Source organism: Jeotgalibaca sp. A127 (genome assembly GCF_052266745.1).
In the GTDB taxonomy this organism is placed as follows: domain Bacteria; phylum Bacillota; class Bacilli; order Lactobacillales; family Aerococcaceae; genus Jeotgalibaca.
The window spans coordinates 1-57,671 of the sequence record NZ_JBQPRC010000011.1; the positions used below are offsets into that span (position 1 = coordinate 1).

General features: G+C 40.6%; 53 protein-coding genes (1 of these 53 running past the window's edge). 43 read left to right on the top strand and 10 right to left on the bottom strand.

Annotation, left to right across the window (positions count from 1 at the left end; genetic code table 11):
• Positions 1-151 precede the first annotated feature (151 nt).
• Positions 152-811 carry an amino acid ABC transporter permease gene (locus tag ACTVAI_RS09835; protein ID WP_443486547.1) on the top strand — a complete coding sequence of 220 codons (660 nt, stop codon included), beginning with the start codon at positions 152-154 and terminating at the stop codon, positions 809-811.
• Between the two features lie 444 nt (positions 812-1,255).
• On the opposite strand, the gene ACTVAI_RS09840 is transcribed toward ACTVAI_RS09835, so the two are convergent.
• On the bottom strand, positions 1,256-1,879 hold the full coding sequence (locus ACTVAI_RS09840; RefSeq protein WP_443473450.1) for a histidine phosphatase family protein: 624 nt from the start codon (positions 1,877-1,879) through the stop codon (positions 1,256-1,258).
• Between the two features lie 131 nt (positions 1,880-2,010).
• Here ACTVAI_RS09840 and ACTVAI_RS09845 point away from each other — a divergent pair, with 131 nt between their 5' ends.
• The 4 genes from ACTVAI_RS09845 to ACTVAI_RS09860 all read left to right on the top strand — a co-directional run bounded on the left by ACTVAI_RS09845 (position 2,011) and on the right by ACTVAI_RS09860 (position 6,440).
• On the top strand, positions 2,011-3,078 hold the full coding sequence (locus tag ACTVAI_RS09845; protein ID WP_443486548.1) for a DUF871 domain-containing protein: 1,068 nt from the start codon (positions 2,011-2,013) through the stop codon (positions 3,076-3,078).
• A 3-nt stretch (positions 3,079-3,081) separates the two neighbouring features.
• A complete protein-coding gene (gene murQ / locus ACTVAI_RS09850) occupies positions 3,082-3,975 on the top strand; it encodes an N-acetylmuramic acid 6-phosphate etherase (RefSeq protein WP_443473448.1) in 894 nt (297 codons plus the stop codon).
• A 22-nt stretch (positions 3,976-3,997) separates the two neighbouring features.
• Entirely contained in the window at positions 3,998-5,494 is a 1,497-nt protein-coding gene (locus ACTVAI_RS09855; protein ID WP_443473447.1) for a PTS transporter subunit EIIC, read from the top strand.
• Between the two features lie 79 nt (positions 5,495-5,573).
• Positions 5,574-6,440, top strand: a complete 867-nt coding sequence (locus ACTVAI_RS09860; RefSeq protein ID WP_443473446.1) for a MurR/RpiR family transcriptional regulator — start codon at positions 5,574-5,576, stop codon at positions 6,438-6,440.
• A 56-nt stretch (positions 6,441-6,496) separates the two neighbouring features.
• On the opposite strand, the gene ACTVAI_RS09865 is transcribed toward ACTVAI_RS09860, so the two are convergent.
• Positions 6,497-7,282, bottom strand: coding sequence for a transporter substrate-binding domain-containing protein (locus ACTVAI_RS09865; RefSeq protein WP_443473445.1), 786 nt, complete (start codon positions 7,280-7,282; stop codon positions 6,497-6,499).
• Between the two features lie 258 nt (positions 7,283-7,540).
• On the opposite strand from ACTVAI_RS09865, the gene ACTVAI_RS09870 reads away from it, so the two are divergent.
• Positions 7,541-9,268, top strand: coding sequence for a phospho-sugar mutase (locus tag ACTVAI_RS09870; protein ID WP_443473444.1), 1,728 nt, complete (start codon positions 7,541-7,543; stop codon positions 9,266-9,268).
• Positions 9,269-9,313: 45 nt separating this feature from the next.
• Here the strand turns inward: ACTVAI_RS09870 and ACTVAI_RS09875 are convergent, their stop codons facing one another.
• The 4 genes from ACTVAI_RS09875 to ACTVAI_RS09890 are packed head-to-tail and all read right to left on the bottom strand — an operon-like array spanning position 9,314 to position 12,769.
• Positions 9,314-9,979, bottom strand: a complete 666-nt coding sequence (locus tag ACTVAI_RS09875) for an ABC transporter permease (protein ID WP_443473592.1) — start codon at positions 9,977-9,979, stop codon at positions 9,314-9,316.
• Positions 9,976-10,932 (bottom strand): osmoprotectant ABC transporter substrate-binding protein, encoded by a 957-nt coding sequence (locus tag ACTVAI_RS09880; protein ID WP_443473443.1) that lies wholly within the window; start codon positions 10,930-10,932, stop codon positions 9,976-9,978. The genes ACTVAI_RS09875 and ACTVAI_RS09880 overlap by 4 nt, the downstream gene beginning before the upstream one ends.
• Positions 10,929-11,570, bottom strand: coding sequence for an ABC transporter permease (locus ACTVAI_RS09885; RefSeq protein WP_443473442.1), 642 nt, complete (start codon positions 11,568-11,570; stop codon positions 10,929-10,931). Before ACTVAI_RS09885 ends, ACTVAI_RS09880 begins: the two co-directional genes overlap by 4 nt.
• Positions 11,570-12,769 carry a betaine/proline/choline family ABC transporter ATP-binding protein gene (locus tag ACTVAI_RS09890; RefSeq protein WP_443473441.1) on the bottom strand — a complete coding sequence of 400 codons (1,200 nt, stop codon included), beginning with the start codon at positions 12,767-12,769 and terminating at the stop codon, positions 11,570-11,572. Before ACTVAI_RS09890 ends, ACTVAI_RS09885 begins: the two co-directional genes overlap by 1 nt.
• A 313-nt stretch (positions 12,770-13,082) precedes the next feature.
• Between ACTVAI_RS09890 and rapZ the strand changes: the two genes are divergently transcribed.
• From rapZ to whiA, 3 genes are read left to right on the top strand one after another with little or no spacing between them, the layout of a single operon-like run.
• Complete coding sequence (rapZ, locus tag ACTVAI_RS09895; protein WP_443473440.1) at positions 13,083-13,973, top strand: RNase adapter RapZ; 891 nt, start codon at positions 13,083-13,085, stop codon at positions 13,971-13,973.
• Positions 13,970-14,977 (top strand): gluconeogenesis factor YvcK family protein, encoded by a 1,008-nt coding sequence (locus tag ACTVAI_RS09900; protein WP_443486549.1) that lies wholly within the window; start codon positions 13,970-13,972, stop codon positions 14,975-14,977. Before rapZ ends, ACTVAI_RS09900 begins: the two co-directional genes overlap by 4 nt.
• Before the next feature lie 34 nt (positions 14,978-15,011).
• Positions 15,012-15,953 carry a DNA-binding protein WhiA gene (gene whiA / locus ACTVAI_RS09905; protein WP_443473438.1) on the top strand — a complete coding sequence of 314 codons (942 nt, stop codon included), beginning with the start codon at positions 15,012-15,014 and terminating at the stop codon, positions 15,951-15,953.
• Positions 15,954-16,094: 141 nt separating this feature from the next.
• On the opposite strand, the gene ACTVAI_RS09910 is transcribed toward whiA, so the two are convergent.
• Entirely contained in the window at positions 16,095-16,481 is a 387-nt protein-coding gene (locus tag ACTVAI_RS09910) for a single-stranded DNA-binding protein (RefSeq protein ID WP_443473437.1), read from the bottom strand.
• 159 nt (positions 16,482-16,640) lie between these two features.
• Between ACTVAI_RS09910 and ACTVAI_RS09915 the strand changes: the two genes are divergently transcribed.
• Together ACTVAI_RS09915 and ACTVAI_RS09920 are read left to right on the top strand one after the other, a co-directional pair.
• Positions 16,641-17,369, top strand: a complete 729-nt coding sequence (locus ACTVAI_RS09915) for a response regulator transcription factor (protein WP_443486550.1) — start codon at positions 16,641-16,643, stop codon at positions 17,367-17,369.
• The gene (locus ACTVAI_RS09920; protein ID WP_443486551.1) at positions 17,366-18,775 is read left to right on the top strand and encodes an ATP-binding protein; all 1,410 of its coding nucleotides are present in this window, start codon (positions 17,366-17,368) and stop codon (positions 18,773-18,775) included. The genes ACTVAI_RS09915 and ACTVAI_RS09920 overlap by 4 nt, the downstream gene beginning before the upstream one ends.
• Positions 18,776-18,823: 48 nt before the next feature.
• Here ACTVAI_RS09920 and ACTVAI_RS09925 read toward each other — a convergent pair whose 3' ends face one another.
• A complete protein-coding gene (locus tag ACTVAI_RS09925) occupies positions 18,824-21,007 on the bottom strand; it encodes an LTA synthase family protein (RefSeq protein WP_443486573.1) in 2,184 nt (727 codons plus the stop codon).
• Positions 21,008-21,199: 192 nt separating this feature from the next.
• On the opposite strand from ACTVAI_RS09925, the gene ACTVAI_RS09930 reads away from it, so the two are divergent.
• Positions 21,200-22,387, top strand: a complete 1,188-nt coding sequence (locus ACTVAI_RS09930) for a class I SAM-dependent methyltransferase (RefSeq protein ID WP_443486552.1) — start codon at positions 21,200-21,202, stop codon at positions 22,385-22,387.
• On the opposite strand, the gene ACTVAI_RS09935 is transcribed toward ACTVAI_RS09930, so the two are convergent.
• Positions 22,384-23,640, bottom strand: a complete 1,257-nt coding sequence (locus tag ACTVAI_RS09935) for an NAD(P)/FAD-dependent oxidoreductase (protein ID WP_443486553.1) — start codon at positions 23,638-23,640, stop codon at positions 22,384-22,386. The genes ACTVAI_RS09930 and ACTVAI_RS09935 overlap by 4 nt on opposite strands.
• Positions 23,641-23,751: 111 nt before the next feature.
• Between ACTVAI_RS09935 and ACTVAI_RS09940 the strand changes: the two genes are divergently transcribed.
• From ACTVAI_RS09940 to ACTVAI_RS10075, 28 genes are all read left to right on the top strand, one after another.
• Positions 23,752-24,225: a hypothetical protein gene (locus ACTVAI_RS09940; protein ID WP_443486554.1), complete on the top strand. Its 474-nt coding sequence runs from the start codon at positions 23,752-23,754 to the stop codon at positions 24,223-24,225.
• 80 nt (positions 24,226-24,305) lie between these two features.
• Positions 24,306-25,007, top strand: coding sequence for an ABC transporter ATP-binding protein (locus ACTVAI_RS09945; protein WP_443486555.1), 702 nt, complete (start codon positions 24,306-24,308; stop codon positions 25,005-25,007).
• A 13-nt stretch (positions 25,008-25,020) separates the two neighbouring features.
• On the top strand, positions 25,021-28,794 hold the full coding sequence (locus ACTVAI_RS09950; protein ID WP_443486556.1) for an FtsX-like permease family protein: 3,774 nt from the start codon (positions 25,021-25,023) through the stop codon (positions 28,792-28,794).
• A 266-nt stretch (positions 28,795-29,060) separates the two neighbouring features.
• Positions 29,061-30,236: an ABC transporter substrate-binding protein gene (locus tag ACTVAI_RS09955; protein ID WP_443473429.1), complete on the top strand. Its 1,176-nt coding sequence runs from the start codon at positions 29,061-29,063 to the stop codon at positions 30,234-30,236.
• A gap of 68 nt (positions 30,237-30,304) precedes the next feature.
• Complete coding sequence (locus ACTVAI_RS09960) at positions 30,305-31,183, top strand: branched-chain amino acid ABC transporter permease (protein ID WP_443473428.1); 879 nt, start codon at positions 30,305-30,307, stop codon at positions 31,181-31,183.
• Positions 31,184-31,192: 9 nt separating this feature from the next.
• Positions 31,193-32,161 carry a branched-chain amino acid ABC transporter permease gene (locus ACTVAI_RS09965; RefSeq protein ID WP_443486557.1) on the top strand — a complete coding sequence of 323 codons (969 nt, stop codon included), beginning with the start codon at positions 31,193-31,195 and terminating at the stop codon, positions 32,159-32,161.
• Positions 32,158-32,931: an ABC transporter ATP-binding protein gene (locus ACTVAI_RS09970; RefSeq protein ID WP_443473427.1), complete on the top strand. Its 774-nt coding sequence runs from the start codon at positions 32,158-32,160 to the stop codon at positions 32,929-32,931. The genes ACTVAI_RS09965 and ACTVAI_RS09970 overlap by 4 nt, the downstream gene beginning before the upstream one ends.
• Positions 32,932-32,933: 2 nt before the next feature.
• A complete protein-coding gene (locus ACTVAI_RS09975; RefSeq protein WP_443473426.1) occupies positions 32,934-33,638 on the top strand; it encodes an ABC transporter ATP-binding protein in 705 nt (234 codons plus the stop codon).
• A 3-nt stretch (positions 33,639-33,641) separates the two neighbouring features.
• Positions 33,642-34,295, top strand: coding sequence for a CBS and ACT domain-containing protein (locus ACTVAI_RS09980; RefSeq protein WP_443473425.1), 654 nt, complete (start codon positions 33,642-33,644; stop codon positions 34,293-34,295).
• 146 nt (positions 34,296-34,441) lie between these two features.
• Complete coding sequence (locus tag ACTVAI_RS09985; RefSeq protein WP_443473424.1) at positions 34,442-34,993, top strand: hypothetical protein; 552 nt, start codon at positions 34,442-34,444, stop codon at positions 34,991-34,993.
• 153 nt (positions 34,994-35,146) lie between these two features.
• Positions 35,147-35,680: a hypothetical protein gene (locus ACTVAI_RS09990; protein ID WP_443473423.1), complete on the top strand. Its 534-nt coding sequence runs from the start codon at positions 35,147-35,149 to the stop codon at positions 35,678-35,680.
• A gap of 82 nt (positions 35,681-35,762) precedes the next feature.
• Complete coding sequence (locus ACTVAI_RS09995) at positions 35,763-36,641, top strand: M15 family metallopeptidase (RefSeq protein WP_443486558.1); 879 nt, start codon at positions 35,763-35,765, stop codon at positions 36,639-36,641.
• A gap of 22 nt (positions 36,642-36,663) precedes the next feature.
• Positions 36,664-37,299, top strand: coding sequence for a glycoside hydrolase family 73 protein (locus ACTVAI_RS10000; RefSeq protein ID WP_443486559.1), 636 nt, complete (start codon positions 36,664-36,666; stop codon positions 37,297-37,299).
• A 30-nt stretch (positions 37,300-37,329) separates the two neighbouring features.
• Positions 37,330-38,361 (top strand): ATP-grasp domain-containing protein, encoded by a 1,032-nt coding sequence (locus ACTVAI_RS10005; protein ID WP_443486560.1) that lies wholly within the window; start codon positions 37,330-37,332, stop codon positions 38,359-38,361.
• 255 nt (positions 38,362-38,616) lie between these two features.
• Positions 38,617-40,893, top strand: coding sequence for a DNA helicase PcrA (pcrA, locus tag ACTVAI_RS10010; protein ID WP_443486561.1), 2,277 nt, complete (start codon positions 38,617-38,619; stop codon positions 40,891-40,893).
• A gap of 15 nt (positions 40,894-40,908) precedes the next feature.
• Positions 40,909-42,945, top strand: coding sequence for an NAD-dependent DNA ligase LigA (ligA, locus tag ACTVAI_RS10015; RefSeq protein ID WP_443486562.1), 2,037 nt, complete (start codon positions 40,909-40,911; stop codon positions 42,943-42,945).
• Complete coding sequence (locus ACTVAI_RS10020) at positions 42,938-44,068, top strand: CamS family sex pheromone protein (RefSeq protein WP_443486563.1); 1,131 nt, start codon at positions 42,938-42,940, stop codon at positions 44,066-44,068. The genes ligA and ACTVAI_RS10020 overlap by 8 nt, the downstream gene beginning before the upstream one ends.
• Before the next feature lie 75 nt (positions 44,069-44,143).
• Positions 44,144-44,449 carry an Asp-tRNA(Asn)/Glu-tRNA(Gln) amidotransferase subunit GatC gene (gene gatC, locus ACTVAI_RS10025; RefSeq protein ID WP_443486564.1) on the top strand — a complete coding sequence of 102 codons (306 nt, stop codon included), beginning with the start codon at positions 44,144-44,146 and terminating at the stop codon, positions 44,447-44,449.
• Complete coding sequence (gene gatA / locus ACTVAI_RS10030; protein ID WP_443486565.1) at positions 44,446-45,900, top strand: Asp-tRNA(Asn)/Glu-tRNA(Gln) amidotransferase subunit GatA; 1,455 nt, start codon at positions 44,446-44,448, stop codon at positions 45,898-45,900. Before gatC ends, gatA begins: the two co-directional genes overlap by 4 nt.
• Positions 45,901-45,912: 12 nt before the next feature.
• Complete coding sequence (gatB, locus tag ACTVAI_RS10035) at positions 45,913-47,343, top strand: Asp-tRNA(Asn)/Glu-tRNA(Gln) amidotransferase subunit GatB (RefSeq protein ID WP_443473414.1); 1,431 nt, start codon at positions 45,913-45,915, stop codon at positions 47,341-47,343.
• A 475-nt stretch (positions 47,344-47,818) separates the two neighbouring features.
• Entirely contained in the window at positions 47,819-48,802 is a 984-nt protein-coding gene (locus ACTVAI_RS10040) for a diacylglycerol kinase family lipid kinase (protein ID WP_443473413.1), read from the top strand.
• Positions 48,803-49,270: 468 nt separating this feature from the next.
• Positions 49,271-50,137, top strand: a complete 867-nt coding sequence (locus ACTVAI_RS10045) for an AraC family transcriptional regulator (protein ID WP_443473412.1) — start codon at positions 49,271-49,273, stop codon at positions 50,135-50,137.
• The gene (locus ACTVAI_RS10050) at positions 50,127-51,305 is read left to right on the top strand and encodes a Gfo/Idh/MocA family protein (protein WP_443473411.1); all 1,179 of its coding nucleotides are present in this window, start codon (positions 50,127-50,129) and stop codon (positions 51,303-51,305) included. The genes ACTVAI_RS10045 and ACTVAI_RS10050 overlap by 11 nt, the downstream gene beginning before the upstream one ends.
• A 24-nt stretch (positions 51,306-51,329) precedes the next feature.
• On the top strand, positions 51,330-52,187 hold the full coding sequence (locus ACTVAI_RS10055) for a sugar phosphate isomerase/epimerase family protein (protein ID WP_443473410.1): 858 nt from the start codon (positions 51,330-51,332) through the stop codon (positions 52,185-52,187).
• A 170-nt stretch (positions 52,188-52,357) separates the two neighbouring features.
• Complete coding sequence (locus ACTVAI_RS10060) at positions 52,358-52,873, top strand: CarD family transcriptional regulator (protein WP_443473409.1); 516 nt, start codon at positions 52,358-52,360, stop codon at positions 52,871-52,873.
• A 92-nt stretch (positions 52,874-52,965) separates the two neighbouring features.
• Entirely contained in the window at positions 52,966-53,391 is a 426-nt protein-coding gene (locus ACTVAI_RS10065; protein WP_443473408.1) for a hypothetical protein, read from the top strand.
• Positions 53,388-53,864, top strand: a complete 477-nt coding sequence (locus ACTVAI_RS10070; protein WP_443473407.1) for a ribonuclease domain-containing protein — start codon at positions 53,388-53,390, stop codon at positions 53,862-53,864. The genes ACTVAI_RS10065 and ACTVAI_RS10070 overlap by 4 nt, the downstream gene beginning before the upstream one ends.
• A 2-nt stretch (positions 53,865-53,866) precedes the next feature.
• Positions 53,867-54,166, top strand: a complete 300-nt coding sequence (locus ACTVAI_RS10075; protein ID WP_443473406.1) for a barstar family protein — start codon at positions 53,867-53,869, stop codon at positions 54,164-54,166.
• Here the strand turns inward: ACTVAI_RS10075 and ACTVAI_RS10080 are convergent.
• Positions 54,163-54,594, bottom strand: coding sequence for a DUF2188 domain-containing protein (locus tag ACTVAI_RS10080; protein WP_443473405.1), 432 nt, complete (start codon positions 54,592-54,594; stop codon positions 54,163-54,165). The two genes, ACTVAI_RS10075 and ACTVAI_RS10080, sit on opposite strands and share 4 nt — an antisense overlap.
• Positions 54,595-54,824: 230 nt before the next feature.
• On the opposite strand from ACTVAI_RS10080, the gene argS reads away from it, so the two are divergent.
• The 3 genes from argS to ACTVAI_RS10095 all read left to right on the top strand — a co-directional run.
• Entirely contained in the window at positions 54,825-56,516 is a 1,692-nt protein-coding gene (gene argS / locus ACTVAI_RS10085) for an arginine--tRNA ligase (protein WP_443486566.1), read from the top strand.
• A 64-nt stretch (positions 56,517-56,580) separates the two neighbouring features.
• On the top strand, positions 56,581-57,618 hold the full coding sequence (locus ACTVAI_RS10090; protein WP_443486567.1) for a D-alanyl-D-alanine carboxypeptidase family protein: 1,038 nt from the start codon (positions 56,581-56,583) through the stop codon (positions 57,616-57,618).
• Positions 57,602-57,671, top strand: partial view of a helix-turn-helix domain-containing protein gene (locus tag ACTVAI_RS10095; protein ID WP_443486568.1) — the start only. The gene runs 161 nt beyond the window's last position; the window shows 70 of its 231 coding nt (coding positions 1-70); the start codon lies at positions 57,602-57,604; its stop codon lies beyond the right edge, outside the window. The genes ACTVAI_RS10090 and ACTVAI_RS10095 overlap by 17 nt, the downstream gene beginning before the upstream one ends.

The following is a 57,671-nucleotide window of genomic DNA, read 5'->3' on the forward strand; positions in this document are numbered from 1 at the left end:
TTCATCCGTGGTAAGATGGGTGTAGGTCATTCGTGATCACTCCTATGTATTCTTTGGTCGGAATTACAATTTGAGTGTACCACGAATGGCTTTTTTATTTGTCTAGCTTAATTTTACAATCGACGCATATTAAAAGATAGGATGATGAAAAATGTTATTTTTTGAATTGTTGGTGGAACATTTTCCTTCCTTTATGGATGCCATGTGGCAAACCGTTCAAATTACGCTGTTTTCTTTACTTTTCGGACTGATTCTCGGGGTTGTCTTCGGGCTTATGAAAGTATCTAACAACAAGGTGCTACAATCACTATCAAATGTTTATATTTGGCTTATTCGTGGAACGCCTTTGCTGGTTCAAATTTACTTTGTCTATTTTGGTATTCCGATGGCGACCGGTCTGAAACTGACTGAATGGCAAGCCGGGGTTATCACAATGAGCTTGAATGCGGGAGCCTATATAGCAGAAATTGTACGGGGTGGGATTGAATCCATCGATAAGGGACAAATGGAAGCAGCTCGTAGTTTAGGTCTTCCTTATAATAAATCAATGAGTAAGGTTGTATTACCGCAAGCGTTGCGCATAATGCTCCCTTCTATGATTAATCAGTTTATTATTACCTTGAAGGATACCTCTTTACTATCCATTATCGGGGTTCGTGAATTAACAATGAATGGTAAAATCATCACAGCGAACAACATGGAAACCATCCGTATGTGGTCGATTGTTGCTTTGTATTATTTAGTGGTTATTTCTATTTTGACCATCATCGCTAATAAAGTTGAATTGAGAGTTTCAAAAAGCAGTAGGTAAATAAAAAAGAAGCGGGAGCCCTGATTATTCAGGGCTCCCGCTTCTTTTTGTGGTTCTATTATTTATGGTGTTGGTAGGTATTCTTCTTGGAAATCCCGAAGGACGGTGGGGTTGCTTGTGGCCGTGTCAAGGATGCAATGCGAAAGTAGGGGGAAGTGGGACAAAAGGCGGTTAGCCCCGAACCACTGGAGCGAATAAGCGCAAGATGGTCGCAGGCCATCTGAGCATTATTCGTGAAGTGGACGTCGGGGCTGCCTTTTGTCGCACGTTTAGAATACAGATATTCGTATACAGGAAAGAGGGTGAGACAAAAGTCTCACCCTCCCCTTTGAGGCCCGCAAGCCCGGAGACTACAGGCTCAGGGCGGTCCTACGGCAGTACACAAGCAAACACGCCGAAGGGCATTTCCTTCACCAACGCCAGATAACCAAGAACCCTTTTTGTTCATACTAAATGATCTGTAAAGTTCCACATATCAAGATGAAATCCTTCATTGTCCTTAATTAAGCGGGTGATGCTTGTGTTTGCTAAGGGGGACTGAGAGCGTATATCTTTTAACTCGAAGCCTACCAACGAAAGCAGAGTGGCTGTCCAAAGAATACTGTGTCCAACAAATAAAAGATCTGATTGTGGCTGTTTTTCCGCATGGAAAAGAATAGATTTTGTCCCACGGGCTATGAGATCTTGGTACGTTTCACCTCCAAACAAAGAAGGGTTATACAGGTGCGGCTCATGACGCAAGTGATAAAATATTTCAGGATGTTTTTCCGCTATCGAGGGAATGTATAATCCTTCCCATTTTCCATAGCCAAACTCCTTTAATAAATCATCTTTTTCTAAAGGAATATCCGATTTAAATTCATCCAAGATATATTTAGCGGTATCCCATGCCCGGATTTGTGGACTGCTTATGGCTCGAGAAATGCTTGTTTGGCATAAAAATTTACCGGTTTTCCTCGCATCTTCGATACTTTTTTCTAATAACGGAGAATCAATAGCTCCTCCTTGTACGTGATTGGCGGCATTGAGCTTTGTTTGACCATGTCGCACAAAATAGAGTTGTTGCAAAAAAACCATCTCCTTTGAAATATTATTTTAACATAAATTAATTTAAAGCTATTAAGATGTTTTATGTTGAAATAAAATTTCATTTTGTTATAATGAAGGCATAAAAAAACGTTTCCAGAAAGGGGCGTACTATGTTTGGATTCTCAATTTTCTTAAACGAGGACTTCACTCAAGAAACATACAACTACATGACTGAAATGGTTGAGCACGGCTTCAAAGGTATTTTTACTTCGATTCATATTCCTGAAGAAGATAATAACAAATATCTAGATGGATTACAAAAACTGGGAACATTCTCCAGGAAGAATAACCTAGAACTTGTGGTCGACATTTCCGGAGCAGCTCTTGATAAACTGGGAGTTTCATTTAACGACTTATCTCCGCTCAAAAAAATGGGTCTTACCGGAATTCGTATTGATTACGGTATATCAATGGAAATTGTGGCGAAGGCTAGCCAAGTGATGGGTATTGCACTTAATGCCAGTACCATTTCCGAGGATGATTTAACTATTTTACGCAAACATAGTGCCAATTTTGAGAATATGGAAGCTTGGCATAACTACTATCCTCGTCCGGAAACGGGACTTGGTAAAAAGGCGTTTCAAAAACAAAATGAGTGGTTAAAAGAGGTTGGTTTTAAAGTGATGGCATTTGTTCCGGGTGATGGCAAGAAACGCGGGCCGCTCCAACAAGGATTACCCACATTAGAAAAACATAGAGGTGGAGCACCTTTTAGTGGCGCATTGGAGCTGTTGAATGATTGTCATGTCGACAAAGTTTATATTGGTGATCCCGGTATTGAAAAACGCACTAAAGAGCAATTTGGCTATTATGTGACAGAAGCAATCATTTTGTTTCATGCCTCGTTAATTGGACAAAGCGCGGAAGCGATACCAAGCTATATGCAAGGTGTCCATACTAATCGGATGGATGCTGCCCGAGATGCTATTCGCAGCCAAGAAGCGCGATTGTTGAAGGAAGCCCCAATTGAACCAAGGTATACTGAAAGACGCCCGATTGGAACTATCACCCTTGATAACGAGCAATACGGTCGTTATGCGGGAGAAATGCAAATTACAAAAAGAAACTTAGCCCGAGATGATCGTGTCAATGTCATGGGACGAATAATAGAACGTGATCAAAACTTAATTAAATACTGTAAAGCAGGCCAAAAATTCAAAATAATATGGGAGGAATAATAGATGGATTTAGGAAAACTAACAACAGAAAGACGAAATCCTCAAACGATGAACCTTGATAAAATGACCATCCCGGAAATGCTGGAGCTTATGAATCAAGAAGATGCAAAGGTTGCAGATGCCATAAAAATAGCTCTGCCTGAGATTGGGAAAGCTGTTGAAGTCATAGTGGCATCGCTTAAATCGGGTGGTCGCTTGATTTATATGGGAGCAGGGACGAGTGGGCGTTTAGGTGTACTGGATGCCGCTGAGTGTGTGCCTACATTTGGTGTATCCTCCGATGTAGTAGTAGGACTCATTGCTGGTGGTGAACGCGCAATGACCAAAGCGGTTGAAGGAGCAGAGGACTCCAAGGAGTTAGGTCAAAAAGATTTGGAGAACTTGAAACTCACAAAAAATGATGTTGTAGTTGGTATAGCCGCTAGCGGGCGTACACCTTATGTCATCGGTGGCTTGCAATATGCTAAGACAATTGAAGCTCATACTGTGACGATTGCCTGTAACAGGGATGCAGAAATCAGTAAATTTAGCCAAATTCCCATTGAAGTGGATGCAGGTCCAGAAATTTTGACTGGCTCGACCCGACTAAAAGCAGGTACGGCTCAAAAGCTAATATTAAATATGTTGTCAACGTGTTCTATGGTAGGTATCGGGAAAGTTTACCAGAATCTGATGGTGGACGTTCAACCAACCAACGAGAAACTGGAAGAGCGTTCCAAACGGATTATTATGGAAGCGACCGAATGCAGTTATGAAGATGCAGCCAAGGCATTTGAAGCTTCCGGTAATCAGGTCAAGTTGGCAATTGTGATGCTGTTGACGGACAGTAAGCGAGAGGAGGCGGAATTAAAGCTTAGCAAGTCGCAGGGATTTATTCACGACGCAATAAAAAAATAAAATATACAGGAGGAAAATACAAATGGCTGAATCAAAAGAACAACGCTTAGCAAGAGATATTTATAGCAATATTGGCGGCCCCAATAATGCTGAAAAAGTATATAACTGTATGACACGTGTGCGGATTGATTTACGTGATGATACACAAGTCGATATGGATGCCTTGAAAAAAGTTGATGGTGTAATGGGTGTTGTCGAAGACGGTGATACGCTACAAGTCGTGGTGGGACCGGGAACGGCAGCAAAAGTAGCAGCAGCAATGTCGGAAACTGCCGGTGTTGAAAGAGGAGCTAGCTTAAACGAAAATTTAGATCAGGAATTGACAAGTGGTCGAAGCGAAGCTGAAAAAATTGCATCACAAACCAAAAGCGAGCAGAAAAAGCGCAATGATACCCCATTTAAACGCGCTCTGAAAGTAATTGCGAGTATTTTTGTACCTTTAATTCCAGCCTTTGTTGGAGCAGGTATCATTGGTGGGATTGCCTCGATTATCCAGAACTTGATGACGGCGGGTTCAATTGACCCGGAAATCTGGACAAATATTTTCCAAGTTCTGAAAATCTTACAAAATGGTCTTTTTGCTTACCTTAATATTTATATCGGTATTAATGCAGCACGTGTTTTTGGTGCAACTGAAGGTCTGGGTGGGGTTATTGCCGGTGTTATCTATCTTAATGGAATGAATGTGGAAACGCCAATCCCGAATATCCTTACGGGAGACCCTCTTTCAGCAGGGCAAGGTGGCGTTATCGGTGTTATTATTGCAGTTTATTTACTATCCATTATTGAAAAGAACTTACGTAAAGTCGTGCCAAATGAAATTGATATTATTGTAACGCCAACCGTATCCTTGCTTGTAGTGGGCTTGGTAACTATATTCTTGATTATGCCAGTGGCTGGCTTTATTTCAACAAGTCTAGTTGGAACAATTAGTTGGGTATTGGAAGTGGGTGGAGCAGTTGCTGGATTTATTCTGGGTGCAACATTCTTGCCGCTCGTTATGTTTGGTTTGCATCAAGTGCTGACACCTGTACATATTGAGATGATTGCTTCAGCCGGAAAAACATTGTTATTGCCGATTTTAGCCATGGCAGGTGCCGGACAAGTTGGTGCAGCGATTGCTCTTTGGGTGAAGTGTCGTCGTAACAAACAATTAACGAATATTATTAAAGGGTCACTGCCAGTAGGTATTTTAGGAATTGGTGAACCGTTAATCTATGCTGTCACATTACCACTTGGTCGTCCCTTTATCACTGCCTGTATTGGTGGCGGGATAGGTGGTGCTGTTATTGGTGGTATCGGAAATATTGGTGCTACTGCAATCGGGCCAAGTGGTGTTGCGTTGATTCCCTTAATTCCTGATGGTATGTGGTGGGGCTATGTATTAGGTTTGCTTGCAGCCTATCTAGGTGGCTTCCTTGCTACTTACTTCTTTGGTATCCCTAAAGAAGCAATGGAACCGACTGAGATTAACGGAAATGCATCACAGCCAGTAGACCCATTGGCAGAATTTAAATAAACGGGTAAAATGATTAAAGCGGTAGAATCAAGATTTTATTGATTCACCGCTTTTTTAAATGAAAAGGAGGGTGACGACCATGCAAAATATATTGCTTACCGTCAAAGAAAAGTTACCGAAGCTACCGAAATCGGAGCGGAAAATTGCTAAGATTATTTTAGCGCACCCGCTCGATATCATTCAAATGAGTGCCGCTGATTTGGCTAAAATGGCGGAATCCAGCCCTGCTGCTGTCATCCGTTTTTGTCGCTCCATTGGGGTCAAGGGATACACTGAATTGAAACTTCAGTTATCGGCTGTCTCCAATGAGATAGAAGCAGCAAGCTATACAGATATTTCTCCAGATGAAAACCTTGATGAGATTAAGAAGAAAATGCTTTGGAATACAAATTATATGTTGGAAAGAACGAACAATACCTTGGTAAATGACGCATTGGAACAAGCGGTCTTATTGATGGTTAAAAGTCCAGTGATCTATGCGTATGGTCTCGGAGCTTCGTTTCTGGTAGCGATGGACTTGAAGCAAAAACTGACTCGTATTGGTAAACAAGTTATTTGTACCCAAGACCAACACGAATTGGTTGCCGCGTTAGCTATCGCCCCTAAAGATGCAGTTTATTTTGGGATTTCGAATAGTGGTGAAAAGAGAGAAGGGCAGGTATTGATGGAAATTGCAAAAAAAACTGGTGCCTATACCATCTCTTTGACGAAGGATTCTGATAATTCACTTAGTCGCTTAGCCGACATCGCTCTAAAAATGGCAGACACGAACGAAGCACCGCTTCGCAGTGGTGCAACGATTTCTTTACTGACGCAAATGTATGCCATAGATATTTTATTTTACCATTTCATGACCAAAAAATATGAGGATAATATCGAATATCTAGAGCTCTCACGCAAGGCCATTGCGAATTTCAGTAACATTATGGAAATGGACAATAACTAAAAAACCCCTCATCAAGATAGACGCGTGATTCGTCTATCTTGATGAGGGGTTAATTTTTATTCTTCGCCAAGATATTTAGCAAGAATTTCATCGTACTTACCGCTGTCTCTTAAGTTTTTCAAACCAGCATTAAACATTTCCACTAATTCGGGTTGTTTGTCTTTCAATGTAGCAAAGCCGTATTCTGAAGAACCTTCAGACTCGTGGATAACTTCCAGTCCCATACCACGTGTGATTTCATATTGGATTACAGCGTAATCTTCAAAAGCGGCAGCAGAGTTACCGGTTAATACGTCTTGGTACATTGTAGCAGAATCTTCAACGTATTTTACAGTGAAACCATATTCGTCCTTGATGCTTTCGGCATAGGCTGCACCTTCTGTACCTGTTTTGGCAACAACTTGTTGGCCTTCCAAGTCAGCTAATTCTGTGTATCCTTTAGTAGGATCCACTCCTACCCCTGTTGCAGATTGATAATAAGCATCTGAGAAGTCATACTTCAATTCGCGCTCATCGGTAATCGACATACCTGCGATAACGCCATCCACTTGGCCAGCTTCCAAAGCAGTCACAGAAGCGTTAAAGCCTAGTGTCCGTAATTCGTAATCAAAACCTTGATCTTCAGCAATAGCTGCCAAAAGATCGATATCGATCCCTACGAAATCACCATTGTCGTCCTCAAACTCAAATGGCGCAAAAGTTGTGTCTGTTCCAATAACGTATGTTTGGGAATCAGCATTCGATCCAGATTCATCAGTGGCAGTATCGTCAGAACCACATGCGACTAAAAACGAAGTTGTTAGTGCAAAGGCAGCAAGTCCAAATATTTTTTTATGTTTCATAAAATCCCTCCTGAAGGTAAGGTGTGTCACCTATTGTTACACGTTCAAGACGCTCGAAATAGGTGTTTTCTTGTTTCTAAAGAATACCACCGCATTTTCACCGTGTCAATGTAATGAGAGGCTGGAACGAAAATTATTTTAATGTAATTCTAACATACAATGTAACAAAATGTAACATATGCGATTTTGGAACTGCCTATCGAAGAATATAAAAAGAATGATATAATATAAGAAAAGTGAATTGATGGGGGTATTGAAATGAGTTACATGCAAACTTATGAAGTATGGAAATCACATAAAGATTTGGATTCACAATTACGAATAGACTTAACCCGACTTGATGGCAATGATGACGAAATAAAGGATGCTTTTTATTCGCCGCTGGAATTTGGCACAGCAGGGATGCGTGGCGTTCTCGGTGCTGGAATCAATCGCATGAATATTTACACAGTGCGCCAAGCAACTGAAGGGTTAGCACGCTTGATGGAATCAAAGGGTGAAGAAGAAAAAAAACGTGGGGTAGCAATTGCCTATGATTCAAGACGGATGTCCCCTGAGTTCGCTATGGAATCTGCAAAAACATTGGCAGCCCATGGTATTCCAGCTTATGTTTTCGAATCATTACGTCCCACTCCTGAATTATCTTTCGCAGTACGTCATCTTAACACCTTAACAGGAATTATGATTACTGCTAGTCACAACCCAGCGGAATATAATGGTTATAAAGTTTACGGTGAAGACGGTGGGCAAATGCCACCGGATGATGCAGCAGCATTGACAGACTACATCCGCGCTATTGAATCACCATTGGATGTTGCGGTTATGAGTGATGAAGAATTAGAAGCGTCTGGTTTATTGCATATGATTGGCGAAGAAGTCGATCACGTTTATTTGGAAGAAGTTAAAGCTGTTACGGTGAACCCTGAACTTATCGCTGAGATGAGTAAAGAGATGTCATTGGTGTTTACACCTCTACATGGTACAGGAAAAATGTTGGGCGAACGTGCCTTGAAAAACGCTGGTTTTGAAAACTTTACTTTAGTCCCTGAACAAGCGGATCCAGATTCAGATTTCCCAACTGTAAAATCACCTAACCCTGAAGATGCGGGAGCGTTTGAATATGCAGAAAAATTAGGAAAAGAAATCGGTGCTGATATTTTGGTAGCGACGGATCCGGATGCAGACCGTCTAGGAGCAGCTGTCCGCAAGAGCGATGGAACGTATGAAGTGCTTACAGGAAATCAAATCGCTTCCTTAATGGTCAACTACCTATTATTGGCTAAAAAAGAAGCAAACCAATTACCGGAAAATTCAGTTGTGTTGAAATCCATCGTATCCAGTGAATTCCCAACGGTTATTGCTGAATCATATGGCGTAAAGATGATTGATGTCCTGACTGGATTCAAATTTATTGCTGAGAAGATTAAACAGTATGAAGAAGATGGAAGCCAAACCTTCCAATTTGGTTTTGAAGAAAGCTATGGCTATTTGGTAAAACCATTTGTACGTGATAAAGACGCGATTCAAGCATTGGTACTGTTGGCTGAAGTAGCAGCCTATTATAAGAAAAAAGGCCAAACACTTTATGATGGCCTTGTGGAATTATTTGAACAGCATGGTTTCTACAAAGAAAATACTATTTCTGTCACAATGAGTGGTATAACAGGTGCTGAAAAAATTAAAGCATTGATGGCAAAATTCCGCGAAAATCCACCAACGGAATTCGCTGGTTTCCACGTGACGCAAACAGAAGACTTCCAAATGCGTACAACAACATTCCAGGATGGCTCTACTGAAGCAATTGAGATGCCAAGTTCAAACGTATTGAAATATACCTTGGAGGACGGCAGTTGGATAGCAATACGTCCAAGTGGAACAGAACCGAAAATCAAGTTCTACATCGGAGCGAAGGCAACGGACCAAGGAGCGGTTGACACGAAGGTAGGTCAATTCGAAGCAACGATTAAGGAACTTACACAAGTATAAAAAAGAAAAATCCATTACGGCCGATTGAGGTCGTAATGGATTTTTTTATCTATTCGATAGACGTCTGGAAGGATCTAAACGTTTTTCTAAATATTCTAAAACCAAGTCCGTAATAATTGCCATTAAAGCTGTTGGAATGGCGCCGGCTAATATAATCGCACCACCATCAGTTGCATTGACACCACGCGTAATGATGTCACCAAGTCCACCGGCACCGATAAAAGTTCCGATTGAGGTGACTCCGATACCAACGACCAGGGCATTCCGAATGCCAGCCATGATGACTGAAAGAGAAAGTGGTAATTCAACCATCGTGGTCAGTTGCATACGTGTCATGCCCATCCCTTTACCTGTATCAAGTAAGGATGCATCCACACTACGAACCCCGGTATATGTGTTTTTGATGATAGGTAAAAGAGAATATAAAAATACCGTGGCTATGACTGTATCGGCACCTAAACCCAAACCCAACATTAAAATTGAGAGTAAAGCCAAAGATGGAATCGTTTGGATAACATTGGCAATTCCAACAACCCATTCAGCCAGCTTACCTCGCTTCGATATAACAAATCCAAGCGGGATACCGATCAACGCAGCAAAAAGTACCCCATAAATGGAGATTAAGAAGTGGCGCCAAAATTGACTAAGCACATACATCCCATTTTCGGAAAAATAAAAAATGAGTTGCTCTAAAGTATTCATTTCATTCATTGCCATAATTCTCGCTCCTTCAGGGGTGTGATGTCTTTTTCTTCGAAGTAATTATTTTCTTCCAAGAATTGATAGGCCGCTCTTTGGGGCTCGATTAAGTTATTATCCACTTCGTAATTCAGTTGTTGCATTGTTTCGTCCGTCAGGATATCTTGCATGCGTAATAGAACAGTTTCAAGTTCTGGATACTGCTCCAGAATATCTTGGGATGCAACGGGGCTGGCGTCGTATGGTGGAAACAAATGCAAGTCGTCCTCCAGTACAACGAGGTCATAACTCGCAATCCGGCCGTCAGTGGAGTAACCAAGAACCACATCCATCGAGCCTGCCTCTAATGCGTCGTACACCAACCCAATTTGCATGGGGTAAACCGTACCGAAATCGAAACCGTACAAATCCCGGAAGGCATCGTACCCGTCGCCTTCACGTTCCATCCATGAGTTATCAACTCCAGCGGTTAAACTTTCTGCATGTTGTGCTAAATCACTTACTTTCGTTACGTTATATTCTTTTGAAAAATCCTTTGTTACCAAAAATGCGTAAGTATTCGCAAAGCCAAAACTTGGGAACCATACTTGATTAAATTTTTCATCAAAGCCTTTTACAACTGTTTCGAAAGCAAGGTCAGGGTCTGTAATGGGGTCCATTCCAAGTTCGCCAGTTAAAGACGTGCCCGTGTATCTTACAGCCGAAACATTAGCATCACCGCCCATGAGAGCTTGATGATTCAGGGTTGATGAACCTAGATTGTTAACAAGGCCAATGGAGGCATCAGGGATATAATGTGTGACCATTCCTTCAACTAAATAAGCCAATAGTTGCATTTCTGTCGTGGACCCACCTGTTATGATAATTCCTTCATCGGAGTAGGTTGCACCAAGACCGGGCAAAGTACATGCCGATAGAAAAAGGACCAACAAAGGCACTAAAAAATATTTTTTTATTTTATTCATGCTGCCGCTCCTTTCGTTGATGTTGTCTTAGGAGAGACGACTGTTTCAAGTTTTCCAAGAATAAAATCAGTAAGAAGAGCAAGAAGAGTAACGGGAATCGTTCCCCAAATAATCATTTCTTGATCATATACATTAAGTCCGTTAAAAATAAAATCTCCCAGTCCTCCCGCACCAATATATGAAGCAAGTGTAGCCCATGCTACAACATACACACCCGACAAACGAATACCGGACATAATAACTGGAGCCGAGAGAGGTAACTTCACATTGAAAGTTTGCTGTCTTTGTGTCATCCCCATACCTTTTGCGGCATCCACAATATTCGCATTGACATTGTTTATACCAATAAAGGTATTACGTAAAATCGGAAGCAGAGAATAAATAAATAAAGCCACGATAGCCGGTAACTTCCCAACGCCAAAAATTGGAATCATTAGCGCAAGTAGTGCTAGAGAAGGAACCGTTTGAAGAATTGATACAAAACCTATGACATAACGCGAGGCTTTCTCAAACCGTGTCAGCAAAATTCCTAAAGGAACTGCTACGATAGTCCCTAAAATCAAAGCAACAAACGAAATGAGAAAATGTTCGCCAATTTTAAAAAGTAGTTCAGAGCCATTACTTTGTAAAAATGCCATTACCTGTTCAACTCCTTCGTATCAGTTTCTGTAGTAGCGCTGATAGAAGTTGTTTCCATTACTTCTTCGATTTCTTCGAGATTGGCATCACGCCAAATGGAATCGTAAACCATATCTACAGTTGATGCCCGGGTAATTAAACCAAGTAGATGATCGTCTTCATCCACAACGGGAATGTTTTTGTAACCAAGAATCAAAATTCTTTGCAAGGCATCACGTACGAGCGTACCCGCGCGCACGAACATGACTTCTTCCATAACCTCACCAATTGTTACATCACGACGACGGTTACTTTCAATATTTTCAACGGTCAGCATACCTAAGAGACGATTATCTTCGTCAACGATGAATAGGGTGTCCACGCGGGCTGTCCGCATCACTCTTATCGCCTGTCCTAATGATTCTTCCGGTGTTATCGTGATGACACGCGGGTTCATAATTTGTTCGACCGTACGTAAATTTGTTTGTGCTTGTGTGAGTCGTGTTTCACCAATGAAGTCTTCGACAAATTCATTTGCTGGATGTGCCAAAATATTATCCGGCGTATCAAACTGAACGACCTTGCCATCTTGCATAACAACGATACGATCGGCTAATTTCAATGCCTCATCCATGTCGTGTGTTACGAAAACAACGGTTTTACCCATTTCTTGTTGGAGATGTTTGACTAATTCTTGTAAGGCATCACGTGTAATAGGGTCTAATGCGCCAAATGGTTCGTCCATCAGAATAATATCTTGATTAGCAGCTAAAGCCCGAATAACGCCAATCCGTTGTTGTTGACCGCCCGAAAGTTCAGAGGGATAACGATTCAGGAAATCACGCGGTAAGTCTACCTTGTCGATCAAGTTTTCCGCTGTTTCGCGCTGCTTCTCTACTGGCCATTCTAACAATTTGGGAACCAAAACAATATTCTCGTAAATGGTCATGTGTGGCATCAAACCGATTTGTTGGATGACATACCCAATTTTCCGGCGCAATTCTACAGCGTTCATTTTTTGTATGTTTTCCCCGTTAATAAGAATTTCTCCCGAGGTAGGGTTGATCATTCGGTTAATCATCCGCATAGAGGTTGTCTTCCCACTACCGCTTGTACCGATAAAGACAATAAATTCACCTTTTTTAAAAGACAGAGAAATATCATCAACGGCTTTCTTCCCGTTCGGGTATAGTTTAGTTACATTTCTAAATTCAATCATGTGTATCCCCCTGTAATTTTATTTTGAACAATTCGCTTTTATTAGTATTGCAATTATAATGTGAGATTGCAAAATAACAGGTTGGAAATAGAGTAGAGATAGGCGCTTCCAATCTTGTTACAGTTAGGTTCTCGCAAAATTATAAAAAACATTCCTCTGCTATAACATAATTTTAAAACGGTTATCAATATAGTTACTCGGTTTACATATTTGGACAAAGAACTCTATGCGTGTGCGCTTTCTTTAGTAGCTTGTATTCGATACGCCCGGCATGTTATAATAAGTCGAATATATAAAAGGGGGAGGCGCATATATGGCTGATACATTAGAACTTGTAATTATTACAGGCATGAGTGGTGCTGGGAAAACTGTTGTTTTACAAACGTTTGAGGATTTGGGGTATTTCTGTGTTGATAATATGCCACCGAGTTTGCTGCCAAAATTTTGGGAGCTGGTAAAAGAGTCTGGCAAAATTACAAAAGTCTGTTTAGTCATTGATTTGCGGTCCAGGGCATTCTTTGATGAGATTTTATCGGGAATAGGCAATCTGGATAATACCTCGTTTGTGACAACGAAGACGATTTACCTGGATGCTTCCGACGATGCACTTGTTTCACGTTACAAAGAAACGCGCCGGAATCATCCACTATCCCAAGAATCCGGAACGGTCATGGAAGGGATCCAGAAAGAACGGGAATTATTGGCGAATATACGCAGTCGTGCCCAATGGGTTGTGGACACCAGTCGAACAACACCGCGCCAACTTCGCGAATTAATCCTGGAACGATTCCAAAACGAGGAGCAACAACTCTTCCATATTGAAGTGGTATCTTTCGGATTTAAATATAGTGCACCTATTGATGCGGATATTATCATGGATGTGCGGTTCTTGCCGAACCCACACTATATTGATGAATTACGACCTTTGACGGGATTGGATAAACCCGTTTATGATTACGTGATGCAACAACCTGAAACTGAAGCTTTTTATCGCAAGTTTATTGATTTACTGGATACTATTACGCCGGGATATAAGCGTGAAGGGAAATCCAGCTTGACAATCGCAATCGGATGTACCGGTGGACAACACCGTTCAGTCGCATTGTCTGAACGTGTCGCTGCTCATTTGAAAAATGATGGTTATCCAGTGAATATCTCCCATCGAGATAAGGATAAACGGAAAGAGACGGTCAATCGCTCATGAGTACAAACACAAAAACAAAAAAACGGCAAAAGAAAATCGTTGTTATCGGTGGTGGGACCGGTTTGCCGGTTATTTTGAAAAACCTTAAACAATATAATGTTGATTTGACTGCTATTGTAACAGTGGCGGATGATGGCGGAAGTAGTGGTGTGATTCGAGATTACGTCAACATTATCCCGCCTGGTGATATTCGTAACTGTATGATTGCTTTATCAGATGCACCGGATATTTACAAAGACATCTTCCAGTATCGTTTTGACTCAAATGATGACTTCTTCTCAGGGCATGCGATTGGAAACTTGATCATCGCTGCTTTGGCTGAAATGAAGGGCAATGTTTTTGATGCAGTTCGCTTATTGTCGGTGATGATGCATGTAAAAGGCAGAATTTATGCAGCGGCAGAAGAGCCACTGACACTATACGCACAGTATGAAGATGGCACTTCCGCCAAAGGTGAATCCGTAATTGGCAGAAATCGAAAACCAATCGATTATGTCTATGTGAAACCTTTAGATGATACCCAGGAAGCACACGCTGCAAGAGATGTTATTAAAAGTATTGAAGAAGCAGATATAATCTTGATTGGTCCTGGTAGCCTCTATACCAGTATTTTACCTAACTTAGTGATTAAAGATTTGGGACAGGCTGTCTTGAATTCAACGGCTGAAATTGTATATATTTGTAACATTATGACCCAGCTCGGAGAGACAGAAAACTTTTCTGATGCTGATCACGTTAAAGTACTCCATAAACATCTTGGGAAATCTTTCATCAATACTGTTTTGGTGAATACAGAACGCGTTCCCGACGCTGTATTAAATCAGCAAGCAGATGAGGAATACTTACTGCAGGTTACCCACGACTTTAAAGCATTGCGAGAGGAAAGTTGCCGGGTTATTTCTGCCGATTTTCTTAACTTAAAAGAAGGCGGCGTGTACCATGATGGTGATAAAGTGGCCCGCGAAATCATGAATTTAAGTTCTAGTATGCCCTCACAAAATTAAAAAATACGCTCATCAGAAGAAAGGAGGATGTTTCATGTCATATGCTTCTGATGTCAAAAAAGAATTGACCCAGTTAGAAGTCCACCGTGAACATGCCAAGGCAGAATTAACAGCCTTAATTCGGATGAGTGGTTCAGTAAGTATCTATAATCAGAAAATGATTTTGAATATTCAGTCTGAGAATGCGGCAATAGCCAGACGAATGTACTCTTTACTAAAAGACCACTATCGTGTGGAAGGGGAACTATTGGTTCGCCGGAAGATGAAACTAAAGAAAAATAATATTTACATCGTTCGCTTAAAACAAAATGTCCAGGAACTGCTAAAGGATTTAGATATTTTTGACGGTCTATCCTTTACCACAAAGGTTTCTGAAGAAATCATAAATAATGAGCAAAAAGAACGCTCTTATTTGCGTGGTGCTTTTCTGGCAGGTGGTTCTGTGAATAGTCCGGAAACAAGCCGCTATCATTTAGAGATTTATTCTAACTATGAGGATCACAATAAAGACATATGCGAAATGATGAACCATTTCGATTTAAATGCACGAACCATTGATCGTCGAAATGGATTTATCACGTATTTGAAGGAAGCCGAAAAGATAGCAGATTTCTTGGCGATGGTCGGGGCGCATAACGCCATGATGAAATTCGAGGATGTCCGGATAATTCGTGATATGCGGAATTCAGTTAACCGTTTGGTGAATTGTGAAAATGCAAATATGAATAAAACCATCGATGCGGCATCTAAACAAATTCAAAACATCGAATTTATCGAACAAACGGTAGGTCTTGATAAATTGCCTGGAAAGCTGCAAGAAATTGCGCTCTTAAGACTGGAAAATCCTGATGTGAGCTTGAAGGAACTTGGCGAAATGGTTCCGAGTGGAGTAATATCCAAATCAGGAATCAACCATCGTATCCGTAAAATTAATGAATACGCGGATAAACTCAGAAATAAAGAAGTCATGATTTAATACATAATAAAACGAGTCGGTGAGGTAACCGACTCGTTTTTGTATGCCCTGTTGTATTGAAAGGAGGTTTGGACACACAGATTGAATATATTTGGTTCACTTGCTAGGAGGATGATAAAGAAACGGAATAGTACTGGAAAGCTAAAAGGGCATGTCGGCGGGTTCGGCAGAGTTTGTGACAAGGGGCGAGTTTGTCACGTTTTCGACCGTTTTTTTGGCTTCCATGAAATATAAATCTTCGACCAACATTTCGACTACGTAAACAGTTTGGTCTTGTTTGTTTACGTATGAACGGGAAACCATTCGACCGGTGACGCCGAGTTGATTTCCTTTGGCACAATAATCGCGCAGTAACAGTGCTGTTTTGTCCCAGAATACAACAGGGATGAAGTCGGCAATCACTTGGCCATTTTCACTTTTACGTGGATTTTTGACGGCAAGGGTATTGTTACACACAATGCTGCCGTGACCAATTTCCTGTAGCTCAACATTCCGGACAAGACGTCCTATCAAAGATACTTGATTCATGCTATCTCTCCTTTCTATATATATATAAGCAAAAAAAGTGAAAAAGCTTTTTTTTCATTAATAAAATTCATAATAAATTCAAAATAATTTGCTATTATGACATAAAATGGTCACAATTAAATAAAAATACCCATGGAAGTGAAGAAGGAAGGTGCCACCATGAAGATACTGATGATTGAAGATAATGAATCAGTCTGCGAAATGATGAGTATGTTTTTTGAAAAAGAGAATTGGAAACCTGCATTCAGTGGGGATGGAAAAGAAGGGTTGGATCTTTTTCTGGCCTCTAAAGATTATTGGGATATGATTATTCTCGATTTGAATCTACCAAGTATGGATGGTATGCAAGTTTGTCGTGAAATCCGAAAAATTTCCATGCATGTGCCTATTATTATGCTAACGGCTCGTGATTCTGAAAGTGACCAAGTAATCGGTCTGGAAATTGGAGCGGATGAATATGTGACAAAGCCATTCAGTCCCTTGACCCTGATGGCACGAATCAAAGCCCTTTATCGTCGTTCGCGATTGGGTAGTTCTTTTGATTCTCAAGGAGACGAGCGTTTTGATATTCATACGGGCCATATCAAAATCAGCACGCGTACACGCGAGGCTTTTTACAATGGAAATGAAATAGAAAGTTTGACTCCTAAAGAGTTTGAAATATTTGCTTTATTGGCCGGCCATCCACGTCAAGTATTTTCCAGAGACCACTTGTTGACCAGTATCTGGGAAGATCCGTTTTTTGGCGATGAGCGCACCATCGATGCGCATATAAAAAAACTACGGCAAAAAATAGAAACCGTCGGACCACAAGTTATTCATACTGTTTGGGGCGTAGGTTATAAATTTGACGATAACCTCTCTAGCCAAGAGGAGAAAAAACAGTGAAATATCTATATAAACAGATGCTGGCTTTTTTTCTGGTTATACTGGTTACCATTCTGACGGCTGGTATGATATTTGTGCGTTTTTTAGTAACGAACATTTACGAAGAAAAAGAAGAACAACTTTTTGGTTATGCTGAAGCGGTTATTGATGAAAATATGACACTAAGGGAAGTCGAAAATGGCATTGATATGATTTCGAATCAAGATGTTATTCTGGCAATGTACAATAGTAAAGATGAATTAATTTATCCAGTGGGAGAAAGAAACTATTCCAGTGGATTAGGCGAAGAGGAATTGCTGAGGCTACAAAAAGGCGAACGGATTTCTCTTTCAGAACGGGATCGGGGTTTCATGAATGAAGACATGTCAATTGTGACAGTATATTTGCCTTTATTTAAATCGATTACGGGTGAGTTTTCTGGATTTGTCGCCGTGGCTTCTCCAATCAGCGGTATTCAAAAGGATATTACCAATGTGCATCAAGGAATCCAATGGGCCGTTCTTTTGTCGGGAGCAATTGCTATCTTGTTCAGTATCGGGTTTGCTAATTATTTATCCAGACGTATTATCCGGATGCGAAGAGCAACCAAGGAAATCACGCAAGGTAATTTCGAGATTCATCTGGATGATTTTGGCCGTGATGAATTCGATTCTTTATCAGGTGACTTTAACACCATGGTTGATTCCTTGAAAGCTTCACAAATCGAAATAGAGCGACAGGAAAATCTACGCCGCCAATTTATGATGGATGTCGCGCATGAGATGCGGACGCCCCTGACAACGATAAACGGCATTCTTGAAGGCTGGGAGCATGATATGATTCCGGAGCATAGCCGCAAACGCAGTATCGAAATTATGCACAATGAGAGCCGTCGAATGATTCGAATGGTAAACGAGAATTTGGATTATGAAAAAATACGTTCTGAACAAGTGATGTTGGTGAAGCAACAGATTCCATGTCTGGAAACACTAAAAGCCATCAAGGACCAACTCTCAGCTAAAGCAGCTACCAAAGGGAACACAATCCATGTTTCAGTCTCCTCTGCGACCTTAACCGTCTATGCAGATTACGATCGTTTTATTCAAATTGTTGTGAATTTAACGAACAATGCCATTCAATTTACCGAAAATGGTGAGATTAGCCTGACAGCCAACGCTGGAGATGACTGCACAATCATCAAAGTGAGCGATACTGGAATGGGTATGGCAAAAGAAGAAATTCCCGCTATCTGGGAAAGGTTTTATAAAGCTGATCAATCCCGTAAAAATAATAAATATGGTGAATCGGGGATAGGTTTGGCAATTGTGAAATCTTTGGTTGATAATCATGAGGGAGAAATTACGGTTGAGAGTGAACTGGGGATTGGCACAGTTTTCACCATCAAATTGCCGAATAAAAATGACTAAACTAAAAAAGTGACTTGCGGCGGAAAAATCCTAAGCAAGTCACTTTTTTTAGTTTTGTTGTTTTGTATCTTCAGCTGCTGCTTCGTTTTCACGGGACTCCGCCAGAGGCTCATCAACGAGTTGGTTGCCCGGGAACTCCGGTGCATCCGTTTGATAAAGCGGCACGGTCGAAACATTATCCTTTTCAGAAATCAAAGAAGTACTTTTAATGCCCATTTCAGCTAAATCTGCTTGTAGTTGAAATGGTGAATTGAGATAACTAATCTGACTCTTATCCACGCGTTCAAAGTTAGCGGGGGTGTAAAAACGTAATAAATCGCCATTTAAAATTTGATCGGAAATATAAAGTTGCTGTTGACCGGCTTCCCGGATTGCTGCAATTTCGTTATACAGTTCTGGTGTTAATTCTTCATCAACAAAAATATTTCTACCTGTAACAGTTTCATATACATTTGTACCGAGGCTAACATACTCAGGTGTAATCACATTGCCATTTCTGAACACAACTACGTCGTCGCGTTCTTTTGACAATAAATCTTGACCGACCTGGATATGAGATTTTGTATCGATGCCTAACAAATGCAAGACTGTTGGCAAGACATCCACTTGACCGCCATAAGTATCATTGATGCCACCAGTTCCAATTCCTGGAACATGGACAATGAATGGCACGCGTTGAACCATGGCATTATGATAATCACCCCACAGATTTGGATTTCTGCCAATAAGGGGTGCTAGGGTCCGATTACGCGAATTTGAAATTCCGAAATGATCGCCGTAAAGCACGAAAACTGTATTGTCATAGAGGCCGCTGTCCTTCATGTACTGGAAGAATTCAGCCAGTGCCTCATCGGCATAATGAACAGTATTGAAATAACCGTTGATGGTGTCGTCACTTGTATCCGGAATGTCGAATACGGTATTCATCTCGTCTGCCGGGAACGGGAAGTGATTAGAAACAGTAATGAATTTTGAGTAAAAAGGTTGTTCCATTTGTTCCAAGTATTGAACGGATTCCTGGAAGAATAATTTATCCTTCAAGCCATATTCAAGCGAATTTTCCGGAGTCAGTGTATAACTTGTTTCAGAACTGAAGAAATAATCATAACCCATTGATTTATAAACATTATCACGGTCCCAGAATGAACCAACGTTACCGTGGAAAACGGCACTCGAATAGCCTAAACTTTTAAGGATTTGTGGACCGGCCTGGAAGGTATTATCAGATCCAAGCTGTGTAAATGCAGAACCTTGTGGTAACCCAAATAGGGAGTTATCCAGTAAAAGTTCGGCATCGCTCGTTTTACCTTGAGCGGTTTGGTGGAAAAAGTTAGAGAAACTATATGAATCAGCGCTATGATAGAGTTCATTCAAGAAAGGCGTTACCGCACTCACTTCGCCACTTTCTTCGCGCATTTCCAAATCAATCAAAAACTGTTGCATACTTTCAAGATGAATGTAAACAACATTACGTCCCTCAGCTTGACCGAAAGTAGCAGGATTGGGACTGGCAAAATGTGAATCCACATAATCCAGTACCGGTGCCATATCAGAACTATCAGCGCTGGCGCGAACAGAGTTCGCTTTAGCTGTTTGTACACCATCATAGAGGGTATACACATTAACACCCAAATACTTTACAATGTAATTACGGTCAAAAGTCCGTGTCAAGAGTTGTGGTCGGTCAATCTCCGCTAGGCTAAGATTGGCAAAAAATATTAACAGGGCAGTAACCAAGGTACCAACAGCCAGCCGTTTTTTGATTTGCGGTTCCTGGGTCAGTATGGAACGTTTTTTACGGTAGAGATAAGTAACAGCAAAGAAATCTACCCAATAAAAAATATCATGCCATGAAAACATTTCGAAAACACCAGGTCCTAAACCATTCATCATGGCGGAAGAACCCATAATCGTCTTCACGGTGATGAAATCAGAAAACTCACGGTAATACAAGATATTGGAAAAAAGTAAGAGTGAGTTTAGGAAGTATAGTACCAATAAAGCCCTATAACGGCTTTTAGAATTTGAGAAAAAGAGCGATAAACCAAAAATAAATAGGGTACTGGCAATAGGATTTATTAATAGTAGGAAGTGTTGATAGACGCCTTCCACACCTAATGAAAATTCAATATTGTATGCGAGATATGTTTTTAGCCAAAATAGAACGACGGCAATTGATAAGAAACCAAAATTTTCTCGTATGGTCTCTTTTATTTTTTGAAACAAAGAGATCCCTCCTTAAGGGGTTTTCGTGGTAAGATATCCTTTTCATTTGGATATGTAAATTTGTAGGTTTAATTGTAAAATATATGTAAATTCGTATACGTATTATACGCATACCGTTTTTTATAGTCAAATGAATTCAGTATAAATGAAGAGAAATTTAATCATTATTCGAACAAAAAAATGAAAGTAGGAATAAACATGGATAAAAAACGTATCCTTACCGTTTCAGAGAAAGCAGTGCCACATATCAAGAAAGGTGATCCACTATTGTCACCGATCAGCTTTGAAGAAGAATTAGAATTTACCGAAGGTGAACAAGTTCAGATAGTTTCACCTGTGGGCCAATTTTTAGGTGAAGCTTATTTGGCGAAACAAAACAAAGGAATAGGCTGGATTTATTCATTTGAACAAGGTACAGATTTTGATTCTGCTTTTTTCTTGAATCAATTTAATCAAGCGCTTAAAAAACGCCAGGCATTACTTGAGAGTAATGACACAGATGCATTCCGTTTATTCAACGCAGAAGGGGATGGCATCCCGGGATTATCTGTTGATTATTATGCCGGTTTTGCGGTTATATCTTGGTACAGTGAAGGTATCTACCATTATAAAGAACAAATTATTTCAGCTTTCCAGGAAATATTCCCGTTTGTAAAAGGTGTTTATGAAAAACGTCGTTACCAACAAGACGACGATAAAGCAAGTGGTTTTGTATATGGTGAAAAAGCGCCTTCTCCACATTATGTAAGAGAAAATAATGTTTTGTATGCCACTTACTTGGATGAAGGATGGATGACAGGTATCTTCCTGGATCAACGTCATGTGCGCCGCGATTTAATGCAAACATACGCACCGGGAAAAACCGTTTTAAATACCTTCAGTTATACCGGCGCTTTTTCCGTCGCTGCTGCGATGGGTGGCGCATCCCACACGACAAGTGTAGATGTGGCTAATCGATCCTTGGAAAAAACCCGTGAACAATTTGAAATCAATGGTATCGATCCGGCAGAGCATAAGATCCATGTTATGGACGTGTTTGATTACATCCAATACGCAAAACGAAAAGCCATGACTTTTGATGTCATCGTTGTGGACCCGCCAAGTTTTGCGCGTACAAAAAAACGTACTTTCTCTGTGTTGAAAGATTATGGCACTATGATTGAAGACTTGATTGATATATCTGCTGATAAGGGAATATTCATCCTTTCAAGTAACGCTGCCACTTACAAACGCAAAAAATTCCGGAGCGACCTGGAGAAGGCCTTCCGGAACAAAGGAATCGATTATTCAATTGTAAAAGAGTACGGTTTGCCGGAAGACTTTGCAACTGCAACAGGAAGTCCGACAAGTAACTATTTAAAAGTGTTCGTTATTCAAAAACATTAATCGGTAGCCGCGTGCATGCCGGCAGCATGGCCTGTTACAAAAGCACCGGTAATGTTATAGCCACCTGTATAGCCGTTGTAATCCAGTAATTCACCGCAAAAGTAGAGACCTGGCTGGAATTTACTTTCCATTGTTTTTGGATTTACTTCTTTTGTTGAAACACCGCCGCCGGTTACAAAGGCTTTATCAAGAGGCAGCGTTCCGTTCGCCATGAAGGTGAATGCTTTACTAAATTGTGCAAATGCTTTAATTTCTTTTGGCTGGAGTGACTTTAATGTCTGATCTGGATCGATGCCTGCCTGTTCAAGACCGAACAGCAAGTACCGTTCAGGCATTAAGTCTTTCCAGCCATTTTTTACGTTCTTGTCTGGCGTTTCGCGAACCAACCGCTGCAAATCCTGTTCGACTTGGCCGAGGCTGCTATTTGGAAAAACATCCAATGCCATCATTACTTCGTCTACCTTGTCGCGCTTTTTAGTTTGATGGATAAACATTGAGCACCGTAATGCTGCCGGGCCAGATACGCCAAAATGCGTGAAAATCATATCCATTTGGTGGCTGACTACGGTCTTGCCTTTTTTATTCCGAACGCTTAAAGCCACATCACGTAAGGACAGACCTTTCAAAACACGTGAGACAATAAATGGTTCCAAAGACGTAATTGGTGCTTCCGTCGGATAAAGCTCTGTGATTGTATGACCAACCTGTTTGGCGAAACGGTAGCCATCACCTGTGGAACCTGTACGCGAGTAGGTTTTTCCACCTGTTGCCAAAACCACACTGTCTGCCGGTATGACTGTTCCGTCATCCAAGGTCACTCCTGTAATTTTTCCGTTTTCATAATTCAATTTTGAGACGGTTACTTTCGTTTGGACGTTAACGTTTCTTCTCTTCAATTCATCTATGAAAGCTTCTAGAATAGTACGTGCCTTATCTGTTACGGGAAACATCCGGCCGTGATCTTCTTCCTTCAGTGCAATCCCGCGTGATGTAAAGTAGTGCATAATATCATATTGACTGAATTGATCGAAAGCACTATGTAAAAAGCGACCATTCCCGGGAATATGCGCAATAATTTCATCTTCCGGACGATTGTTGGTTACATTACATCTACCCCCACCGGTCAATATCAATTTTTTTCCTAAGTTGGGGTTTTTTTCCAATAAAGTGACAGACGCACCGTATTCTGCAGCAGTGGAAGCAGCCATTAACCCACTGGATCCGCCACCAATAACAATTACTTTTTTACTCATATTATTTAAAAACTCCTCAATTTCTTTGTTTATATATATTTTAACACCGATAGCGCACTAAATTATAGTATAATAACATTAACTAATAAAGAAGCAAAGGAGAAACTCTAAATGGATTTTACTAAAATAGTTGCTTTAAACCGCCCGACCGAAAATTTGGTAACGGTTGAACTGACGGACGCACAAATCGAAGCCATCATTGTAGCTGGCTTAGCTGCACCGATTCCAGAAGAACTTTACAACAAATTCCACATTACTTTTTACTCTGAGGAAGAAAATAAAAAAGGTCCGGTTAATATAGTTGTTTCACTTAAAGACGGTGAAGAATTGGAAAGTAGTAAATATTTGTTCGCTGGAATGATTATGGCGCAAATGCAATTAGCAACAACCAATTTATTGCTCGGCTATCAATTCATTACCGATGAAGCAGGATTTATCAATCTTTCAACACCAGATAAGAAACAAGAAATCGGTATTCCAGATAATTACACACCTATTCAGCAATTGCGTGTGGGTTACCCCGAACATAAAGTGGACACCAGAGAAATGCATGGCTTATCTACATTGATGGAGCGCTTTGGCTAATAGATAAATATAAAAAAGGAAGCATCACCAACAATTTCATTGTAGTGATGCTTTATTTTTAATCAGAGGTGGTGACTGAGATGGCTTATATCTCTTTACAGGATGTCAGTAAATATTATCAAATGGGTGAAACTAAAATAAAAGCCAATGATGGCATTTCGTTCGATATTGAAAAAGGTGAATTTGTCGTTATCCTGGGGCCATCGGGAGCTGGTAAATCGACCGTTTTGAATATATTAGGTGGTATGGACCAAGCAAGCGAGGGACGTATCATGGTGGATGGAACCAATATAGCGACGTTCTCGAGGAAGCAATTGACGAACTACCGCCGTCTTGATGTCGGCTTTGTCTTCCAATTTTATAATCTCGTACCAAATTTAACCGCTCGGGAAAATGTGGAGCTGGCTGCTCAAATTACCAATCGTGCTCTTGATGCAGCAGTGGTATTGGCGGATGTGGGGTTAACTGACCGCTTAAGTAACTTTCCAGCCCAATTATCGGGTGGCGAACAACAACGGGTTGCGATTGCCCGCGCAATTGCCAAACAACCGAAGTTATTGTTGTGTGATGAACCGACGGGAGCGCTCGATTATGAAACCGGGAAACAAGTTCTGAAGTTGCTTCAGGACACATGCCGGGATACTGGGACAACCGTTGTGGTTATCACCCATAATCAAGCCATTGCACCAATGGCAAATCGTGTCATTGAAATTAATAATGCTAAAGTTCGTGCCATCCGTGAAAATAAAAACCCATTGCCAGTTTCTGAAATTGAATGGTAAGGGGTTGGATTGGATGAATAAGCAAGCACTTTGGAAAGATATAGGGAAGGGCATCTGGAATAATAAAGCGCGTTTTTTGGCATTACTCGCGATTATTATATTAGGTACCGGTTTTTTTGGCGGGATCAGTGCGACAGGTCCCAATATGTTAAATACCGCAGGACGTTATTATAGTGAAAACAAACTTTTTGATTTAAAAGTTCTTTCCACGTATGGTATCGAAACAGAAGACCTTGATTCATTGAGAGAGGTGGACGGTATTGAAGTTCACCCCGCGCAGTCATTTGATGCAACTATGGAAGGGTATGAATATATCCTTCGTCTTTACGGACATGATGACGCTAGTGGAGTAAATGAATATGCCGTCGTATCTGGTCGGCTGCCCGAAAAAACGGGTGAAATTGCACTGGATGCTGAAATGAAAAATTTTAAACAGACCATTTCGATAGGAGAAAGTGTGACTTTCAACTTTGAAACACCAGATGAAGAAGCACCCGCTTTAACTAATCAAACGTATAAAGTCGTCGGGTTCGTTAATTCCCCCCTATTTATTGAAAAAATAAATCGAGGAAATACACAAACAGGTAAAGGTACGCTGGATGGTTTTGGTGTGGTTCATGCTGAAGATATCCAAGGGAATTTATTTAGCGAGGTTTACCTCACTTTTGAGGGAGAACAACTTGCCTACACAGATAATTATCAAAAGATAGTAGATAAAAAAACAGAAGAAGTTGAAATGGCTTTAAATGGTCGCCCGTTGGAAAGAATCAACGAAATTCGTTCTGAAGGTCGTCAGGAAATTTTTAAGGCGGAAGAAGCCCTCGCCGATGCAAAAGCTGAAATTGAAAAGGCTGAGAATGAACTGTCCTCTGCCCGTACGAAACTTGATGAGGCTTGGCAAACGTATGAGGCGAACTTGGCGACTTTTGAAACTGAGATGACCACGGCTGAGACAGAAATTAATCGTCAACAAGCTGTTTTAGATACGGGTTATACGCAATATTATCAAGGTTTGTCAGAATGTGAGGCAGGCACGGATCAATACGCGGCTGCTAAGGCTGCTTGGGAAATCCAGCGCCAAGCGTTATTAAGGCAACTGGATACGGCAGTTACCTTAGAAGGGATTGTCCAAAATCCAATTCCTACTCCTGAAGGTGAGGCTTTAGTAGCCAAAGTCCAGCAATTGTTGGATGCTGAAACACAGGTTAATGATGCCCGAGCACAATTGGACCGTCTTGCTGCCTCTTTTCAGACGCAAGAAGAAAATCTACGCGCTGAAGAGGCTGAACTTCAAACAGCAGAAACACAACTGAGCAATGCTAGTTTAGCCATCCAATCACAAAAAGAGGTCCTTGCTGTTCACCAAAACCAATTGAACTATGTTCAGCAACAGCTTCAAATTCCTTACGAAAATTTGACTGATGAAGATAAGGAACGGATGCGCAGTGAAGTTGAAGGGCAAGGGAATCAGACGTTAGTCTATCAACCGTTCTTGCAATATATAAACGGTGAAGTCCCGGCTGCTGAATTTAACGCAGTTATTGAACAAGAACAAGCACTCCAGACAAGTCTTGCGACGGGCATTCAAGAGCAGGAAGCTAAATTGGCTGAAGAGAGTACGCGTATTCAACAGGCTAAAGCGACATTGATTGAACAAGGTCAGCAACTGGAAGCTGCGAAACGTTCTTATACCAATAATGTGCAAATATTAGAAATCCGCTCTCAGGAATTGCAACGCGCCAAAAATACACTCTTGGCTGAAGTGCAATCTTCACTGCAAGCGATTCAAGGGGAAATAAATGCGGCTGATAATCAATTTATGGAACAAGCAAATGCACTGGCATCCTCTCATGCAGAACTGGAAGCTGCGAAACGTGAGCTTGATGCTGGTCAGGCTGAACTTTCTAATGGAAAGAATCGCTTGGCAACGGAACGGGCGGAAGGTGAAAGCCAGTTAAGAGATGCCCGAAAACAGATTGAAGCAAGGGAAGCCGAATACGCTGAAGGAATGGCAGCGTTTGAAGCTGAGAAGGAATCAGCAGAAGCTGAAATCCAAAAAGCTGAAACAGAATTATTGAAAGCCCGTAGTGATTTACAAGCCTTGGATGAACCGGTTTATTTTGTCCAAGATCGAACGAACAATCCAGGCTATGAGGGATATGGTGATAATGCCAAACGTATTTCTTCAATTGCGGAAGTTTTCCCGGTCTTTTTCTTCCTGATTGCCGCGTTGATCAGTTTTACGACCATGACTCGGATGGTGGATGAGCAACGCACGCAAATTGGTACCCTTAAAGGCCTAGGTTACAGCAATTTTGATATATCCCTTAAATTCTTGGTTTATGCAGCAAGTGCTGGGATAATTGGAACTGTATCGGGACTTTTACTCGGTTATTGGTTGTTCCCAACCCTGATTTACAATGCTTACAGTTCCCTGTACAATTTGCCGGATATTCAATTAAACCAATATCCTTCCTATACAGGGATTGCCGTCATTGTTGCCCTTTTATGCACAGTGGGTCCTGCTGGGTTGGCAAGCTATCGCACGTTGATTGAAACGCCAGCCTCCATCATGCGTCCCAAAGCACCCAAACAGGGGAAACGGGTCTTGCTTGAACGTATTCCCGTTATCTGGAATCGCCTTAACTTCAATGCCAAAATAACAATCCGCAACTTGGTGCGTTATAAAGTCCGCAATTCCATTACCGTAATAGGTGTAGCCGGATGTATGGCATTAATCTTGACCGGTTTTGCTCTCAGTAATTCAATTTCCGGTCTGGCAGAAACGCAATTTTCTGAAGTTATGAAATATGATGCTGTGGTCGCATTGAAACCAGATCGGACCCGTTCTGATTTGCAGAGTTATGAGGAAGTGAGAAATGATTTTTCTGAAGTCGCCTCTCATCTGTACACATTGCAGGAGACATATAAAGCGGAAAGAGCGGGGATAACAACTCAGGATGTGAATGTATTTGTTCCTGAGGGGACTGATTCCTTGGGAGAATTCGTTCGCTTGAAAGAACGAAACAGTAACGAAGCACATGTTTTAAATGATGAAGGGGCGATTATATCTGAAAAACTGGCTGACTTGATGGCTGTGGAACCGGGTGATGAAATTATCATCCATGACGAAGAAGAAATGACCTATCGTATTCCAATTGCTTCAGTGACAGAAAATTATACAGGACATTACCTCTACCTTTCGCGTAATTTATATCAATCGGTATTTTCAGAAGCATTCGTGCCGAACAGTGATTTGCTGGTTATTGATAATGGTGGAGCATGGGAAGCTGAATTTGCCGAAAATGCAATGGGGAACGAGAATGTCGCGTTAGTGACCTATATGTCAGTCATTCATGAAGCATTCGGGGACACATTGGAAAGCTTGGATGTTATTACGTTGGTATTAATCATTTCCGCAGCGGCCTTGGCATTTGTGGTTTTGTACAATTTGACCAACATCAATGTTTCCGAACGAATCAGGGAACTTTCTACCATTAAAGTATTGGGATTTTTCGATATGGAAGTTAGTTTATATGTCTACCGTGAAACGTTTATATTAACGATTATCGGTATTTTACTCGGGTTTGGAATGGGGAATATTTTAGCGACCGTCCTTCTCAAAATGGTCGAAGTTGATTTTATGCTATTTCCCATCACGATAGCTCCCATCAGTTATTTTTATTCAACAGTTTTAACCCTTGTATTTTCAATTATTGTCATGATGATCATGCATGTAAAATTAAAACAAGTAGATATGATTGAAGCGCTCAAGAGCGTTGAATGATGAATAAACCGGCAATTTCTAGAGCATAAATAGAAAGGCCGGTTTTTTTATTTGGTAATAAAATAAGCTGATAACTACTCTGCCAGCAATGGAAGCGAGACCACAAAAAGGGATGATCAAAACGTATTTTTTTTTTCAAAAAACGGGTTGCTTAAATTGTCAGAATATTCTATACTATAAACATTAAAATTTAAGGAGAAAATCTCCTGTGTGAATGAAGAGAAGCATTGGATAGTATAAATGAATTTAAGCGGAGGGGATTTTTAATGAAGAAGAAGTATTGGTTGGGATTGTCATCTATGTTGCTTTTGGCTGCTTGTGGTAATGGTGCTGGGGAAGACGCATCATCCGATGGCGCAGCAGGCGGAGATGGGTCCGGCGTAGTAATCGGTGGTAACTTCGAATTATCAGGTGGCGCTGGGGCTTACGGAACTCCAATGAGCAATGGTGTAGAGCTTGCTATTGAACAAAAAAATGCAGACGGCGGCGTATTGGACGATGACGTAACATACAAAGTTTACGACAATACTTCTGTTGCTCAAGAAGCTGCATCTGTTGCAACACGTTTAGCTACAGAAGACAAAGTAACAGCAATCATTGGACCTGCAACAACAGGAGATGCAAACGCACAAACACCGGTCGTTGATCGTGCGGGTGTTCCAGCTGTTTTACCTGCAGCAACAGGTGACATGGTTACAATGAAGGATGATGAAACAGTATGGGAATATATTTTCCGTGTTTGTTTCCAGGATTCATTCCAAGGAGAAGTGTTAGCTAACTTTGCTGAAAACGAATTAGGGGCTAAAAAAGCTGTTATTCTTCAAGACAATTCAACAGACTATGCTGTTGGACTGACTGAATCCTTCAAGGGTGTCTTCACAGGCGAAATTGTAGCAGAAGAAAACTTCTCAGACGGTGATACAGACTTTAATGCAATCCTTACAAATATCCGCGACAAAGATTTTGATGTCATCTTTATCCCAGGTTATTATGAAGAAGCTGGTTTGTTGATTAAACAAGCACGTGAAATGGGTATTACACAACCAATTTTGGGACCAGATGGTTTTGCAAACTCCACATTGGTTGAACTGGCTGGCGCTGATAATGTAGACGATGTATTTTACGCAGGTCACTTTACACCAAATAGTGAAGACCAAAAAGTAAAAGACTTCTTGGCTGCCTATGAAGAAAAATTTGGTGTGGAAGCCGATTCCTTCGCAGCATTGGCATATGACGCGGCCAACCTTGTACTGCAAGCAGTTGAAACTGCTGGCTCTACAGATTCAAAAGCTGTAACAGAGGCAATTGCATCAACTACTGATTTTGAAGGGGTAACAGGAACATTCTCATTGGATGAAAACCACAACCCAGTTAAGAGTACTTTTGTTATCGAATTGCAAGACGGTGAAGAGGCTGGAAATACAGTCGTAGCACCACAATAATAATGTAGGAGGCTAGACATCTGTCTCGCCTCCTTTCAGACTTTTTAGAAAGCAAAGAGGTGTAAGATATGGAAAGCTTTATCCAGCAGATGGTAAACGGAATCTCACTGGGAAGCATTTATGCGCTCATCGCCCTCGGTTATACGATGGTTTACGGTATTATCAAATTGATTAACTTTGCCCACGGTGATATTTATATGGTAGGGGCCTTTATCGGCTACGGCATGATTCAAAATGTCGGGTTGGGATTAGTTCCAGCCCTTGTTATTTCGATGATCTTGTGTGCAATTTTAGGAGTAGTGATTGAAAAAATTGCCTATCGTCCTTTGCGTGGAGCAACACGGATTGCAGCCTTGATCACAGCAATTGGGGTTTCTTATTTACTCCAAAATTTAATGATTTACTTTATGGGACCAGAACGTCGAGCATTCCCGACAGCATTGGAAACACGTATTTTTAGGTTGGGCACGGTGCAAATTAATTCACAACAATTAGTGATCATCGCAACAACGATTATTTTGATGATTGCTTTGCAGATTATCGTTAAATATACAACGATGGGTAAAGCGATGCGTGCTGTTAGTACGGATCAAGATGCGGCTCAACTAATGGGAATCAACGTTGATAATGTTATTTCTTTTACATTTGTAATGGGCTCCGCACTTGCAGGAGCGGCAGGCGTGTTGGTTGGTATTTATTATAACTCCATTGATCCATTGATGGGTGTGACACCAGGGCTAAAAGCTTTCGTAGCTGCAGTTTTCGGCGGAATTGGTATTATCCCGGGTGCCATGTTGGGTGGTTATTTAATTGGTATCATCGAAACAATGGTCAGTGCTTATGGTGGTTCAATGTTTAAGGATGCGGTCGTTTACTTGATCTTGATTATTATCTTGATTGTAAAACCATCCGGTATCCTTGGCAAAAACGTAAAAGAGAAAGTGTAGGTGACGCAGATGAAACAGTTCAATAAATATAACTTAGGCTGGTTCCTGCTGATTGCCGTCAGTGGTATTGCACTATTTTTTGGTGTCAGTTCCGGCCTGATTTCAACTTTCCAACAAATTACTTTAATGACTATTTTAATTAACATTATTTTGGCAATCGGGTTAAACCTTGTCATCGGTTTTTCAGGGCAGTTCTCCCTTGGACATGCCGGTTTTATGGCTATTGGTGCTTATAGTGGTGCTGTAGTCAGCAAGTATATCGATGGCTTGGCTGGCTTTTTCGTAGGTGTATTGGCAGGCATGGTTATCGCGATGCTTGTTGCGATGATAGTTGGGATCCCAACGCTTCGTCTAAAAGGAGATTACCTGGCAATCGCAACACTGGGAGTTGCGGAAATCATTCGTATATTAATCATTAATATGCCTGATTTAACCAATGGAGCCAGAGGGATTAGCGGTATTTCTTTCCCGTTCGAATCCAATTTAAGCTTCATTATGGTGACTTTTGCCTTTGTTGTTGTGACAACCATTGTCATTGTGAACTACATCAAGAGTAGCCCTGGTCGTGCAACGATATCTATTCGAGAAGATGAAATCGCGGCAGAATCAATGGGAATCAATACAACTCTTTATAAAGTGATTGCGTTTATGTTGGGAGCAATGACTGCCAGCATCGCGGGAAACTTGTACGCAACGTTCTTTAGTGTTATCAACCCAGCAGACTTTACATTCCAAAAATCCATCGATATTTTGATTATCGTTGTATTTGGTGGAATTGGTAGTGTGACTGGAACGGTCGTTGCTGCAGTTGTTTTAGGTTTACTTAATACCGTATTACAATCGGCAGGACAACTGCGGATGGTATTTTATGCGATTGCCTTAATCGCTATCATGGTATTCCGCCCAGGTGGATTGCTTGGAAACAAAGAGTTTACAATTTCAGGAATTTTGGATCGTAAGAAAGGGGTGGAGAAATGAGTTTATTGGAAGTGACAGATTTAACTAAAAACTTTGGTGGTCTTGCGGCTCTTTCTAACGTCAATTTCCACCTTGAAAGTAATGAATTAGTTGGTTTGATTGGACCGAATGGTGCTGGTAAAACAACGTTTTTCAACCTTTTAACGGGTGTTTATGTTCCATCTGAAGGGGATATTCTCCTGGAAACAGATGGAGTAAAAACCAAATTAAATGGAAAAAAACCTTATGTCATAACAGACTTAGGATTAGCACGGACTTTCCAGAATATTCGTTTGTTTAAAGATTTGACGGTTATCGAAAATGTTATGATTGCTTTGCATAGTAAAAGTGGTATCGGAACGCTGCACAGTATCTTCCGTACTCCCAAATATTATGATAATGATCGCAAATTACGTGAAGAGGCAGTAGAACTTCTTAAAATTTTTAATCTTGAAAATAAATTGGAAACATTGGCACGTAATCTGCCTTACGGTGAACAACGTCGTTTGGAAATAGTACGGGCCTTGGCAACACAACCGAAAATCCTGTTTTTAGATGAACCGGCTGCGGGAATGAATCCACAGGAAACAGCAGAGTTAACAGGACTAATTAAACAGATTCAACAGCAATTCAAAATCACTGTCGTTTTAATCGAACACGATATGTCATTGGTTATGAATGTTTGCGAACGTATCTATTGTTTGGAGTACGGCCGTTTAATTGCGGAAGGTACACCTGAAGAAATCCAAAAAAATCCAGCTGTTATTAAAGCATACTTGGGAGGCGAGTAATCATGCTGAAAGTTAAAAATCTATCTGTCAATTATGGCATGATTCAAGCCGTGAAAGATATCTCTTTCGAGGTTAATGAAGGAGAAATTGTTTCACTCATCGGTGCCAATGGCGCTGGGAAAACAACAATCTTGCGAACTATTTCCGGACTTGTACGTCCGGCTTCCGGTCAGATCGAATATCTGGGAACCGACATTGCTAAGGATGCACCACGGAAAATCGTTGAAAAAGGATTGATTCAGGTTCCGGAAGGACGTCATGTTTTCAAGGGCCTAACGGTTCAAGAAAACTTGGATCTGGGTAGTTTTACGCGGAAAGACAAAGCAAATATCAACGCGGATCTGGAACATGTTTTTGAACGATTCCCCATTTTGGCAGAACGTAAAAATCAAGACGCGGCCACTCTTTCTGGTGGTGAACAACAAATGTTGGCAATGGGGCGGGCATTGATGTCCAAACCGAAATTGTTGTTACTGGATGAGCCTTCAATGGGATTGGCCCCAATCTTTATTAAAGAGATTTTCCGTATTATTCAAGATATTCAAAAACAAGGAACGACTATTTTGTTGATTGAACAAAATGCTAAAGTTGCTTTGCAAATTTCTGATCGCGGCTATGTTTTGGAAACGGGTAAAGTTGTCCTAACCGATACAGGTGAGAAGTTATTGCAAAGTGATGCAGTTCAAAAAGCCTATCTAGGAGGGTAATGCATGGATGTAAATAGCTATATGTCAAAAGATTTAATAACGATTGATCCAGGTACAAAAATTTTGGATGCACTTGATTTAATGAAAAAGCACAACATTCACCGTCTGCCTGTTGTTGAAGGGAATCGCTTGATCGGTTTGGTCACTGAGGGAATCGTTAGCCGTAATACACCATCAACCATGACAAGTTTGGATATGCGTGAAGTAACGTATTTGTTGAATAGAACGAGCGCCAAGGATATCATGGAAAAGAACGTAATTACGATACATAAAGATGCTTTGTTGGAAGAAGCGGCCGTTAGCATGCGGAAAAATGCGATTAGTGTTTTGCCGGTTGTTGAAGGAGAAAATAACTTGGTCGGCATTATTACCGAAAAAGATATTTTGGATGCTTTTGTTGATGTTCTTGGCTTCTATACACCTGGCGTTCGTGTAGTCATCAATATTCCCGAAGACCGTAAAGGTGTTTTGGAGGAAGTCACAGACTTCTTTGCGGAAGCAGAAATTAATATCCAGCAAATTGCGGTCTATCGCAAAGATCGCATACAAGTGGTTATCCAAGTTGATAGTACGGATGTTGATGGTATTAAATCCCATTTAGAAGCGCAAGGGTTTGAAGTGGGTTCCATTATGTATAAAGATAATCAAGTCAAATAGTGCAAAGAAGCCAGGCGCCTGCTTGGTTTTTTTGTATACATAATCAAAGTATTCGTCTATTCTCTCGAAAGAAGGATTGGCTATTTCCTTGTGATAAGGTAAACTAGAAGCTTACTCTATGAACTGGGAAATGAGATGTGGGTACGATGGAAACAAAGATCTATTTACTTTTGACGGACACGGGGAGCCTGTTGTCGCAGACGATTAAACAATTCACTAAACAAAAATACAACCATTGTTCTTTAGCGTTTGATTTAGAGCTAGATCAGACCTACAGTTTTGGGCGGAAGCAGCCATGGAATCCTCTTAACGGAGGATTTGTACAGGAGGATGTCCATTCTGACTTTTTCATGTCCAGCGATTGTGCGCTTTATTCATTGATCGTGACTGATGAACAAAAAAATAAAATGATCCGGTTTATCGAAAAGACAAAACAACAAGAGAATGAAATGAAATATAACTTTTTAGGCTTGGTTGCAGCAAATTTGGAAATTGAATGGCAAAGGGAATACCATTATTTCTGTTCAGAATTCGTTGCCACTACCTTGACTGAAGGGGGCGTATTTTTTCCTTCAAAGCCTTTGTCCTTTATCGCGCCTTATGATTTGATAGACGCCTTGCCATTAGAGCTTATCTTTGAGGGTACTGTTTATGAATACATCCAAATGACTAAAGGAATATGGTTAGCAACAATATAAGAAGCTTGGTGCATGGGTGCACCAAGCTTTTTTTGCCCCTTTTTTTAGTCATAGAAAACCCTTTACTTTTTTTTGTATAAAGCTATATTATAGTGTTGTGTTACACGTATTAAGTGTATAATAGAACTATCTTAGACTAAAGGAGGCTTTCTCATGAATCAAGCACTAACAGCAATTGTTTTACACGCAATTAAAGAACAGTATGTGAGCGAAAAAGCATTTTATTCTGGTCAATTAGGTATTTCTTCTCAAAGTTGGGATCGATGGAAAAAAGGTGAGCACGGTTTGAGGCCGGACAATATGAATATTGTTTCGCGTCTGTTTACAGACTACGAGTGGATGCTCGTACAAAAAGTCTCCCGCAATGCAGATATTTTGCCGGAGGTTTCTGAGAATCCTGTCCGTGAGTATCAATTTTTGAAATATCAAGTGGCTAAAAAATGGCTTCAAACTGGCTTGGCAACCATTACTTGGAAAAGTAGTGAAAATCATGAGCATGATGAAGGTCACCGTAAACCGGCAACCACGACTTTACGTCTAGAAGCAAGTTATGATTTTTGGAGTTACAAGGATATTCTGGATTTACGTTTACCAAGTGTTATCCGTTACCAAATCGAATCACAAAAAGTGGATTTGTTGGAATGGATGGCAGAGAACGACCCAGACAGTATCGAAGCAATGAAGTAAAAAAAATAAATACTAAATGAGTGACTATGTTTTGTGATAAGATAGGGAATGAAAATTCTGTCCAAGAAAGGTCTCTTTTATAATGATGAACAATAATTCGAAAAATAAAAAAATACTTGCAACGTTGGCTCTTTCAGGTTTTACTATCTTTAGTTTGAGTGCTTGTGGTCTGGTGTCAAACACACCTGACAAGCAAGAATCTTCGTCCGAAATTATCAGCCAATTGGAGTCACATTCTGAATCATTACCGGGTTCACAAGTAACCGAATCTTCTGAAAACCCCAAGGCAAGTGAAATAGAAGCTTTGGAAAGCAAATTAGTTAAAACACCGGATGTCCATTCTTCGGATTGGAATTTGATTTTAGTCAATCAAGCCAATCAACTAACGGAAGATCTTGATTTCGAACCTTATACCGCTTCGAGTGGTGAAGTGATGGATGCGCGTGTGGCCGAAGATTTCGAACGAATGATTGCAGATGGCGAGGCACAAGGCCTACAGTTTATTTTTGAATCAGGTTATCGCTCTTATGCATACCAAGAACAAATATACCATAATGTTTACAATGGCCATATTAATAATGGCTATTCTGAAGCAGATGCGCAGGCAATGACTGAAGATTTTATTGCTGTTCCTGGAACAAGTGAGCATATGACGGGATTGGCTCTTGATATTACAGAGCCAAGTATCCACCATCTGGAGAACGGACTCATTACCGAGTTTGAAGATACACCGGAAGGACAATGGCTACACCAAAATGCATCTGATTATGGTTTTATTTTACGGTATCCACGAGGTAAAGAAGGCATTATTGATGTGAATTATGAATCTTGGCATTTTCGTTATGTCGGGCAAGAAAATGCGCAATATATAACGGAGAACGATTTAGCACTGGAAGAATATATTGCAATTTTGAATAATAACGAAGCGATTCGTCAGCAAATAAGCGAACTATCAGAATAGCTCATTGTTGGGGGAGCAGAGAATGGCGATAATGAAATGGAATAAACAGTCAAAACGAAGAGTACGACAAATAAAACAAAAGGTAATTGGTTTCTTATTTGCCTGTACCGTGATTTTTATGGCGGGATATTCAATTAATGAGAGCTACTCTTCTTCAAACGGGGCGCATTCAGAAGCCTTGACACTCGAGAAGGAACAAGCATTCATCCAACTGATTTTGCCGGTATCGCAAACGATGTATGAAATTTACGGTATCAGGCCCAGTGTCAGTATTGCCCAAGCAATTTTAGAATCGGATTGGGGCGAAAGTGAACTGGCAGCGAAATACAACAATCTTTACGGCAGAAAAACCAGTGATATAAATAATGCCATATTAATGGAAACGAGTGAGTTTACAGATGGTGAGTGGGTCATTATTTCTGATTATTTTAAGGTATACTCTGATGTGACGGAATCCATCGAAGATCATGCAAAGTTGATGGTAGAGGGAACCGACTGGAATCCTGAGTTGTATCATCCAGTTATTGAAGCCCAGACTTATCAAGAAGCTTCCCAAGCGTTACAACAGTCGGGCTATGCAACGGACCCTGATTATCCGCAAAAACTGGTTGAAATTATTGAACGTTATGAACTCTATAAATATGATGTTCCAAGATAACCCGGAACGGTAAAATAAGGTGGTAAGGCAATGGTAACAATTAATCTACCTGGACAAACGATAGGCATCATAGGCAAAGGGAAGATGACAGAACGTCTTCAAGTAGCAGCGGAAGAACGCGGCTACCTTACTGCACTTTTTTCAAATGAAAAAGATGCGGACCTATTGGATTTTGCAAACAAAGCGAATCTCTTGGTCTTTGAATCCGAAACGGTCGAGACTGATGAGCTTGAGGCTCTGCAAAAGTATATAGAAATCCCCCAACTATCTGAAGCGATTTCCGTTACGCAAGACCGTTTGATTGAAAAAGTGTTTTTGGAATCATTGAATATTAATGTCGTTCCTTACGCCACCATTACGTCTGTCGAAGATTTAAAAGACGTCATCGGAAGCATTGGTTTTCCTTGTGTTTTAAAACCAATCCGGGTAGAAAAGAATCAGCCCAGTAACGTGATGCTTTATAGCGAGGAAGATTTTGGGAAAACGGAGCCATTATTACGCACCGGCACGTGTATCCTGGATGCTTGGGTTCCCTATGACCAAGAACTGGCGGTCTCCTTCGTCAGCGGCAAAAATGGGCAACTCGAAGCTTTTCCGGTTGTTGAAACAATTTATCAAAAACATCATCTGCAAGGAATTATTGCCCCTGCTCAAATTGAACCAGAGATGAGTCAAGCACTTGTAGCGATTGGTAAAAGCATAACTGAGGCAATGGCTCTTTGTGGAATTATCACCACTGAATTTTTGGTAACTGCTGTCGGTACGATTTATGTAAAACGAGTAACGACTGGGGTTCAAAAAATACTGGATTATACTCTGGATGGGACGAATATTAATCAATACGAACTGTTTATTCGCGCCATTTGCGGATTGCCAATTCCACCAGTAAAGCTCATCCAACCCGTTGTTTCTTATTTAGTTAAACCGCATGCTAAGGATTTGATGTTTAATCAAATCATGGTACAAGGTGAATGGTATTTACGAACCATAGATTCAGGCTGGTTAATCACTGCAATGAATGAAACATGGGAAACGATGATAGCATCTTTTCAAGCGGAGTAAATTTACAAAAATTTTACATGCTTTTTACGCGGAATCAATATGTACGGGTTATATTATAGGTACCCAAACCCTTCAATGGTTTCCCACAATAACCATTATTAAATACTCTCTGCCAATTTCGGCAGGGGGTATTTTTTTATTCATGAATAAGCTTAAAAACCCTTTAAAATCCAAAGATTTTCAATACGTTTCATTGATGATGAAGCTGTAAAATGATAGACTAGAGCATGATGCTTATGGAGAGAATAAGGAAGGATGGCAGATGTGCAAGAACATAAATTACTTAAAGGTATGAACCCTAAACAAAAAGAAGCTGTTCTGGCTACTGAAGGGCCATTATTGATTATGGCCGGAGCCGGAAGTGGGAAGACACGCGTCCTCACACACCGGATGGCTTATTTACTGCAAGAAAAACTCGTAAATCCCTGGAACATTTTAGCCATCACCTTTACAAATAAAGCTGCTAAAGAAATGAAAGAGCGGGTTACCCGTCTTGTTGGAACAGCTGGGAATGACATGTGGGTATCCACTTTCCACGCGATGTGTGTGCGTATTTTACGTCGGGAAGCTGAACAGATTGGTTATTCCCGTAATTTCACGATTTGCGATCAAAGTGAAACAGAAACGTTGATGAAACGCATCGTCAAGGACAAAAATCTGGATTCAAAAAAATTCGAACCGCGTGCGATTCTTGGCAAAATCTCTGGTGCAAAAAATGAATTGTTGACACCTAAAGAATATGCCAACATGACGGGAAATTATTTCGATAATATCGTGGCTGAGTGTTATGAGGCCTACCAACGTCATTTAAAAAATGCGCAATCGATGGACTTTGATGACTTAATTATGTTGACCGTTCAATTATTTGAAGATTACCCCGACACATTGGCGTACTACCAAAATAAATTCCATTACATCCATGTGGATGAATATCAGGATACAAACTACGCACAATACAAATTGGTCCAATTACTGGCCCAGAAATTCCAAAACATCTGTGTGGTAGGAGATGCGGATCAAAGCATTTATGGCTGGCGGGGCGCGGATATGTCCAATATCATGAATTTTGAAAAAGATTATCCCAAAGCCCAAGTTGTCCTTTTGGAACAAAATTATCGTTCTACTAAGACGATTCTGAAAGCGGCAAACGGAGTCATTAAAAATAACAATAATCGTAAAGATAAAAAGTTATGGACTGAAAATGTGGAAGGTGAGAAAATCACGTATTACCGCGCCCAATCTGAACATGATGAGGCCCGTTACATTGTCGGTACCATGCAGCAACAAGTTCGTGATAAAGGACGGAAATATGGTGATTTCGCTATTTTATACCGGACGAATGCCCAGTCACGGGTCATTGAAGATACATTGGTTAAATCAAATATCCGTTACAAAATGGTTGGGGGCCGTAAGTTCTACGATCGTAAAGAGATTAAAGACGTCATGGCCTATTTGCGCCTGATTTCCAACCCGGCTGATGATTTAAGTTTTAACCGAATCATCAATGTTCCAAAACGTGGAATCGGAGGCGTCAGTTTGCAAAAACTGTATGATTTCGCAGATATTTATGATTATTCCTATCTGGATGCAGCCAAAAATGTTAGCTTATCACCTTTAACAGGCAAAGCTGCGACTGAAACGGGTAAATTCGCTAAAATGATGACCGATTTGCAGAAGATGGTTGAATTCCTCTCTGTTACAGAAATAGTAGAAGAAATGTTGAAACAGACCGGTTACCTTGAAAGTTTGAAACAAGAAAATACGCTAGAGGCAGAAACGCGTATCGATAACATCAATGAATTCCTCTCGGTAACGCAAGAATTTGACAAGCAATCAGGAGGCGAGAGCGATTTAATAAGCTTCCTGACTGATTTGGCCTTGGTTTCCGACTTGGACCAGGTTGAAGAAGAACCACAAGCCGAAGTGACATTGATGACGATGCATGCGGCTAAAGGACTTGAATTCCCAGTCGTCTTCATTATCGGCGTGGAAGAAGGAGTTTTCCCATCTTACCGTTCCTTGATGGAAGAATCGGAGATGGAAGAAGAACGTCGCTTAGCTTATGTTGGGATTACGCGTGCGGAGCAGGAACTATTCATTACCAATGCATACAGTCGTTTATTGTATGGTCGTACTCAGAATAATCCTCCGTCTCGTTTCCTGGAAGAGATGGATGCTGATGTTTTGGAATACGCAAATGGTTCTGGTAAATCAGCGGCAACAACTGTACAATCACAATCTGTTCCATCTGCCAACACTTACCGCCAACGGTGGAAAAATGACCGTTATGACCGTGCCTTTTCGCAACCACAAGCAGCACCGGAAACAACACAAACCGTTGCTCAAGCTGGAAACAGTGGGGCTGATAAATTGGCCTGGAAAGTAGGCGACAAAGCGACCCACAAGAAATGGGGAACGGGGATCGTTGTTCAAACCACAGGCGAGGGCGACGGACTGCAATTGGACATTGCCTTTAAGGATATCGGTATCAAGCGGTTATTGGCGTCCTTTGCACCCATTGAAAAAGAATAGAGAGGGCTGGGAAACATGTCTAAAATAACCTTAGCAGAGTCAGAAGAACGCGCACGTTACCTTCGGGACCAATTAAATAGATTTGGCTACGAGTATTATGTCCTGGATGCACCGACTGTTTCTGATCAAGAATATGATCAGCTCTACCATGAACTTGTTGCCATTGAAACGGCCTATCCCGAATTAATTGTTTCAGAATCGCCAACGCAACGTGTGGGGGGGAAACTCTTATCTGGGTTTGAAAAAGTGGCCCATGACGTTCCAATGCTAAGTTTGGGAAACGCATTTAGTCTGGAAGATTTAGAAAATTTCGACCAGCGTATTCGCAAACTGACCGATAAACCATTCACGTATACTTGCGAACTGAAAATCGACGGCTTGGCCATCTCCTTAAAATACGAAAAAGGTATCTTCAAGCGTGGAGCAACGCGTGGGGATGGTACAATCGGTGAGGAAATCACTCAAAATTTGCGAACCATCAAAGCGATTCCGTTAAGACTACGGGAACCTGTAACCTTTGAGGTCCGGGGTGAGTGTTATATGCCAAAAAGTGCCTTCGCAAAATTAAACGAAGACCGGGATGAAAAAGGCTTGGAAATTTTTGCCAATCCCCGTAATGCTGCAGCTGGTTCCATTCGCCAACTCGATTCAAAAATTACGGCCGGTCGTAATTTAAATGTCTTTTTGTATGGTGCCACTAATTTTGATGAACTGGCTGTGAAGACACAATCAGAGTTGTTGACGAAACTTTCAGAAATCGGATTACGAACAAACACGCTGCGACAAGAATGTGAAACCATTGAAGAAGTGTGGGCGTTTATTGAAGCAATGAGAGAAAAACGTCTCACGTTGCCATATGATATCGACGGCGTTGTTATTAAAGTGGATGATTTCGCTACGCAGGAAGAAATTGGCTACACTGTCAAAGCCCCGCGGTGGGCAATTGCTTATAAATTTCCAGCAGAGGAACAAGAAACCATCCTTCGTGATATTGAATGGACGGTTGGCCGTACCGGTGTAGTCACTCCAACGGCTATCATGGATCCTGTTTTTATTGCCGGTTCAACTGTTCAACGGGCAAGTTTGCATAATGTCGATTTGGTGAAAGAAAAAGATGTCCGCATCGGAGACACTGTTTTAATTCACAAAGCCGGAGATATCATTCCAGAAATTATTTCTGTCAATCTTGACAAACGGTCAGAAGACAGCGAACCTTACACCATCCCGACTAATTGTCCGGCGTGTGATAGCCACTTGGCACATTTGGAAGACGAGGTGGCCTTGCGATGTTTGAACCCACAGTGTCCTGCTCAAATGAAAGAAGGCTTGTCTCACTTTGTATCCCGTAATGCGATGAATATAACGGGGCTTGGTGTGCGCGTAGTGAGTCAAATGTATGAAAAAGGTTTAGTAAAAGACGTTGCTGGTTTGTATACATTGACTATGGATGATTTGTTGCAACTCGACAAAATAAAAGAAAAATCAGCGAATAATATTCTGAGTGCCATTGATAAAAGTCGAGAAAATTCCCTTGAACGCTTGATATTTGGATTAGGCATCCGTAATGTTGGTGCCAAAGCAGCCAAAATGCTGGCGGAGGAATTTGAAACGATTGAGCGCTTGATGGCAGCTTCCAAGGAAGACATTGATGCCATTGAAGGATTTGGGGAAACGATTGCCGATAGTGTCGTGCAATTTTTCGCATTGCCTGAAGTCGCAGTATTGATTGAAGAATTCCGGGAAAATGGCGTCAATTTAATTTACAAAGGACCAAAGAAAGCCGCTGTCATTGAAAATGATTCGATTTGGCAAGGAAAAACAGTCGTATTGACTGGTAAATTGACCACCTATACACGTCCGGAAGCAACAGAAATGATTGAACGCCTGGGTGGAAAGGTGACCGGAAGTGTTTCGAAAAACACAGACTGGTTGATTGCTGGGGAAGATGCCGGCAGTAAGTTGACGAAAGCACAGTCACTGAATATTCCCGTTTGGACAGAAGCCGAAATGGTGCGTCACTTAGAAAGTAGTGGAACGAATGAAAATGAATAAACCGAGATGGAAAATGGGTGTGTTGCTGGCGAGCCTGGGCTTGTTAGCGGCCTGTACAGATTTGGAAAAATCAAGTGAACAAACACCGCAGACAAACAACAATCTGGTGCCAGTTGAAACGACAACCAATCAGCTCTCTAATGCTTATTATCGTGCGCTGATTGTGGATGGAACTTATAAGTCCAGTCAAAACCGCGGGGTGAGTCTGGAGTTGAATTCCACTGTAAACATGAAAGACTTTGAATCCGGCTTGCTGGATGTCGCACGCAGTGTGTTCTCAACGGACACGTATTATTTCCAGGAAGGCCAAGTTATTACTGAAGAAGTAGCACAAAGTTGGTTAGGTCGGAAAACAGAAGACAACCCAGATGGTTTGAATCCAACCGGAAATGATTCTGATGATCCTAAAACACGAGTTCCTAAATATTTATCACAAATCGTTGAACAGGATTATCTGGTTCAGACTGAAAAAGGTTTTGAATTAGGCGGTATTGCAATTGGCTTGGCGATGAACAAAATCGATTACTATACGACAAAAGATGAAAAAGATCGTATTTATACACATGAACAAGAACTTGATATCGCTAAAATTGAAGAAAATGCTAAAAAGTACGGGAACCAGATTGTAAGACGATTGCGAGGAGAAGAAGGTTTAGAATCGATTCCCATCGTAGTTGGTATTTTTATCCAATCACCTCAAGATAGTTTAGCAGGTGGGGTCTATAAGTTTGAAGGGTTGTCCCAGGAAGGAAATAGCGTGGATGAATGGGTGGAGCGTAAGGAAGAGAAAATTCTGTTTCCTTCTAACGAGGAATCAGAAGACGCTTCTCACTTTGCGAACTTCAAAAATGAAATCCAAAGTTTCTTCCCTAATTTAAGTGGGGTGACCGGTATAGGTCGTTATAATAATAGCCAACTCCAAAGTTTGGAAATTAATATCATGACCCAATTCTACGGTGAAACGGAAATCATCGCCTTTACGCAACATATTACCGATGCTGCAAGCCAATACTTGCCACAAGATGCGCAAATAGAAATAAAGGTGGAATCAATCGATGGGATTGAATCCTTTGTAGCCAGAGATAACGGTTCTCAGAACTTTACCTATCATATCTTTGATTAATCATTAAAGAACGTGTTCGAAACGCGTTAAATATGCTAAAATTGATAGACGAGAAAATGGAAAGAAGGGGAAACAATGGCAATTAGTGAAGAAGAAGTACGCCATGTAGCAAAACTGGCTAAACTTGAATTTAAACCAGAAGAAATTGTACACTTTACCGAACAAATGAGCGATATTTTGGATATGGTTGAACAACTGAATAGCGTTGATACAACAGATGTTCCAGTAACAACACATGGTGTAGTGTTGAAGAACGTAATGCGTCCAGACGTGGCTGAACCAGGAACTGATCGTGACTTACTATTCAAAAATGTTAAAACAGCGGAAGGTGGCATGATTCAAGTGCCGGCAATTTTAGATAATGAGGTGGAGGGCGCATGAGTAAATATACTGAAACATTGAAAAGCCTTCACGAAGGGTTAGTAAATAAACAATTTTCTTCTGTTGAACTAACCAAAGAAGCATTCAAACGTATTGCGGAAACTGACTCAAAAGTTGAAGCATTCCTTGCTTTGAACGAAGCAGAAGCATTAAAACAAGCAGAAGCTGCAGACGCGCGTGGTTATGCAGATGGCAATGTTCTGAACGGTATTCCCTTGGGAATCAAAGATAACATTGTTACTGAAGGGTTAACAACAACAGCTGCCAGCCATATGTTGGAAGATTTTGTTCCGATTTATGACGCAACGGTTGTGGCAAAATTGAAGGAAGCCGGTGCGGTCAACGTCGGTAAACTGAATATGGACGAATTTGCTATGGGTGGTTCTACCGAAACGTCTTACTTCAAGAAAACAAAAAATGCTTGGGACTTGAGCAAAGTTCCTGGTGGTTCTTCCGGTGGTTCAGCAGCAGCTGTAGCTTCCGGTCAAATCCTGGGTTCTTTAGGAACAGATACGGGTGGATCGATCCGTCAACCAGCTGCCTTTAACGGTATCGTTGGTATGAAACCGACATATGGTCGTGTTTCTCGTTACGGTTTAATCGCATTCTCTTCAAGCTTGGACCAAATCGGACCATTCTCACGCACGGTTACCGATAATGCATTGCTATTGGAAGCAATCAGTGGTTATGACAAACGTGATTCCACAAGTGCGAAACTTGAAGTTCCTAAATTCAGCGCAAACTTGAACGGTAAAGTAGCAGGCATGAGAGTAGCATTGCCAAAAGAATACTTCCAAGAAGGTGTAAATGCTGAAATTCAAGATGCAGTTCGCAAAGCGGCTGCACAATTTGAAGAAATGGGCGCAACCGTTGAAGAAGTAAGTTTGCCAACACTATCTTATGGTATTCCAGCTTACTACATTATTGCTTCATCAGAAGCATCTTCTAACTTACAACGTTTCGATGGTATCCGTTACGGTCACCGTGCTGACGATGTTAACTCATTGGAAGATATCTATGTGAAGAGCCGTTCTGAAGGTTTCGGTATGGAAGTAAAACGCCGTATCATGTTAGGAACTTTCTCACTAAGTGCAGGTTTCTACGATGCTTATTTCAAGAAAGCGGGTCAAGTACGTACGTTAATTAAACGCGACTTTGAGCGCATTTTCAGCGAGTACGACTTTATCTTGGGACCTACAACAACGACAACAGCATTTGATTTAGGCTCAAAGAGCGACAACCCGCTTGAAATGTACATGTCCGACTTATTGACTGTTACAATCAACCTAGCTGGTGTTCCTGCCATTTCTGTACCAGGCGGATTCTCCCAAGAAGGTTTGCCAATCGGTATCCAATTGATTGGTAACTACTTCGAAGAAGCAAAACTTTACCAAGCAGCATTTGCCCTCGAACAAGCAAATGACTATCATGCGAAACACCCAAACTTGTAGGAGGCGACAGAGATGAATTACGAAACAGTCATCGGACTTGAGGTCCACGTAGAATTAAAAACTGAATCAAAAATGTTCTCCCCATCTCCAGCACACTTTGGGGCAGAACCAAACTCAAACACAAACGTTATCGACTGGGGTTACCCAGGCGTTTTACCAGTTATCAATGAAGGTGCCATTGAATTCGGTATGAAAGCTGCTTTAGCTTTGAACTGTGAAATCAATCGCGAAACGCATTTTGACCGTAAAAACTACTTCTACCCAGATAATCCAAAAGCATATCAAATTTCGCAATTGGATCGTCCAATCGGCTACAATGGCTGGATTGAAATCGAAGTAGAAGGTAAAAAGAAAAAAATCCGCATCGAACGTGTCCACTTGGAAGAAGATGCTGGTAAAAACACGCACGGTTCCGACGGTTACTCTTATGTCGATTTGAACCGTCAAGGAACACCTTTGATCGAGATCGTTTCCGAAGCAGATATGCGTTCACCTGAAGAAGCATACGCATACTTGGAAGCAATCCGTGAGATCATCATGTATACAGGCGTTTCCGACGTGAAGATGGAAGAAGGTTCAATGCGTTGCGACGCGAACATTTCAATCCGTCCTTACGGCCAAGAAAAATTCGGTACAAAGACAGAGTTGAAAAACTTGAACTCCTTCAACTTTGTTCGCCGTGGTCTTGCATTTGAAGAAAAACGTCAAGCACGCGTATTGAACGCAGGTGGCGTGATTCAACAAGAAACACGTCGTATCGATGAAACAACGGGCGAAACAATTTTGATGCGTGTTAAAGAAGGGGAAAGTGATTACCGTTACTTCCCAGAACCAGACCTTCCAGAATTGGAAATTTCTGAAGAATGGATCGAAAAAGTACGCGCAGAATTGCCAGCAATGCCAAAAGAACGTCGTCAAAAATATGTATCTGAATATGATTTACCGGAGTATGATGCCATGGTATTGACGCTATCAAAAGAAATGTCTGATTTCTTTGAAGCAACAATTGCGGCTGGTGGCGATCCAAAACAAGCTTCAAACTGGTTGATGGGTGAAGTATCTGCTTACTTGAACAGCGAAAAAGTTGAGTTGGCAGAAACGAAACTAACGCCAGAAAACTTGGCAGGCATGATTACCTTGATTGAAGATGGTACAATCAGCTCGAAAATTGCCAAAAAAGTATTCCGTCTTTTGGCAACAAAAGGTGGCAATGCTAAAGAAGTTGTTGAAAAAGAAGGCTTGATTCAAATGTCTGATCCAAGCGCATTGTTACCAATCATCAATAGCGTATTGGATGCTAATCAACAATCAATCGATGACTTCAAGGCAGGTAAAGATCGTGCTAAAGGATTCTTGGTAGGTCAAATTATGAAACAAACAAAAGGCCAAGCGAACCCGGGTATGGTTAACAAACTGTTGGCTGAAGAATTAGGCAAGAGATAATTTAAAAGGATGACTGAGCGTGCTCAGTCATCCTTTTTTGGTTCTTGGTTATCTGGTGTTGGTGAAGGAAATGCCCTTCGGCCTGCGTGTTTGCTTGTGTACTGCCGTGGGACCGCCCCGAGCCTGTAGTCTCCGGGCTTGCAAGCCTCAAAGGGACCGTAGACGCTGAAGCATCAACGGTCCCTACTTTCGCATTGCATCCTGGACACGGCCACAAGCAACCCCACCGTCCTTCGGGATTTCCGCGAAGAATACCTACCAACACTATAAATAATAGAACCTCTTTTTTTGTACACGCGATTGGACATAACTATTAATTTTCCCGTAATTTAAAATCATCAGTAGGCACTAAAATAAGGAAAACCATTTTGTTTCCTACGATGGGCTCCTTGTGTGTCAATCATTCTCCAATATGTTATAATAGCCAACGTATCTGATTGTAGAAAGTAGATAGTTGAAAGTAGGGCAATCATAGATGAGAGCTAGAGTCATATATAATCCGTCTTCAGGACGGGAACAATTAAAAAAGAATATGTTGGATATCCTCGAAATATTGGAAGATGCGGGCTATGAAGCCAGTGCTTTTCCTACAAAACCAGAACCCAATTCGGCCGCAAATGAAGCGAGGCGTGCGGCGTTAAATGGGTTTGATTTAATCGTTGCAGCAGGTGGGGATGGAACGGTTAATGATGTCATTAACGGTATCGCAGGCCTACCAAAACGTCCAAAAGTGGGTATCATTCCAGCGGGAACGACCAACGATTATGCACGCGCATTGAAAATACCACGCAACAATTTATTGGATGCTGCTCGGGTTATCGCAGCGGGCAATGTGATTCCAATGGATATTGGGCAAGCAAACGATCAATACTTTGTAAACATTGCAGCCGGTGGTTATTTAACGGATTTAACCTACCAAGTTCCGGCAAAATTAAAAACGGCGTTCGGCTATTTAGCCTATCTAGTAAAAGGGGCGGAATTGTTACCAAGTGTTCGTCCTATCCATATGCATATTGAATATGAAGGCGGGGAGTACGACGGAACCGCATCGATGTTTTTTGTAGCAATGACAAATTCCACTGGTGGATTTGAAATGCTCGATCCCAATATCATGTTAGGGGATGGGAAGTTCTCGTTATTCGTTATAAAAACAGCCAATATATTTGAAATACTTCAAATCATTGCAGCCGTTTTGAATGGTGGCAAGCACATCGATCATCCACAAGTCCTTTACGCAAAAACGAATTTTGTTAAAGTACGTTCACGGGATGGCCATCGTTTGATGTTGAACCTTGATGGCGAATACGGTGGCGATGCCCCCGTAACCTTTACAAATCATCAACAACACATCAATATCATTGGTAATTATTTTGAACCTATTGGTGAACTTGAACCACAAGAGCCAAGAGATGCCTTTATGGAAACCGTGAATCAGCTTGAAGAAGAAAATGAACAATAAGACAAAGGCACCACTCGATAATTGAGTGGTGCCTTTGTGTATATTGTTAATTCCATGCAACTCATTCTCCCGCTAAATATCCCCAGAATGTGGAAAAGGGTATTTTCTTTTTTGGAGTTGATAGGAGTCTATCAAACAGAAACCGGTTCCCTATATGACGTTAAAGGTTTGTGAAAAAAGTTCTAAAATTTTAGTATAGTCAATATAGGGATAAACACCAAGAATAACAAGAATAATATTATCGTTAAATTAGTTAATCTGATATATATTGTTAATAATAGCAATTTTTTTTGGCTTTAAAATAACTAAACAGGCGCAATTTAGTTATTTTAGGCCCGATTATTACCATGTTTTGACAAAAAACACATTTTGAGTCAAACTTAAGGCAAAAGAAAACAGGAATAGTCATGGTTATGAAAACGGTTAACGTATATAATGATGACAGGACGTTGAAAGGGGAAGTCGACTTTGGATAATTTATTGGTTGGCACCAGGATAAAGGGAATTACTTATGAATTGGATTTCAACACCCATGATTCCAATGAGTTGGTATTACTGCATGGAGGGAATTGTCGTTTCCTGGTTGGAAATCAATTCTATTATCTGCAACCAGGTAACTTACTGATGCTCGATGGTAACGTTGTACACAAAGCCTATGTTTTTGGTGATCCCCTAGCATATGAACGCTCTGTTTTGAAATTTAAGACAGAATGGATTCAACCATTATTACAGGAATTGCATGTTGAAGAGGTATTAAACTTATTCAATGAGAGTAAGAATGGTTTGATTCGTCATTTTCCAAAGAAAGGCGAAGCAATCATTGAAGGCATGTTTCGTGATATCGAAAACCTTTGGGTGGAAGAAGGAAGAAACCTTTCTTCTATTGAAGAAGCTAAAATCAAAATGATGGTTGCGCAACTTCTCATTTACATGTACGAGTCAAAAAGTACGCGTGTTCATAAAGAAGACACACAACGGGATGAAAAAACGAAAATGGTAGAAAAGATTTCGAATTACTTATTTTCTAATTTTCATCATTCAATAACGATTGATGATGTGGCACATGAAGTAGGGTTGACAAAATCATATATGTCACATTTGTTTAAGGACATTACTGGTAATACAGTAATGAATTACTTAATGAATTATCGGCTTTCCCAAGCCCGTAACTACTTAATAGAAAGACCTAATGAACCTATTCGGGAAATATCAGTGGATTGCGGGTTCAAAAGCGAAGCGCATTTTAGTCGCTTTTTCAAAAAAAATATTGGTGTAACACCTAGTGAATATCGAAAAAATATAATAGAACAAGGAGAATCGGAAAATGGTAGATAAAGTTAAATTAGGAATTATTGGATATGGGGCAGAAGGTGGCATGTACGCAAACTTCTTCAAAACACAAGATGAGCGTTTGAATTCAGATTTGATTGAGTTGGTTGCAATTTGTGACAACGACCCAGTTAAAAAGGAAAAAGTTGCTGAGGATTTCCCTGGCCTACCATTTTTTGATAACTATTTAGACTTACTTGATTCAGGACTTGTTAATGCGATCGTTACCACTGTTCCTCATTACGATCACTGTGTAATGGGTATTGATGCATTGAATCGTGGCATTCACCTATTGGGGGAAAAACCAGCGGGTGTTTATACAAAAGAAGTTAAACGTTTGATTGAAACAGCAGAAAAAAATCCAGAAACAACATTTGCTATCTTCTTTAACCAACGTACAAATCCATTGTACCGTCGCGTTAAACAATTAATGGAAGAAGGCGCTATCGGTGAATTGCAACGTGCGACATGGATCATTACGACTTGGTGGCGTCCACAAGGTTATTACAACCAAAGCAGCTGGCGTGCAACTTGGGGCGGAGAAGGCGGCGGCGTTCTTGTAAACCAAGCACCTCACCAATTAGACTTGTTGCAATGGATTTGTGGAAAACCTGAAAAAGTATTTGCTAAAATGAAATACGGTGCAGGCCGTGATATCGTGGTAGAAAACGAAGTGAATGCATTGCTTGACTTCGGTAATGGCGCAACTGGTTCATTCATTACTTGTACAAATGACTTGACTGGTACAGACCGTCTTGAAATCTTCGGTTCAAAAGGAAAAATCGTTGTGGAAGGATCCAAGAAATTGATCGTCACACAACTGGTTAAACCTGAAGAAGAATTGTCTGAAAACATGGCAATGGAAGACGTTATGAAACTTTTCATGGGCCAATTGAATGCAGATGAAATGTACTCTGTTACAACAGAAGAATTCCAACAAAAAATGGGTGATCAACATATCGAAGTATTCAACAACTTCGCAAGCCATATTGTCAATGGAACTGAATTGTTGGCACCAGGTTCTGAAGGGATTAATGGTGTACGCTTGGCTAACTCCATGCATTTATCAGAATGGTTAGGTAAAGAAGTTGAATACGATCATGATTCAGATTTATACTTGGAAGAATTGAATAAACGCATTGCAGAAGAAGGAAAATTCGAAACAAGAGCATAATGATAATCGGAGGGACTAGAAAACATGGCTAAAATTGGTGTTCAAGCTTCAACGGTAAAAGAACAAATTAAAGAAATCGGCATTTATGAAACAATGAAGAGACTCTCTGAAATTGGTTACAATTCCATTGAAATTTCTCAAGTCGATACTACTCCTGAAAACATTGCGGCAATCCAAAAAGCTACAAAAGACTTTGGAATGGAAATTGCGTCCATGTCAGCATCTTTGGAACCACAAAAAGAAGGTGCGGAATCATTAACTACTGACTACGACAAAATCGTTGCTGATTGTAAAGCAGTCGGGGCAGACTTATTGCGGATTGGTATGCTACCTATGCCGGCAATGGCAAGTTTGGAAAAAGTATTGGAATTTTGTGAAAAAGTAAATGAAGTAACGCAAAAATTAAAAGAAGATGGCATTACGCTTTACTATCACAACCACCATGTTGAGTTCCGTAAGTACGATGGAAAAACACTGCTGGATATCATTCGTGAAAAAGCACCATTGTTGGGCTTTGAATTGGATGTTCACTGGATTCAACGCGGTGGGGCAAACCCATTGGAAGTCATCCGGGATTATAAAGGGAAAGTGGAATTGATTCACTTGAAAGATTACCGTGTCGGTGCTATTCCGCAAGAGGCTGTGGATGCTCTTTTCAAAGGAGAAATGGATCCGTTTATGCATGCCTTCACTAACTTGATAGAATTTGCTGAGTTAGGAACTGGAACAATGCCTTTGAAAGAAATCATTGAAGAATCCTTGTCCTCAGGCGTTCGCTACTTGCTGGTTGAACAAGATGATACATACGGAGTCGATCCATTTGAAAGTTTGAAAATTTCCTATGATCACTTGATTGAATTGGGTTACTCAGAATTATTCTAAAATTTGACCCCTCTGGAGAAAACAGCTTCTCCAGAGGGGTTTTTGTGTATGAAATGAGGAAGCTTACTAAAAATCAACAAACATGGTATAATGTGTATATAAGATTTTGAAATGAGAGGCGGAGAATCCGGCTCTTGTTATTATTTTCAAATCTATAAGGAGGAATACCATTGTATCAAGTTAATGATTATGTTGTTTATGGTAATGAAGGCGTGTGCCAGATTGAGGCAATTGAGATGCTTGATTTTACGAAATCAGGAAATGAAAGAGCCTACTATGTCCTTCAGCCAGTCTCTCGGAATGGTAAAGTTTATACGCCAGTTGATACGAAAGTCTTTATGCGGCCCGTTATTTCGAAAGAAACAGCAGAAGCTTTAATTACACAAATTCCTTTGATTAAAGCTGAAACAGGGGGCCCTACAAACGCGGCAATTTTGAAGAATAAATACACTGAGACACTCCAAGAAAATAATTGCGAAGACCTCGTTCAGTTAATTAAATCTATTTATCAAAAAGGCGTTATAGCGCAAGAAAAAAATAAAAAAATGGGCCAAACCGACAAGTTCTTCCTACGTAAAGCTGAAGACTTGCTCTATGGTGAGCTTGCAGTTGTTTTTGATATGTCGACAGGTAGAGTACGCGAGTACGTCGAAAATAAAGTAGAAGCTATTATCGAAAGTAAATAATTATATAACTGTCTCAAATTTCAATTGTGAAATATGAGCAGTTTTTTTGTTATACTAGATAATATTGAAAAAAGAAAAAAGGAAGTAGTATAATGAACAAATTTATGCAGTGGTTTCAAAATATCATGCGCCAATCCAATGGCATTGATGATTTATCAACTTTTTTATTAAAAACAGGATCGATAATTGGGGTGCTTGGGTTCTTATTCAGTAATCGTATTATCATTTGGATAGGATTTATTCTCATTATCTTGATGTACATCCGTACTTTCATGAAAGACAAACAAAAATTTTACCAACACAATCGCAAATATCACGAAATACGAAATAAAATCATCAACTATTTCAATGGGCAACGTAATCTTGCCGAGCGTAAGCACAAGCGATTTAATCAACGAAAAACGCACCGTTTCTACAAATGTCCAAAGTGTGGGCAAAAAATACGTGTTCCCAAAGGTAAAGGGAAGATTGCCATTACATGTCCGTCCTGTTCTGAAAGGTTTGTGAAGAAGACGTGAAGAAATTAAAAAAATTCTCGTTTTGGGCCTTTCTTTTATTCCTGTTAACAGCCTGTACAAGCGTTGGACTAATTGAAGAAAGCGTCCAAACTGAATCAAGTACTCCAGCTGTTGCTGAAACGGTTATTTACGAAGAATGGTACTCCAGTAAAGAGGAAGTCGCTGAATACATTTATCTTTATGAAGAACTGCCCCCTAATTATCTAACCAAGAATGAAGCGCGGGAACTGGGTTGGGATAATGCTAAAGGAAACTTATGGGAAGTAGCGGAAGGGATGTCAATCGGAGGCGATTATTTCGGGAACCGTGAAGGACTGTTACCTGAGGAGTCCGGTCGCGATTATTATGAGGCCGATATTAATTATCAAGGTGGCTATCGTAATGCAGAGCGTATTGTGTTTTCAAATGATGGTTTGATCTATTATACCGATGATCATTATGAATCATTTGAACATTTATATGGGGAGGAGTAGACATGAAAAATATTCTTTTGGACGGGCGCGAGTTTGTTGACAAAGCAACGACTCATACAATCCTGAAAGATAAGTTGGAACTCCCGGAATATTATGGTAGAAACCTGGATGCCTTATGGGATAGCCTATCGACCAACTTTTCAGAAAAAGTGATTACAATCCAAGATCCTATTTTGATAGAAAAAAACCTCGGACGCTACGGCAAGGCTCTATTACGCTTGTTCGATGAATTGAATGAAGCCAATGATGCAATAACAATTGTGTATGCCTATACCTTCAATGAAAAAGAGACAGAATTCTAGGATTCTGTCTCTTTTTTGGTGTGGGATATTACTTTCGTATCGCGTTTATCAGCGATTTCTTTTGCCCGCTTTTCCGCTTCCTGTTTGGTCGGAAAAGTTTCCGAGGCTCGCTCTGCACCTTCAGTTTTTATTTCCCAATGCTCTTTGTCGGACACGTAACGTACATGTACATCTTTTTCAATATACTCGGGTCCCTTGTTATTATGATTTGTTTTATGGTCTTTTAAATCTTTATTCTTGAGCTTTCTTTTTTCGGAGGTGGTGGCATCTGCCACCCATTTCTTGGCTTGTGCAGTGGCAATAGGGATGGCATCTTCATCTTTGTACCCGTCTTCCAACATCGCATTAGCAATATCAATGGCTTTTCGTCTGGTATCGGCATCTAAGTTTTTCCAACTATCGGGATAATCCTTTTCAGTCCAGGGCATTATCATCCACTCCTTTAGTCAATTGTAAAAGAAACTGTATCCAGATGCCATTTTTTTGCAAGAAGCAATGGACTTTCCTGATTTTTCTTGCTATATTAGTATGGATACAGAGCCGTTTTTTATTCTTATTCAAGTATTACAGTTATTCATTTAGAGGACAACGAACCAACGTCTCTCTTTGCAGGGGCAAAGGGGGATGTTTTTTTAATGAAAAAAAAGGGAGCATAACAATGGATTTAAAAAAATTAGTCGCAACCGAACTACATGGTCATGTTGCTGAACACTTAAGTGAACAAGAAGTATTGGATTTGTTGGAAAAACCTAAACACTCAGAACATGGGGATATTGCTTTCCCAGCTTTTTCTTTGGCAAAGGTTTTCCGCAAAGCACCGCAAATGATCGCAACAGAATTAGCAGAAAAAATAAATAATCCGGCTATCGCAAAAGTGGAACCAGTTGGTCCTTACTTAAACTTCTTCTTAAATAAAGATTTAATCAGTGCCGAAATATTGAAAGAAATTACCAATGAAAAAAGTGCTTTTGGTAATTCAGACTTCGGAAAAGGACAAAATGTTCCAATCGATATGTCTTCACCGAACATAGCGAAACCAATGTCAATGGGACACTTGCGTTCTACGGTAATCGGTAATGCATTGGCAAACATTGTTGAAAAAGTTGGCTTTAAGCCCATTAAAATCAATCACTTAGGTGACTGGGGAACACAATTCGGTAAATTGATTGTCGCTTATAAAAAATGGGGCGATAAAGAAAAAGTTGAGCAAGATCCCATTGCAGAGCTCTTGAAACTTTACGTTCATTTCCATGAAGTTGCTGAAGAACAACCTGAGTTGGAAGATGAAGCACGTGCATGGTTCAAAAAATTAGAAGATGGCGATGAAGAAGCAACTGAGTTGTGGACACGTTTCCGCTCTGAATCTTTGAAAGAATTCATGAGCGTTTATGACATGCTTGAAATTGAATTTGATTCCTTCAATGGTGAAGCATTCTATAACGATAAAATGGATGAAGTTGTTGAATTGTTGGAAGAAAAAGATATTTTGACTCAAGATCGTGGCGCCACGATTGTCGATTTGGAAAAGTACAACTTGAATCCAGCCTTGATTAAAAAATCAGATGGAGCTACTTTGTATATTACCCGTGATTTGGCAGCGGCAATTTATCGTAAACGTACATATGATTTTGCACTCTCTTTATATGCGGTAGGGAATGAACAGTCTAACCACTTTAAACAATTGAAAGCCGTGTTGAAGGAAATGGGCTATGATTGGGCTGAAAATATGCACCATATCCCATTTGGTTTGATTACCCAAGGTGGTAAAAAACTATCCACACGTAAAGGGAAAGTAATCTTGTTGGAAGAAGTTTTAAACGAGGCAACTTCCTTGGCTTTGGAACAAATCAACTTAAAGAACCCAACTTTGGAAAATAAAGAAGAAGTTGCTAAACAAGTTGGTATCGGTGCTGTTGTTTTCCACGATTTGAAAAATGATCGTCTGAATAACTTTGACTTTATTCTTGAAGAAGTTGTGCAATTCGAGGGTGAAACCGGTCCTTATGTTCAATACACAAATGCCCGTGCATTAAGTATCCTGCGTAAAGCTGATGTCGAACTAGATTTAAATGCTTCACTTAATTTATCTGATGACTATGCATGGGATGTATTGAAATTAATCAATAGCTTCCCTGATATTGTCATGACTGCTTTTGAAAAATTCGAACCATCCGTAATTGCGAAATATTCATTGCATTTGTCACAGGCGTTTAATCGCTATTATGCAAACACCAAAGTATTAGTAGAAGATGATGCCCGTAATGCCCGTCTTGTACTGGTTAAAGCAACAAGTGTTGTTTTGCAAGAGAGCTTACGTTTACTAGGCGTAAAAGCGCCTGATAGAATGTAAATAAGAGGAGATAGACTGCTTATGAAGTAGTCTATTTCTTTTAGTAGAAAGGAGGGGAAGACCAATGAAACGAAATAGAAAAAAGAAAAAGCGGAAATTACGTTTTGTCCGATATACGATTATGAGTTTAGTGGTGATTAGTACCTACTCGTTTTATCAAAAAACAGAGCCAGTCGGTTTTATAAATTCGGGTCATTTAATTGAAAAAGAAGATGTTAAAGAACCATCATTACCAGAAACCGTGATTCCAGAAATAAACCGCAATCGGGTAGATTTATCAAAAACAAATAGTCCCAACGTAATTTTGCTTGATTTTCAAACCGGTGAGACAGTAGCCGAAAAAGCAAGTAGTGAAATAGTCTTCCCTGCTTCCTTAACTAAAATTATGACGGTGGCTGTAGCACTGGATTATTTGACGGATTTTGATCAAGAAATCATCATGCAGGAAGAATATTTCGAAGGTTTATTTGAAGCCCGTGCTTCAATCAGTGGATTCGAGGCAGGAGAAAAAACGACCGTTCGAGAATTATTATACGGTGCTATTTTACCATCAGGAGCAGATGCTTGCTTGGCTTTGGCCTATCTCATTGCAGGGTCCGAGGCGGATTATGTCGCTTTGATGAATCAAAAAGCCATTGAATTAGGAATGACTCGCACACACTATGCGAATGCCACGGGATTGCATGATCCGGAAAATATTTCCAGTGTCGCAGATATCGCCAAACTTGTTCTAACTGCTCTGCAAAATTCCACCTTTTATGAAGTGTTTACTACCTTGCAACATGAGGTGCCTGCCACCAATTATAATAATGAAGGCTTTATCATGAACAGTACCATCTTTAATCCTTTGCTGAAGCTACCTGAACTAAAAGGGTTAATGATTGGTGGGAAGACCGGCTTTACGGAACAAGCGGGTCTCTGCCTGGCTTCCCTAGCACAAATTGATGGTAAGAAATATGTCTTGGTGACGGCAGGGGCGGACGCGATACCTGATTTCCCAGTTTACCAAGACCGTCATATTGAGGAGCCGTTGCATATTCAGGACGCTGCCAATATATATCGCCAGCTGGCGGAAGGGGTAGACCATGTATTTGACAATTGAACAAACCGCGGATTATTTGGATTTACCCGTAGGTGAAATTATTCGCCTTATGC

Coding starts and splice junctions, on each gene's coding strand:
- ACTVAI_RS09965 (WP_443486557.1), top strand. CDS start 31,193: ATGAAACAGTTCAATAAATATAACTTAGGCTGGTTCCTGCTGATTGCC.
- ACTVAI_RS09990 (WP_443473423.1), top strand. CDS start 35,147: ATGAATCAAGCACTAACAGCAATTGTTTTACACGCAATTAAAGAACAG.
- ACTVAI_RS09870 (WP_443473444.1), top strand. CDS start 7,541: ATGAGTTACATGCAAACTTATGAAGTATGGAAATCACATAAAGATTTG.
- ACTVAI_RS09960 (WP_443473428.1), top strand. CDS start 30,305: ATGGAAAGCTTTATCCAGCAGATGGTAAACGGAATCTCACTGGGAAGC.
- ACTVAI_RS09835 (WP_443486547.1), top strand. CDS start 152: ATGTTATTTTTTGAATTGTTGGTGGAACATTTTCCTTCCTTTATGGAT.
- ACTVAI_RS09915 (WP_443486550.1), top strand. CDS start 16,641: ATGAAGATACTGATGATTGAAGATAATGAATCAGTCTGCGAAATGATG.
- ACTVAI_RS09940 (WP_443486554.1), top strand. CDS start 23,752: ATGGATTTTACTAAAATAGTTGCTTTAAACCGCCCGACCGAAAATTTG.
- ACTVAI_RS09970 (WP_443473427.1), top strand. CDS start 32,158: ATGAGTTTATTGGAAGTGACAGATTTAACTAAAAACTTTGGTGGTCTT.
- rapZ (WP_443473440.1), top strand. CDS start 13,083: ATGGCTGATACATTAGAACTTGTAATTATTACAGGCATGAGTGGTGCT.
- whiA (WP_443473438.1), top strand. CDS start 15,012: ATGTCATATGCTTCTGATGTCAAAAAAGAATTGACCCAGTTAGAAGTC.
- ACTVAI_RS09980 (WP_443473425.1), top strand. CDS start 33,642: ATGGATGTAAATAGCTATATGTCAAAAGATTTAATAACGATTGATCCA.
- ligA (WP_443486562.1), top strand. CDS start 40,909: ATGTCTAAAATAACCTTAGCAGAGTCAGAAGAACGCGCACGTTACCTT.
- ACTVAI_RS09975 (WP_443473426.1), top strand. CDS start 32,934: ATGCTGAAAGTTAAAAATCTATCTGTCAATTATGGCATGATTCAAGCC.
- ACTVAI_RS09955 (WP_443473429.1), top strand. CDS start 29,061: ATGAAGAAGAAGTATTGGTTGGGATTGTCATCTATGTTGCTTTTGGCT.
- gatB (WP_443473414.1), top strand. CDS start 45,913: ATGAATTACGAAACAGTCATCGGACTTGAGGTCCACGTAGAATTAAAA.
- ACTVAI_RS10080 (WP_443473405.1), bottom strand. CDS start 54,594: ATGCCCTGGACTGAAAAGGATTATCCCGATAGTTGGAAAAACTTAGAT.
- ACTVAI_RS09935 (WP_443486553.1), bottom strand. CDS start 23,640: ATGAGTAAAAAAGTAATTGTTATTGGTGGCGGATCCAGTGGGTTAATG.
- argS (WP_443486566.1), top strand. CDS start 54,825: ATGGATTTAAAAAAATTAGTCGCAACCGAACTACATGGTCATGTTGCT.
- ACTVAI_RS10090 (WP_443486567.1), top strand. CDS start 56,581: ATGAAACGAAATAGAAAAAAGAAAAAGCGGAAATTACGTTTTGTCCGA.
- ACTVAI_RS10005 (WP_443486560.1), top strand. CDS start 37,330: ATGGTAACAATTAATCTACCTGGACAAACGATAGGCATCATAGGCAAA.
- ACTVAI_RS09985 (WP_443473424.1), top strand. CDS start 34,442: ATGGAAACAAAGATCTATTTACTTTTGACGGACACGGGGAGCCTGTTG.
- ACTVAI_RS10055 (WP_443473410.1), top strand. CDS start 51,330: ATGGCTAAAATTGGTGTTCAAGCTTCAACGGTAAAAGAACAAATTAAA.
- ACTVAI_RS09950 (WP_443486556.1), top strand. CDS start 25,021: ATGAATAAGCAAGCACTTTGGAAAGATATAGGGAAGGGCATCTGGAAT.
- ACTVAI_RS09880 (WP_443473443.1), bottom strand. CDS start 10,932: ATGAATAAAATAAAAAAATATTTTTTAGTGCCTTTGTTGGTCCTTTTT.
- ACTVAI_RS10075 (WP_443473406.1), top strand. CDS start 53,867: ATGAAAAATATTCTTTTGGACGGGCGCGAGTTTGTTGACAAAGCAACG.
- ACTVAI_RS09885 (WP_443473442.1), bottom strand. CDS start 11,570: ATGGCATTTTTACAAAGTAATGGCTCTGAACTACTTTTTAAAATTGGC.
- ACTVAI_RS09860 (WP_443473446.1), top strand. CDS start 5,574: ATGCAAAATATATTGCTTACCGTCAAAGAAAAGTTACCGAAGCTACCG.
- gatC (WP_443486564.1), top strand. CDS start 44,144: ATGGCAATTAGTGAAGAAGAAGTACGCCATGTAGCAAAACTGGCTAAA.
- ACTVAI_RS10065 (WP_443473408.1), top strand. CDS start 52,966: ATGAACAAATTTATGCAGTGGTTTCAAAATATCATGCGCCAATCCAAT.
- pcrA (WP_443486561.1), top strand. CDS start 38,617: ATGGCAGATGTGCAAGAACATAAATTACTTAAAGGTATGAACCCTAAA.
- ACTVAI_RS10020 (WP_443486563.1), top strand. CDS start 42,938: ATGAATAAACCGAGATGGAAAATGGGTGTGTTGCTGGCGAGCCTGGGC.
- ACTVAI_RS09890 (WP_443473441.1), bottom strand. CDS start 12,769: ATGATTGAATTTAGAAATGTAACTAAACTATACCCGAACGGGAAGAAA.
- ACTVAI_RS10050 (WP_443473411.1), top strand. CDS start 50,127: ATGGTAGATAAAGTTAAATTAGGAATTATTGGATATGGGGCAGAAGGT.
- ACTVAI_RS10000 (WP_443486559.1), top strand. CDS start 36,664: ATGGCGATAATGAAATGGAATAAACAGTCAAAACGAAGAGTACGACAA.
- ACTVAI_RS09910 (WP_443473437.1), bottom strand. CDS start 16,481: ATGAATCAAGTATCTTTGATAGGACGTCTTGTCCGGAATGTTGAGCTA.
- ACTVAI_RS09995 (WP_443486558.1), top strand. CDS start 35,763: ATGATGAACAATAATTCGAAAAATAAAAAAATACTTGCAACGTTGGCT.
- ACTVAI_RS09845 (WP_443486548.1), top strand. CDS start 2,011: ATGTTTGGATTCTCAATTTTCTTAAACGAGGACTTCACTCAAGAAACA.
- ACTVAI_RS09900 (WP_443486549.1), top strand. CDS start 13,970: ATGAGTACAAACACAAAAACAAAAAAACGGCAAAAGAAAATCGTTGTT.
- gatA (WP_443486565.1), top strand. CDS start 44,446: ATGAGTAAATATACTGAAACATTGAAAAGCCTTCACGAAGGGTTAGTA.
- ACTVAI_RS09945 (WP_443486555.1), top strand. CDS start 24,306: ATGGCTTATATCTCTTTACAGGATGTCAGTAAATATTATCAAATGGGT.
- murQ (WP_443473448.1), top strand. CDS start 3,082: ATGGATTTAGGAAAACTAACAACAGAAAGACGAAATCCTCAAACGATG.
- ACTVAI_RS09855 (WP_443473447.1), top strand. CDS start 3,998: ATGGCTGAATCAAAAGAACAACGCTTAGCAAGAGATATTTATAGCAAT.
- ACTVAI_RS09930 (WP_443486552.1), top strand. CDS start 21,200: ATGGATAAAAAACGTATCCTTACCGTTTCAGAGAAAGCAGTGCCACAT.
- ACTVAI_RS10040 (WP_443473413.1), top strand. CDS start 47,819: ATGAGAGCTAGAGTCATATATAATCCGTCTTCAGGACGGGAACAATTA.
- ACTVAI_RS09865 (WP_443473445.1), bottom strand. CDS start 7,282: ATGAAACATAAAAAAATATTTGGACTTGCTGCCTTTGCACTAACAACT.
- ACTVAI_RS09875 (WP_443473592.1), bottom strand. CDS start 9,979: ATGAATGAAATGAATACTTTAGAGCAACTCATTTTTTATTTTTCCGAA.